The following is a 57671-nucleotide window of genomic DNA, read 5'->3' as shown; positions in this document are numbered from 1 at the left end:
GACTGATCCCAAGGATCTTGCGAACGCTCGCTAAGGCGGCCTCATTCACGTCGATATAGGCAACGATGTACCATTCGCCGTTTTCTTCCCTTGCCATGCCCATCGGCTTGGCGCGCCATTTGAGCGCGCCATGGTGCGGCATGAAGTACGTCTCCTGGACACCGCCCACGGCAGTCAGGCCTTCATCGAGAGCGTATTCCATCACAGCGCAGCATAGCTGCGTCAGCGTGCCCCTTAGTCCAGCTGAACGCTTGTCAGGGACGACAAACGTCCGCGTCCACTCGGCCCAATCCGAGCGCCTCGGAACACCCGATTTTTCGCACATGTGCGGAAAGACTTCGGAGACCATGTGCGGTTCGCTGGTCGGGATCAGTCGCGCCGACGTCACCACGCGGTCATCTTCGATACCTAGCAGGTATGTCGCCACGTCCGTGTCGAATTGATCCAGTTCCCGACCGTCAGGGCTTGCCGGCCGCCATCGCTTCTGATGCACGAAAAAGTCGTGGCGTCGGCGAAGGAATTCGTCGAATTCGTTTTCATAGAGATGTTTGTTTAGCGCATTGACGACATGGGCAGCTATCATTGCGCGATCCCCCGACGTTCTCGGAGGAATAGTTGCAGTCGCGCTAAAGTACGTCACCTGTCCGATCGGACAGTTGACATACCTAAGGATGAATAAGGCGCCTGCGCACGGCTTCAACGACTGCTTGGGTGGTCGTAGCGACGCCAAAGGCCTCGCGAGCCCGAGTTGAGTGCCATTTGACCGTGCGCTCGGTCAGACCAAGAATCTGCGACGTTTCGGACGAGCTCTTGCCCGCCGCTGCCCATAGGAGCACCTCTTTCTCGCGATCGGTCAGCAGCCCCTGATCACCGCCATCGTCATTTGACAAAGCCTGGATCGACATGCCGGCATAAACAGCCATGGTCACCAGTTGCACCTGCTGTCGCGGCGACAGGATACAGGACTTCGCGGAAGACGCGAAAGACAGCACGGATTGCCAATGGTGGACGCTGAGCATCGGCACCGCAAAACCGCTCCAGATGCCGAACTCCGTCGCTTCGCCCGCAACACGTCGGGAGCCTTTCGTATCTGACCACTTTGCAGGGACATCGGCCCAAAGAAACGGCTTCAGAGTCTTCGCTGAATAGATGCAAACGCCGTCGACGGCAGCATGCTCCGCCTCGACATAGCGTTCGAACCAGCCCGCGGGCCAGCCGTTTAGCTCCACCATCGGCGCCAGCTTCTGTCCACCGAGCGGCACACCGCTCAGGATCAGGTGCTCGAAACCGAGATTTCTCACGGTTTCAAGAAGGTCAGTCAGAAGTGGCCCGGTTGCCGTATGCTGCCTGCAGCGTTCGACAAAGTCGAACACGTCTGAGTCGATCATGCTATTGCCCCCCGCCTCTACGTTGCGAGACAAGAATACCTTATATTTATAATTCACATTTTTGGCTTCGAATATCCCGATAAGTGCGCCTGATGTCGCCAAAGGACGAGGCAATCACTGATGCCTGACTTGCGATCCAAAATGGATTGCGTACGGGGCAGGGGGCGGAAATTGCGTATTTACAGAGTACATCCATACACCATGATCATCCGAAGAAATCTGAGCCCCCACAGCACAGTGAGCATCAAAATGACAAAGAGTGGCGCCGAATATGTTTCGCTGCCGAACTTGGCGTGCACGATGCTTGCTTTGCGGAACTCGCAGTTTCTGCTTTATTCTGCATTTCGGGGCTTTCCGACGTTCCTATTCACGAAGCGCAATTGCTCGCTATGGGACTGAAACGTTCTTGCTCACTGACCTCCACCGTCGTCGCATCTCAGCCAAGCGATATTGAAGAGATCGTGACAATTCACTTTGACTTTGCCGTGTCAGATAATGGGGCCATCGGCGCCGCAGCCGTAGGGTTGCCCGTCTGCGCATTCGCGCGAGCATCGGCGATGATCTTAACTACCTCGGTGGGAATTGGCTCCGCATAGGCGAATTTCCCGCGCTCGCCTTCCCATATGCCCGCATAGGATAATCCAATGACCTTGCCGGTCAGAAGGTCCAGCAACGGCCCTCCGCCTGTGCCCGAGCTTGTGCTAATATCGGTCGTAAATTTGGGCGTACGCTTCGACACGTCCCCTTCAGGGCCGGTCCCGTAGGCCAATATCCTCCCCGGCATCGCGCGCTTTTGACCTTCCTTGTCGCCCAACAGGCGGCTTACGAATTCGGGGGGCAGACGCGAGTCCCGAAAGGGGTATCCGATCACATAGGCATAGCGTCCAACAATCGCGTTGGGCTCAATTGGGATATCATTGAGAGCCAATGGCGGAACGACAATCGGATTGTGACCTTTTAGTTGAACCAGGACGATTTTCTGACCCTTCGATGAACCATCGTAGAGCGTTTCGCCGATCTCCAGGGGATTTTGACAATCGGGAGCGCTGCTGCCCAGGCAGAATTTGGGTGGTGCCGTGATTTCTGGCATCTGGGCTACAGCAGAGCTTCGAGCAGCATTGAGCACATAGTCCGCTGTGATCATTAGGTTGTCACCGACAATGAAGCCTACACCCGCCATTTTTTCATCGCTGCTCGATACCCAACCCGTTGCGTCTGCCGCAACTTTGATATCGTCACCGTGTCGCGCAAGCAGGCCGGACCAGTTTATTGGGGCGTCTTTGGGTTTGCCGTCTTCGAGTAAAATGGCCGGCCGTGCCAGCGCGAGCGCCGCCAACCGCTTAGACTCATCGGACAACTTGCTCAGTTCAGGGGCCAACATCGCGTAACGAACACGATCTTCCTGCGCTTCGACAAGCTCATTCATGGACCGGCCTGTTTCAGGCAGAAGATCGAGAAGGTCGGCTCGAAGCCGATAGATATCGGGAAAGATTGCACCGTGATCGTAGTAATTGCGTAGCGCCGCAGCAAGTCTGCGAACCTGATCCGTTTGATTGGGGTCTAGGCCAGCTGCAGTGGAAGCTTTTCCTTCAAGCGCGTAGAGTTGGTCAAGCGCCGCCGCGAAATCGCACATCTGGGCTCGCGAGATTGAAGCGAATTTCGCATTGCCGCTGGCCGCCTGTATCCACGAGATCGAACACGCAATATAGGCCGCAACCTCTTGCTCGCTTGCTTTATTTGGGGTCAAAAACCTGGCTGGCGTGGCGGCGCCATTGGCAAGCTCCGGCGATTTCGGCCAATCAACCGCTGCTATGACCGATCCTTCGCGAGACGTTACCTGTCCGCTGACCTCGTTTGGAGACAGGAAGGCGCGGCGGATAGCCGTGAGGACCTGGCGCAGATTGATCTCCTGCACCGTGATGTCGATGCCTGCCAGCACCTCTGGCGGCAGCGTTACTGGCATCTCGCCGTAGATTGCGTAGGTGGTATCGCTTGGCCCGGAGCCCGATCGGCGGCTCTGGTAGTCGATGAACTGTTGCGAGAGGATCTTTTGAGCTGCAACGATGCGCTTTGGAAAACTGTCGCCTTCCTCGGCGTCTTTCCCCGCATCGGAAACTACATCGAACTTGCCAATATAAACCCGACTGTCGAACCATACGGTCAACAACTCGCGCGCCGCGAGGAGAGCGATGCTGGCGAGTAACATAGTGTAGACCAGTTTCGAAAGCAGCGCCACCATACCTAGAACTTTGCACGCGCTGCCCAACCGGCACAAGCGTTCTAACGACCCAAGCTATAGAAATTTTTGGCGGGGGTGCGCCTCCCTATCGTTCTGCTGGTAACGACTAGTGGTCGCAAAGCGTGACAATCGCAGCGCTTCCCACGAAACGCATGCCGAGCCGAGCCGAGCCTCCAACGGCGCCGGCCACTTCGCGGTCCGCCTCCGCAATAGCCTCTGTCCGCGCCGTGAATATTGCTACGCGTCAGTTCGAATAAAAACGTTCGAAATCGTTTGATCTCGTGAAATTTGTCAGGGAGATATTGATGCTTACATCCAAGGACCTCACATGGTGCCACCATCCGACAGGTATCAGCAACGCATCGCCTGGCTCAAGGTCAACATTGATTACATCAACTTCCGCGAAACGCGGAAAGCGTTCCAGATCTGGTTGCTCGACATCCACGTGACTGAAGAAGCTTTCGAAATTGTAGACCCGGTGTAGGGCTTCACTGGAGATCATTTTCACGCGTTTGCGGCCATACACCTGGGTCATAAAGACGTTCAGGCGATCGCGATGTAGCGGCGACACTGCGCCCTTCGGACCGAACCATAAAAACTGTTTTCCGTCTCGGTCATCCGGACGGAACAAACCGTCGAATGGCCAAAAATCGTCCAGCAGAGAGCGCATCGAAGGATTTTCGAGTAGTCGGTCGTTTGCCGTGAGATAAAATGAGTTGGTTTCCCCACCCTCAACCATCATGTCGGCGAACCGGGCAAGCGTGACCTTCTCGGTGTGACCCTTCAGAAAGACCTCGTACACCGGGTCAGTGCGGCGGTTGGCCTGAACGTCGACTACGACGTCTCCGTATTTTTCCTTGAAATATCCAGGGCTCCAACGACGGAAAGCAGGCCATTGCTGTACGAGATCAGTTATTACGACCGGTCTATTCTGCGAATAGTATTCATTGAAAAAATCATCGTTCGAAAGATTTTTTCTTCTCTCGATCTCCCTGCGCACGGGCGTTTGACGCCGCAGCGAACTGCGAATGTCCATCATCCCTTCAAGGTTGTTGATCCGCCAAGCAAAGGTCTTGGCGATTGAAAAGATGGGATTCGCAAGAATTTCATCAATCCAGGGATCGATTTGGCTTCCATCGAATCCTTTCGATGACATCGTGGATGCCAATTCGGATCGAGAAATTCCGTTCGCCAGATTGCGAGCAAGCCACTCGATCCATTGTCTCTTCTCATCCAGACCAAGATCTCTCATGTAACTCCGAGTGTCGTGTAACTGATCTCCAGGGAAAGCTCGTCAGGATTTGGTGGGCAGTAGCGCGTCCTCAGGGCTTGCGTCTGCCTTTTTTGTCGCTGTCGGCAGCAATGCGTCTTCGGGATTGGCGTCCGCCTTGCCGGTTGCAGTTGGAAGCAGCGCATCCTCAGGGCTTGCGTCCGCCTTCTTTGTCGCTGTCGGTAGCAATGCGTCTTCGGGATTGGCGTCCGCCTTGCCGGTTGCAGTTGGAAGCAGCGCATCCTCAGGGCTTGCGTCTGCCTTCTTTGTCGCTGTCGGTAGCAATGCGTCTTCGGGATTGGCGTCCGCCTTGCCGGTTGCAGTTGGAAGCAGCGCATCCTCAGGGCTTGCGTCCGCCTTCTTTGTTGCGGTCGGCAGCAATGCGTCTTCGGGATTGGCGTCCGCCTTGCCGGTTGCAGTTGGAAGCAGCGCATCCTCAGGTGTTGCGTCTGCCTTCTTTGTCGCGGTCGGTAGCAATGCGTCTTCGGGACTGCTGTCCGCCTTTCTCGTGCTATCAGTTGGACGCGTACCGTCTGGACCTGTATCGGGCTTATGGGGATCGGCCATTAAAATCTCCTAAGACACGATTTACTTTTCTACGAAGGGTTATTTGATGCTAATATACGTCCAAGTCAATTCTAAGATCATTTATGTTTTTTGAAACGCAGACCAAAAAGCCGCGAAGTCTTGGTTGGATGCGCACTTTGCCCCTGCATGAGCAGCCAAGAAGTCGAGTTCGAGCCGGCGTCCAGCCTGCCTCGCCCACATAACGGGTGCGCGGCACAGTTATGGAAGAGCTTGATTTTGGGTGTCTCACCAGGCCGGTTCCGGAAGAGAGCGATGCAGACCTAACCCGAGCGTCGTCGAAGGTGGACCCCGCCGGCGATTGGGCTTCCATTCGACTTAAGGCTCTCATCCAGTGCAACCAAGGCGTCGACCGGGTGGCGGTCGACAAGCGGTAACGCAGTCTTAAAACAGGAACGTGCTGAGAGCTTCGGCCCGTTGGATGGAATCCAGGGCATGCTGCCAGTGCTCTTCGCTTACGCGATGCTTGCTATCTGCCTTCTATGTAGGAAGTTTCGGCACAGGTTGCCATCGCGTACACCATCGTCAGTTTGAAGACGAAAACTTCGCAGTCGGAAAACCCATGCGCGACACGTGAGAATATGAAGGGGTCGTACTGCTTGGTCCACTTGGCCCCGATGACCTCCATCGGGTCCCCAAAGGCAGCCTCTGCCATCGCGATGTACTTTGCGACTAGGTCCTCAGCTGACGAATCAGGTGCGTTGTACGGCATCGCCGCCAAGGGCGGGCGGCGGGACGCTGGGAGGGGAGGGGAGGGAGCAGTCCATCAAAAGTTAGGCATCTGGTCGGAAAGCAAGCTACGCCACGCGACACTGCGGGAGGTGCGCAAAAAGTAGGGGGGGTGATCGCCAGGATCACGCGCCCGCAAAGTAAAATTTCCTGGCGGTCAATCGACGCAGCCGTCTTTTATCCACTGTTCGATCTCTGCGATCTGGTCATCAGGTATGTACGGGCCGCCATCGGGCATGCGTCTGCCGCCGAAGCCAGTCTTAAGGTCGATGATCAGATTGACTTTGTCAGTATCCGGAGTTCCAATCAGCTCTGGCTGGATCAACCTTTTGCCCTTCCCAAGAGCCGCGAGCAACTCGTCTCTCGTTTCCCACTTAAAAGTCGGTCCATGGCCGCTCAGGTCTGCCTTGCCCTTCGCGGCGATCCATGCGGCCATTCCATTCTCCAAAATGGTCTTGACCCGATCGAACGGCATTTTTTCCTCCTAGCAGGCTGTTGAAAAACTGTTTTGTTCACGGAACGTATCAGAATCAGACCGAGCACAAACCAGATTCAAAACGGGTATCTCCGATCCTTTTTCCACAGCCTGCTAGTGCTCGGTGACATATTTCGACAGCGCGTGGCTCACGTTCAGAAGCTTCGGATCGAGAACCTTCACCCCCTTGGGTGTCGTGACTTTCTTCGTGTCATGGCAACTGAAGCAATTCGGAGCCAACACTTGCGTAAACGATTCCATCGCCAGGCTCGACAGGGCATCCTCGCCGGCGACTGGGCCGTGGTCGGATGACTCTCCAGGCGCGTTGACGAACGACTTGCCGACCTCGAAAGTCTCCGCAGGCTTGTCCAGCCACGTGGCGCCGACGAGGCGGTAGAATCTGCGCTTGTCAGTCTCTGGCAAGGCGCCTTTCTGAAAACGCTCGAAGAGAAAGGTGTTGATATCGATCACGTCGTCATCCAGATCAATTGTCGTCGCCTTCGCCGCCGGATACGCGCGGTAGACCGACCGCGGCGTAGAACTGCCCTTCTCAAGGCGTTGCGTGGACTCGTTAAACGCGGCCGCCTGTTCGCTAAAACCGGGCGCTTCGTTAGCAACTGTACCGATGTCGCCACCGTGGTAGAGAAGATAGTCGAACGGGGAAATCGAGCTAGGAGGCCCCGATCCGTTTCCGTCCGGGTTGACGGCCGATGACGGGCCGAGATCAGTTGTGCCGGACAGGTCGGTGTGCTCGAAGGTCGACCAGATGAATTCCGGATGGCCTTTCAGCACGAACACCACATGGAGTGCCAAGAGACCCAGTTTCACCTTTCGGGCCGGCGCCGACTTGTCGATCTGGATCTTGTCGTCGATGACCCGCAGGGTGGGGACCTCGGCGTCCGTCTGAATGAAGGAATCGAAATCGGACGGATTCGTTAGCACCCGCCAAGCAGACTTCAACTCCACGACACCATCGGTGAAAACGAGATTCTCGTCGGCACCCTCGATCGACTGCTTGTCAGTAATGTTATTGTCCTTCAGGAATTTAGCGAAGGCGTCGTTGACGTGGATGCCGTAGTAGACCGGGTACCCCCGCTGGTCGAAAAGGATTGCGGCGTTGCCCGCTTGTTCGATCCCACCATCGAGAGCAACGCCATTGCCTGTCAGTCTGGCAAGTGAAGCGACGACATTTTCCTGGGACGCATCGTTCGGCAGTTCGATGCTGCGCGGAGCAAGCGATAGCATCTTTGACGCCTCGACGTGGCTGTCGAACAGGGTCTCAATCGAGCGCCAGCTCAAGAAAGCGGCTTTGCCGTTCTGGTCCGGCTTCGTGTCGAACAAAAAATTGTGCCAGGCGTCCATGTAGAAAGGACAATCGGGCTCGGGGTGTGGCGGCGGGGTGTGGTCGAACTTTGGCTCGGGAGTATCGGGAAGCCATTTTTCCACGTTGGCAACCTGGCCGGCAGGTGGACACTCTGCAAAAGCCCATCCGGTGTTAAGCGTTAAAAATAGACATGCTGCAGACGCCCAAAGGGAATTTGTTTTCACAGCCACCCCCACTCAAAGATCGTGAGAAAATCAAATTACCTTTAACGATTATTCTCACTTCACAATTTGTGCAAGATGGGTTTTGTCAAATCTCCAATATCTATTTGGCGCGATTACTCTATCGACCCCTCGATCCAAGCTAACCCCTGCGACTAGAATAAGACCGGCATGAGGGGCATGATTCGTCCGCGCTGTGCCACGTACCACGGGATCGAGCATGAGCTTGATCTCCGGTCCGACATGGTCACGGGTCGTCCAGATGAGGCGGCGCGGTCGTGTCAGAATTGCAGCGCCCGTTGGGTTCGGAGCAGATATTCAAGGCCCGCAAGTCGTTTTCGGGCAGGCGTCGAGTGTGGAACTGACCTCGGCGGGGGTGTGGCCCAAAACCGTCCCGTAAGCTTGGAGCCGCCGCCGCTGCGTGAGCCACTTGGCGAGCTGCGTGAATGTTTGACTGTATCACTCGCCGACGCGGGGCGTGAGATCGGCATCGCATTCTGGGACAGGGAGGGGCGCATTTCTTCCTCAACTAGCACCTCGCAGGATAACTGCCCTAATTTTGTTTTCTATCAACCCGACGCGCGCCGAGTTTGCCCGCGACAGAGATGCTCAAGTCACGTCTTTCAAAGCGATTTTGATTCGAGCGTGAAGCGGAGTGATCCAGCGTTGCCGACGGGTATCGAACGGGATGATTGTGGACCTGTCGGCGTGCTCCAAAAACTGCATATCAATCAATTACTTATGTCAAGTTCCGGTGAGAGGGGAGCCGCTAATTGGGGTATGCGACTATCCTCTACCAATGGAAATCCCGGTGCGCCCTAGCCAGTCCCACGAGGGCCCAGACTTACACGCTGACGCATGACTTTCGTCGTTCGTTACCATTTGCACGAACAAGGGTTGACTTCCGATGAGCCTGTCAACCGTAGCCGTCACGCTTCGAAAACCAGCCCCTTGCTCAATCGGTCTCAGCCTAAAAATGGTCCGTGGCGGAAGACCCCGCGGTTATCGCCGACGTACCAGGGAAAAACTATCCTGCTATCCGCTATTCGGACCGCATCGCGCTGGCGAAGCAATGGTGGAGCTGGCACGGTTCCCCGCAGCAGGACTTACTCGCGCAGGGAGTGGGCCGGTCAACTACAGGCGTTTTTTTATCGACGGCACGCGCATTAAGCCGCGTATGGGTTGCGAACGGCTGGCCGCGATGATCCCAAGCTGCGCTTCTTCGCGATCCCCAAGCAATTCGGTGTGATCATTCTCGGGAACCAGTTTTATACCGTGAAGAACGATGCAAAACTATCGTTTAGCAGTTGAGCACGCGAACGGTGTGCGCAATAATCTGAGCCGATATTGCTGGAATCCGTTAAATGAAGCGAAACAATCTGATTTCCCGATTCCGGGCCACATGGATTCGACCAGATGAACGCCAAGAGCCTACGAGGACGAGTTGCATCTCGGCCGATTAAATCGAGCGCACCATGATTACGATGTTGTCCGCCCGAGGGGCGCTCGTGCCCTGCACCGTGACCGAGTTCAAGCAGGAGACCACGGGTTTTAAGAAGGTTACGGAGCCCGAGGATTGCGACGGCACATATAACCTTCAGAGACCAAAACAAACCCAGTGCCTGAAGATTGTACCGCACGATGGGCATTGGGGAATGCTTGTGGACATCGCTTCCCCAAACGATCAGATCAATTGCGTATCAGTGGGAAATCTGGATTTGCCGTGGTGGCAAGTCGCCGTCGGAGCAAAAAATCCGGCGCTTCATTCCGCACTCGGAATCAAAATTGGAATAATCGACGTTCTGTTCAAACCTGGACCAGACCTGGCGCATCTGATATTGGCCGAGCCCGAAAGGCTCGCGGCATTTTCGTCTGTTCCCACGGAAGGGCACGGCCGCCAAGTATGCGCGATCGTTGCCGGCCGTGGACCCGGCAATTACGTTGGTCTCGCCTACGATGCCGAGACGGTTTTCGTCGACGCGTCGACGCCGGGCGACCAAGGTGCTGTATCGGAGACCGACGTGGATCGAGCGAGAGTTGTCGACGGCATCCGCAATCTGTGGGAGAATTACGAGGTCGACATCATCAATCTGTCTTGTGGCTTCGACGATCAATATGTTCTCGATCTCAAAGACGCCATCGAAGAAGCTGCGGACAATGGGGCGATTTGCATTTGTGCCGCCGGCAATTCGGTCACGCGCCCGATCGAGGTTCCTGCCCGCTACGAGGCGGCGGTTGCCGTCTGCGGCGTCGGGTTCACCGGCGTTGCAGACGAACCCACTTTCCTGGGCCGGCTCGCGCGGACGGCGCAGCAAAAAAACTGGCTATTTGGACAGGCGATTCCTACTTGGCCTAGGGGTGTTCCTTTCTTGCATCCAGGTACCGCTTGGGGAGCGGAACTAAACGCATTTGCGCCCAGTTTGGGCATTATTCTCCAGTCCGAAGATGGGCGATGCATGGAACATAATGGGACCTCGTTCGCTTCTCCCATTGTCGGAAGCGTTCTTGCGTGCGCGCTCTCCCGTGACCAAATATATCGAAACCTGGTCGGCCGAGCACGGTATGATTATTCAAGGCGCCGCCTTGAGGAGATTTCGGCCGATATAAATCTGGCTCCGGCGGGTTCCCTAGCGGGAATGCCGTTGCTGCAGCGTTAAGGATTGTGTGGTATGAGTCGGTTGATGCAGCCTAGGAAGGTAAAAAGGCGTCCAATGGCAGCGAAAATGCGGGAATATGTGGTTTCGCTCCGACGCGGTGCTGACCTAAATATGGTTCCCAGCGGCTCTCTGATGGACGCCGTGAAGCAAACGCACGTCCACATTATGCAAGTCATGCCTACCGGCAAGACGATCGTTGTCGCCGTGAACAGCCCGGGCGAGCTAAAGCTCTTGCGCGAGCGACTTGATCGTGTCTGCCACGTCGTAGAACGGAGCGTTGGCCACGTGCTTTGATCGGCATGCCGCGCCGATATACAAGCCTACGCCCCCCGCTTCCGGGAAGGCACGGCCACCGAAAGCGGGATCGCCAACGCTTTGGCTAGTTCCAGCCATCGAGCATGGGAATCGGAGGTCTGTTTTCGCTTTGCCCTGTGTCGGATTGCCCCAGGACGCGTCCGGTTTTTCCGTCGTTTCTAAAGGCGGTAGCTACCGGTTCGCGGCGGGATGAGCGGAGCCGTCCTGCACAAAATCCTCGACGCTGGTCTCTCTTGGCGGCCAAGCAAGATACGGGCCCCACGCGTTGGCGAAAGCGATTCGCTGCCAGAGGTCGGGCGCAACCTCAACATCCGAATTGCGTCGCAAAACGTCCCAACTGACCCAGAATATGGGCGGCTCGTTTATGACTGTTTGGCCGGGAAGATCCAGTTGCAGGCACAAATAGTGCGGTTATGATTTGTTGCCCGGCGATTTCGAAATAACCTTATCGCCTTCGACGAGACTGATGGGGCTCAAGTCCTAACCTGCGTATTGATTGTCGAGGGAAGATGCATGTTCAAAGAAGCTGTCGTGGTTGATGCAGGGATGACAGTGACCGGGGCGCTTCGCCGCCTTGCTCAGTACGGCTATTGGTCGGAACCACAGGGCCTGGGTCCTCGCTCCTGGATTGAGGAACATCTCGCCGCGACGTACAAGGTTGCATCACAAGAAGCGCCGCCGCGCGGGAACCGAGACCCGGATGACCGGAGCTCGGCGGGTCATCCGCCTCCGGACTACGAATCCACTATGCCGACAATCGCGGATGCGACGCGCTTGCTTGCGCGGCCCTCGACGGACGTGCGTGTCGTCATTCGGCGGCAAGATGGCGTCACCGTTTATTGGTATGCACGAAATCTCGTGGAGGTGCTTGAGATTCTCGCTGAAGCGGGGGCCGACGACACTGTAGCCCTGGCCCTCCACCTTCATAAATTCTCCTCCAGCCCCATCGCCCAGTTAGCGGACCTCGACACCAAGAGCGTTGAAAAATTCACAGGCGTCATTCTGCGGGGCCAAGAGCCGATTGGGGTCTGCGAATCAAATGGGCGTGCTCTTCGCTCGGATGGTTGGAGCCAGGTTGACCAAGAAAGTTTCGATGATGCATGGCTTGAGCGATCCGCCGATGCCCACTCCGTAGAACACGGTGACGCCACGGGACACGAGGAACCGGTCATCGAGGCCAAAGAGGAAGGGGGGCGGGAACTACGGCCCTATCCTTTCATGCATGCGCCGTCACACGTCACGGTCGGTTGTGTGTTCAAGGTCGAAATAGGCTTATCCGACAGTCCGAGTTCAGAAGTTGTATCTAGCGGACCGTTGGCATTGCGCGCACGCGCTGGCGAGGAGTCGATAGAAATCGGGCTGGAGATCATCGCTGACGGCTTTCAAGCTCCGGACGGATGGCGACAGACCCTCACCGTAGACGTCAACTCGCCGACGAATGCTCGCGTGGCTGTCCCGTTGATCGCTCTACCGCAAAGCGAGTCAGTTCGTTTGACCAGATTGTGTATTCATTTCATCGTTGACGGCGTCGTCAGCGGTGCAGCAGCGAAAAACATCGTCGTGACTCAGCCGGGCGTAGAAGCACCTGGTCCGGATATCCGAGGCCAATCCTGGCTGAACAGCGAGGAAACGTTTACGGCGCTCTCTCTTGCCCCAGTCGCGGCGAGGCCTGACATGGAACTCGACATCGTCAAGCCCGATGGAAATCCCGTGACCGGAAGCTACCGATGTGTGATCCGGAATTCGCATGGCATTGAGGTGCCGGATCGACCGCTGCCGGTTGAGCTTGGCGATGATGCAAGGACGTTCGCCAAAAAGCTGATCGATGACGTGCGGCTCTACAGCGACAGCCGACTCATCGATCGCTTTCTCGAGAACACCGGCGCGATGATCTCTGAGAAGCTGCCGCGCGAATTCTGGGAGGTGGTCCAGGCTATCGCCGAAAAAGTGAAGGATCGGCCTATCACGCTTCAGGTCAACAGTGCGGAACCCTACGTGCCGTGGGAACTTGCCATCGTCGATCCGCCCATTGATCCGGCGCGACCGAAATTTCTGGGTGCTCAACTTGTGATGGGGCGCTGGATCATTGGCGCCGAAGGGGTGAAATCGCCGCCGCGTGAGGCTCTGCCGATCCGAGCCATGGCGGTGATGGCGGGTATGTACAATGCGAGCACCGGACTGCGCGCGCTGCCGCAGGCGGAAGCGGAAGCAAAGGCGTTGACCGAGAGCTACGCCGCGCTGCCGGTAATCCCGCTCGAGTGTACCACGACCCAACTGATAGAGCTTCTGGACGCGATCCTGAGCTTCAAACTAGAGGTCATTGGCGGTGTGGAAATAGTACACTTTGCCGGGCACGGCGAGGTGGATCCGAGCCGCGCAGGGGACGCTGCGATCTATCTGAGCGACGGCAAACCAATCTCCCCCATCTTCTTTCTGCGGTCGAAGTTGGGGCAAGTCTATTCGCCCTTCATCTTCCTGAACGCCTGCATGGTCGGCACCGGCGGCCAGTTCCTCGGGGACTATGGCGGTTTTCCAGGCAACTGCCTCGCGGGCGGGTTCTCTGGGCTGGTCGCGCCGCTCTGGGCCGTGAACGACAAGATCGCCAAGTCGGTCGCGATCGAGTTTTATCGTCAGGTGTTCGCCGGACCGACTGGGCGGTCGGTCGCCGAGATACTTCGCGATATTCGCGCCGTGTATAACAGCGCGGAGCCGGTCGCGTCCTATCTTGCGTACGTGTATTATGGCAACCCCAGCCTGAAACTGACACGACTTGGCGGCATCGCTGTTGCGGCTGAACAGTGAGCGCGGCTCGCCGGCGGTCGATGGAGGAGAATGAATGCCCGAGCTGAATGGAGGTTCACAGCGTATCGACCTCGGCGGCGGCTACGCGCTGGTCGCGCCAGGCTTGCGGGGCAGGGCCGAGCGCCGCATTTCCGGGGCGGCCGATCTCCGCGCCATTGAACATTCCACGCCGCTGTTCGAAGACGTGCTGGCAAGGAGCGATATGACCACCATCTCCACCATCGACATCGTCGCGGCTCCTCTGCAGGTTCAACCGACCACGGCGGATCTAAGGGATGCCAGTGGCGAGGCGGCCTTGCTGCTCGAGGTGCCGGACCTCGGCCCGGAGACCGGGCAGGTCGTTCTGGCAATCGACGAAGCGGGTGCGCTCTCATGGCACTTTCCGCTCGACGCCGGGCAAATTCGGCCACCCAGTGTCCGGGGTTCCGGGGACAGGAAGCGGTTCCTTATTTCTCGGCGAACCCCACCGACCACACCTCCGGAGGAGGGGCGGGATCGCGCGCTCCTTGGCGCATTCGGCCGCAAGCTCCTGAAGGTCATCGTATACCCGATTTCGGATCTTCTGATCACGAAGCCCGCAAATTATATCGCCGAATATTGGGAGAAGCAAAATCGAGCATACGGGCTTCGGGATTTCTCGCCCGAGAATTACCGTCAGGCAACCACCACGCGCCGTGATCGCGAGCGATTGGCCCTGACCGCCGAGCAACTCGAAGGCCTCGCTCGGGGACCCGCGCTGCTCTTCGTCCATGGCACCTTCAGCAATGCGAATGGGGCGTTCCACGACCTGCCACCGGAGTTTGTGACGGACATCCATCGCCGCTACGGTGGTCGCGTCTTTGCATTCAATCACTTCACGATGGCGCACGGTCCGCAGCAGAACGTGCAATGGTTCCTCGACGAAATCGGGCGAATGCAGGGGACTGCAACGCTTGAACTCGACGTCGTCTGTCACAGCCGCGGAGGTCTCGTGGCGCGCACTCTTGCGGAGGGGAATGCGGCTTTTGGCATCGACAACGGACGGGCCAACGTGCGGCGAATCGCATTCGTGGCCGTTCCCAACCGCGGGACGCTGCTTGCCAATCCGGACCATGTTGCAGATATGATCGATCGCTACACCACCGCGCTCAATCTGTTTCCTCCCGGCAGTCCCGCCGATTGGCTTGAGGGCATCCTTATCGCGGTTAAGATTGTCGGGCACGGCGCGCTCAACGCGCTGGCAGGATTGCAGTCTATGCATCCCGATGGGTCATTTCTCGCAGCGCTCAACAAGGGTGGACGGCGAAACGCGGAGTACCTGGCAATTGCGGCCAACTATACGCCGGCGGATGCCGGGCTCCGGTCGCTCGTGAGCCGCTCGGTCGACGCGCTTGTGGACAAGGTGTTCGAAGCCGATGAGAACGACCTCGTGGTCCCCGAGCGCGGAGTCTACGAGGCAAACGGCTGCGACAGTTTTCCAATTTCGATGGACCGCTGCCTGCGCCTCCCCGCCAGCGCGGGCGTGATGCACACGACCATGTTCGGGAACGCCGAAGTTCAGCGCCGGCTCGGCGAGTGGCTGCAGTGAGGCAGACCAGGCGCGATAGCTGATGCGCGCGCTCATGGAGGCGGCTGCTGAGGCGTTGCGGCAATTTGAAACAAGTGGGACCGACGCCGATCTCGATTCAGCCATTGATGCGCTCAACGCGCTGCTAGCGTGCAATCCTCCGCTTGGAGCGCCGCTCGGCGTCTGGCAAAGGTTGGGAACCGCCCTGTCCGAACGCTATGCACGGTCAGGCCGGGATGCGGATCTGGAGCTTGCAATCTCGATCGCCTCGGAGGCGCTGCGGACAGACGGCCTTGACGCAGCCGCCCGCGCGATTTTCCTCAACGACTTGGCCAATCGTCTTTCCGATCGGTTCAAGCGCGGTCGCGTCCTCGAAGATCTCAAGGCCGCTGTCGACTCCGCGCGGGAGGCGACGAACCTCCAAACCGAGCAGGATCCGGATCGCCTTGCGCTTCTTAACAACCTCGCCAATAGGCTCGCGGAGCGCTTTGATGTCACCGGGGATCGCACCGATCTCGACGAGGCCATCAGCGGCATGCACATCGTGCTAAAGCAAACTCCGGCGGACGATATAGACAGACCTCTGTTCCTCAACAACATGAGCAACCGCCTTTTGGGACGGTTTCGATTGGCCGGCGCGCGTGCGGATCTCGACTCCGCCATCACCCTGGCTCTGGAAGCCGTCCAGCTTTTGTCGGTCAAGCACGCGGCGAGATCTGCTCTTCTCGGCAATCTCGGCAAATGCCTTGGCGAACGTTCCCAACTGACAGGGGAACGAGGCGACTTGGACGATGCGATCACCCGCACCGCGGAGGCGGTTGATTCCCTTTCGGACGGCAATGTCGAGAAACCAGAACTCCTCGCCGAGCTTGGTCTGCTTTTAGCCAGGCGATACCCTACGACCGGCCCAGCCGATCTCGATGAGGCCATTGCCTGCTTCCAGCAGGCGGTTGCGCAAATATCGGAGAGCCATCCTAACCGGCATAGCTTCCTCAACAATGCGGGCAGTCATCTCGCGGAACGATTTCGCCTGACCGGAGCGCGATCAGATCTTGACGCCGCAATCGCCAGGTCAGAGCTTGCCGTTCAGGTTGTCCCGGATGGGCATGCCGACGCGGCCGCTTGTCTATCCAACCTCGGCACCGAGCTGCATGACCGCTTTATCCTGGCCAAATCTCCCGGAGATCTGGATGCCGCCATCAGCCACTTGTTGACGGCGGTCGACCGCATTCCCCCTGAGGACGTAGCCCGTTCGAAAGTGCTGGACACACTCGCTACCGTGCTGGCGGAGCGTTCCGAACTCAGGGGCACGCCGTCTGATCTCGATGACGCCATTGCGCATGCGGAGGAAGCGGTCCGCCTCGCTCCTGAGGGCGATCCGAGCCTCGGACGGTATCTCAACAATCTCAGCCTCTTCCTCTCCAAGCGATACATTTTGACTGCCGGGCGTGCGGATCTCGATGCCGCCATCGCCAATACCGAGAAGGCGATCAGGCTGACTCCGCTGGAGCACGTGCATCGGGGGATACTGCTACACAACATGGGTCGATGGCTCGCGGCGCGCTTTGGCGCCACAAAGCTCGCGGCCGATTTAGAAGCCGCTATCGTCTATGGAAAGAAGGCGGTTCAGGCCACTCCCGACAACCTCTCAAACAGAGCGCCCTTTCTCATGAGTCTTGGCGACAGGCTCTTTTCTCGCTTCGACATCGCTCGCGCGCCTGATGACCTGGATGCAGCCATCGAAGCCTATTCCGAGGCCGTCGGTCTGCTGCAAACACGAGCCCTGGAGAGCGAAGACGCAGAAGAGATTGCCACCGAAGCGGCGCGCGGGACCCGAAGACTTGTCCGCATGCTGGACATCGGCGGACGGCACAGGGATCTTGTCGCTGCTCTGGAGCGCGGCAAGGTCGTGCGTCTGCGTACGGAACTCGCCCGCGTCCATCGTTCTCCGCGCGATCTCGATGCCGGCGGGCAGGCCCGCTATCACGCGCTCCAATCGCGCATTCGCCAGATCGACGTCAAATTGCGCGCCCTTCGTGGCCTCGAACCGGGCAAGCGGCCCCCCGCTTTCAGCCCTGACGTTGCGGCGTTGAGCCAGGAACGCGGTTCAGTCCGCCGGCAGCAACAGGCTCTGGAGGTGAACGACCCGGCCTTTCAGGACAATCCGACCGACTATGATCGCGCTCGCGCGATCGCGAAGCAGGCCGAGGCGGCAATCGTTTACCTTCAGCCGATGGAGAGGGGGACGAATGCGCTGCTGGGCCTGTTGGTTCATCCGGGCTCGCCCGTGGCCGCTCCCGACCATGCTGACGTCTTGCACATCCAGGGATGGCATCGCGATGCCGTGCTTGATCTGCTGATTGGTCAGGCGCGCGATCTGGTGCGCATCGGCAGGCCCTTTGTGCCTGGGACAGGCAATCTCGGTTGGCTGACAGCCTACACCATGCGAAAAAGCCGACTTGTGGATGGGACGCCAGGCAGAATGCACTGGCTCCGCACGATGGATGAGATTTTGGCGAAGCTCACCGAGGTGATGAGACCAGTCGCGGAACAAGTCGCGAGGACCGGGCTCCACCGCGTGATCCTGATCCCGGGCGATCGTCTCGGACTGTTGCCGCTCCATTCTGTTCCGATCGATGGGAGTGGCACTCCCTTCTGCGACATGTTCGAGACGCGATATGCCCCATCGGCCACGATCCTTGCGCAGGCGCGAGCGGACCGGTTGCACGATGGTAAACCGCCACGCCTCGTCGGTGTCGCCAACCCGGACGGCACACTCGCCTTTTCCAATATGCAGATGCATGCGATGGCGCGTCTTTTCGGTGACAGGCAAACGATCAGATGCGGAACGGATGCGCGTCGATCGTGGTTCCTGGAACATGCACCGGCGGGGGACATCGTGGCTTTGTCCACACATGCGAAGTTTGCCATGGGCGAACCGAAGGATTCTTTTTTATGTTCGCTGCCGAAGAGCCGGCAGCTATAGATGGTTCCGCCACAGCACACATGAATGGAAGGCTCACGCTTGACGAATTATGGCGTGGAGATCTCAGGCTGAAGCCTGGGGCGATTGTCGTCGCGGACGCTTGCGAAACCGCCCAGATCTCGCCGGGCGATACTGCCGACGAGCATGTGGGTTTCTGTGCGGCATTGTTGGCCGCGGGCGCCGGAGCGGTGGTTGCCTCCTTGTGGTCGGTGCCCGATCTTTCCGCTGCGCTCTTGATGGAGGACGTCTACGCACGTGTGAAAGCCGGCGAATCTCCGGCGCGGGCACTCCAGCAGGCGACGAGGGCGCTTAGGACCATGACGCGGGCGGCGGCTATCACGCGGCTTGAGCGGGAACGCGAACGTCTGCAAAGGGAAGTCGCCACTCAGTTGCAAAGCGGCATGCCACATCAGGGCTCTATCGGGGACCTTGATGCGAGGATCTTGCAGCGATCCGCCGATGCGGTGGCAGCCTCCCTAGAGAACCTGGCAAAGGCTCCCGATATCCCTTTCGCGCACCCGGCCCATTGGGGGGCGTTTACAGTGACCGTCGCTCATGCAGACTGATGGGAGCAGTTGGCGAGGCGTGAGAGGTCGACGACCCTATCGCTTGAGAGCGGGTGCGATCCGATTGGAACGTGCGGGTTGGGACGAGTTGTCGGCAGTTAACTAAGGGAAAATTCAAAGACCAGCGGCACGACCGCTCAAACGCAGTCACTTCACTACCGGCCCATTTTTCAGTCAAACTGATCACAGGCAGGGGCGAAAAATCGGCATTCCACAGTGAAGCAGGGAAGGGGGATTTCTTCCCCAAATAGTTCGCCCTGAAAAACTCTTGGATCCCTTGCGTTGCAGGGATTCCCATCGGGTTTGAAGTATTGGAGAATGCCGGAAACCACCTTCGATCTGTCGTTTCCTGGTGTTTTTGCAATGCTTCCAGCCCGTCCGTCGTCCGGTAAGAATGATTTGTTCCGCGAGCGCCTCGATGCCATCATCAATCCGCGCCATCCGCTGGTCCGGTTGTCGGCATTGATGCCGTGGTCGCGCTTTGACGAAGCGTTTGGCGGGTTTTATCGCCCGATCGGCAGGCCGGCCAAGCCGACGCGGCTGATGGTCGGTCTGCATTACCTCAAGCACGTCCACGACCTGTCCGACGAAGAAATGGTGGAGCGTTGGGTTGAGAACCCGTACTGGCAGTTTTTCTGCGGCTTCGAGTTCTTCCAGCACGAGCCGCCGATCGATGCCAGCACGATGACGCGCTGGCGCAAGCGGATCGGGTCCGAGGGGCTGGAGGAAATGCTGAAGGCAAGCGTCGACGTCGCACTCGAGACGGGGACTGCGAAGCCCGGTTCGCTGGAGCGGATCACCGTCGACACGACGGTGCAGCCGAAGGCGATCGCCCACCCCACCGACAGCCGGCTCTACCTCAAGGCAATCCAGATCCTGGTGCGTCAGGCCAAGCGGTACGGCATCATGCTCAGGCAGAGCCACATGCGGCTGGCCAAGGCAGCGGCGGTACGGGCGGGTCGCTATGCGCATGCCCGGCAGTTCCGCCGGATGCGTCGCGAACTCAAGCGCCTTCGCACCTATCTCGGCCGGGTGTTCCGCGACGTCGGTCGCAAGATCGCCGGCAATGCCGAACTCGAGGCCAGATTTGCCCCGTTGCTCGGGCTCGTCGAGCGGCTCTTGGCGCAGAAGCCGAAGGACAGGAACAAGATCTATTCCCTGCACGCACCCGAGGTGGTCTGCATCTCGAAGGGCAAAGCCCGCAACCCTTACGAATTCGGCTGCAAGGTCGGGATCGCGGCAACCAACCGCGAGGGCCTCGTGCTGGCGGCCAAGGCGTTCGAGGGCAATCCGTATGATGGCCACACGCTCGCAGCAACGGTCGATCAGGCCGCGCAGATTGGCGGCGTCGAGCCGGACCGCATCTACGTCGACAAGGGCTATCGCGGCCACGATTATGCCGGCGCGGGATCGGTGATGGTCGCCGGCCGCAAGCGTGGCCTGACGGCCACCATGTGTCGGGAACTGAAACGACGATCGGCCATCGAGGCCACCATCGGTCACATGAAGACCGACGGCCGACTGGACCGCAACTTCCTCCTCGGCCATGATGGCGATGCGACCAATGCGCTGCTCGTCGCCGCAGGCCACAATCTGCGCCTGGTCCTCACGGTTCTCGCGCTTTGGCTTGCCTGGTGCCTGCAAGCACTCCAGCCGAAAACGGCGAAATCGGATGCTTCCACCCGTCTTCACGCGTTCGGAATATCAACGCCTTAGCCGTTATTCAGGGCCGACCAAATAGCGACCTCACCGGACAGCTGCGTTTTGTTTGCGATCAATCCGTCACGCGCCGATCCGCGATTGCTCAAGTGCGCCTTTCAAAGTGTTTCATTCGATCGTGAGGCTGCGTGATCCAGTATTCTCGACGGGTATCAAGCGGGTTGGTTGTGGACCAGGCCTGTGGCGTTCATAAAGTACTGTTTTTCCATCAGAAAAGTGCAAGACGGGGATGAGTGGTGCCGGGTATTGGGATCTGTTGATCGTGCCTGACCGTGACAATCACGCCTGGTCACCCCGGTGCTCAATGAGTCGTTTGGATGCACGGCACTGCACTTTATTCTTTTCGTCCCATGCATCAAGCTCATCAACGGGGTAGAGCACCGCCTTGCCGATTTTGACGAACGAGGGACCAAGACGCATGGCGCGCCAATTTCTGAGCGTTCCGACGGAAATTCCACCACGATAGCGCTCAGCTACTTCTTCCGGAGTAAGGAATTTGCTCTCTGCCATTTCTGCCTCCATCCGCCGCAACGACTAAGGCCGTGTCGCCGAATCTAAGTTGATGATCGCGCGTGAGGCGATGAGGCCCGAGCACCGTCACCTCGGATCACCAGTTTGATCGCCCAGGCCCGGGGGCTCACGCTTCTGCACTGACATTAATGCTGAGCAATTTGCATCCGCGAAAGAGCTTTCAGGTGAGCGTCGGGAAAACGGATACAGGCGACGCCACATTGGCGGGGTTGCCTCCTTTGCCAACTGGCCATGCTCTTTGCCAGGTGCGGCATAGGTGTCGCCACTTCGGTGGAAGAGACGATTTTTCGAAATTATTGCGGAGCGATTGCGGGCGAGGGGAAGACCCGGTTCACTTCAAATCCAGTTCTAATGACAGAGTGTCGGTTCGATTCCGACCACCCGCACCATCCTCCTTATATGCAGTCTCGCTACCTCTGCCGGTTGCTAGCTAAGCTAGACTAAGACTAGTGCATGAGTTCGAAGGAAAGGGAGCCTCATTGCGCGTCCTCGAGCCGGAAGTGACAATGGAGGGCGATATGGGCCGGATGGTAATCACGATCCTCGGCATGGTCGCCGACATGGAGTTGAAGTTTCATCAAGGATCGCCAACGCGCTGGGATCGAAGCGGCGAAGGCGGAAGGGAGCTACAAGCTACAAAAGGCAGGAAGAAAAACGTCGATGATGACGAAATCCGACGCCGCATTACCGCCGGCGCCAGCACGGCCAGCGTCGCCCGCGATCTGAAGGTTTCAAGAATGACCGTTTATCGGGCGCTTGAAAATGCAGATGGGCAATCAGAGGGTTGAGACAAATCACGCTGAACGGTGGGTTCTGTATCTGTTCTGCGAGTTGGCCAAAATCGCTATGACGCGCTTGCGATTTTGCGGTCTGATTTGCTTCGGGATGTCACGTCCCGTTAGGTCATCTTAATTGGCACCTTGCCTCTCTCCGGCCGCTACGCCGGAAAGCTCGTTATCAACTAGGCTGTGGTCGTTGACCGCCGCGCAGAAAGAAAACAGATCAGGTCGTCTCGGTCGCTTATGTAGTTCGCCCTGAAAAACTCTTGGATCCCTTGCGTTGCAGGGATTCCCATCGGGTTTGAAGTATTGGAGAATGCCGGAAACCACCTTCGATCTGTCGTTTCCTGGTGTTTTTGCAATGCTTCCAGCCCGTCCGTCGTCCGGTAAGAATGATTTGTTCCGCGAGCGCCTCGATGCCATCATCAATCCGCGCCATCCGCTGGTCCGGTTGTCGGCATTGATGCCGTGGTCGCGCTTTGACGAAGCGTTTGGCGGGTTTTATCGCCCGATCGGCAGGCCGGCCAAGCCGACGCGGCTGATGGTCGGTCTGCATTACCTCAAGCACGTCCACGACCTGTCCGACGAAGAAATGGTGGAGCGTTGGGTTGAGAACCCGTACTGGCAGTTTTTCTGCGGCTTCGAGTTCTTCCAGCACGAGCCGCCGATCGATGCCAGCACGATGACGCGCTGGCGCAAGCGGATCGGGTCCGAGGGGCTGGAGGAAATGCTGAAGGCAAGCGTCGACGTCGCACTCGAGACGGGGACTGCGAAGCCCGGTTCGCTGGAGCGGATCACCGTCGACACGACGGTGCAGCCGAAGGCGATCGCCCACCCCACCGACAGCCGGCTCTACCTCAAGGCAATCCAGATCCTGGTGCGTCAGGCCAAGCGGTACGGCATCATGCTCAGGCAGAGCCACATGCGGCTGGCCAAGGCAGCGGCGGTACGGGCGGGTCGCTATGCGCATGCCCGGCAGTTCCGCCGGATGCGTCGCGAACTCAAGCGCCTTCGCACCTATCTCGGCCGGGTGTTCCGCGACGTCGGTCGCAAGATCGCCGGCAATGCCGAACTCGAGGCCAGATTTGCCCCGTTGCTCGGGCTCGTCGAGCGGCTCTTGGCGCAGAAGCCGAAGGACAGGAACAAGATCTACTCCCTGCACGCGCCCGAGGTGGTCTGCATCTCGAAGGGCAAAGCCCGCAACCCTTACGAATTCGGCTGCAAGGTCGGGATCGCGGCAACCAATCGCGAGGGCCTCGTGCTGGCGGCCAAGGCGTTCGAGGGTAATCCGTATGATGGCCACACGCTCGCAGCAACGGTCGATCAGGCGGTGGAGATCGGCGGCGTCGACCCGGACCGCATCTACGTCGACAAGGGCTATCGCGGCCACGACTATGCCGGCGCGGGATCGGTGATGATCGCCGGCCGCAAGCGTGGCCTGACGGCCACCATGTGTCGGGAACTGAAACGACGATCGGCCATCGAGGCCACCATCGGTCACATGAAGACCGACGGCCGACTGGACCGCAACTTCCTCCTCGGCCATGATGGCGATGCGACCAATGCGCTGCTCGTCGCCGCAGGCCACAATCTGCGCCTGGTCCTCACGGTTCTCGCGCTTTGGCTTGCCTGGTGCCTGCAAGCACTCCAGCCGAAAACGGCGAAATCGGATGCTTCCACCCGTCTTCACGCGTTCGGAATATCAACGCCTTAGCCGTTATTCAGGGCCGACTATGTAGGTTTTCTGTTCCGTTGCTTCTGTAATGGGCTTCCGATTGTCAATCTCCAAAATGCATCCTGTCGCCGGTTTCTTGCTTCTGTCCGTGATCGGTTCGAGACCGTCACTTTATGCCATCTGAGGGAGCTGGTGGAGCAATCTACTCAGCGTGATACGGACGTTTCCCCGGCCACCGCAACGGAACCTGCCTCACCATCTCCGCGTCCCGACGACGGGACTTCATGGAGCGAGGCCGTTCTTCCCCGCTCGAACTTTTCCCTTTTGAGTTATGCAGCTGCGGTCGCGGGTTGTTGACCCCAAATGAACTCCGTGCCGTCCATCCAAATCCGGTGGAGTACGGTCGCCAGCTTGCGCGCCAATGCAACCTTCGCCCGCCGCATCCCCCTACGTTTCGCGATCTGCACAGCCCATGATTTGAGCGAACTGAAGCGCGTAACCCTCGAGAGGATTACATTGGCCGCGTCGTGAAGCGCCGTGCGCACCGAAGCGTCTCCGACACGACTGATGCACCCGACAACATCGGTTTCGCCGGATTGGTAGCGTTTCGGCATTAGGCCGAAGAAGGCACCAACGGCCTTGGATTTCGCGAACCGGCTCGGATCGTCCACACCCGCTCTGAATGTCAGAGAGACGACTGCTCCTACGCCAGGGGTGGTCATCAGTCGGCGGCAGGTCTCGTCGCCTTTGACGATGGCCAGCACTTCACGGTGCAACTTGGCGAACTCGCGCCAGATTGCTTCTCGCGCGGATAACATCGGTTCGATAATTCTCGTCAGCATTTCCTGACCGGCAACCAGTTCGCGAATGCGAGCCGCAAACTTGCCGCGATCAGTCTTCACCACCATCGCCGACAGTGCGGCTTTGACGTGGCGGGTCTCAAGCAAGACGGTATCGTACCCGCCTTCGCAAATCCCGTCGTGGAGCCATTGTGACAAAGGGCCAGCCTCGAGACCGACGCGCGTAATCGGCAACTGAAAGTCCCTTATGAAGGCCACGATGGCCTCAGGGGCGCTTTCCACTTTTGCTTCGCGTAGAATTGCACCAGATGCATCAACAACGCAGACACTGCTCAGTTCAAGCGATACGTCGATCCCGATATAGTTTTCCATGTTCGTCTCCCCGATGGTGAGGCCCGAACCGCTCGGACCTACGTGAAACCATCATTCTGGAGATCGGATCGGCCGCTGTCTGCTCCGATGCGCCCATTACGGCATCTACTCAAAGCCCGTGTTCTGAAGGAAGCGATGGAAACTGCCACAAGCACGTGGCCAGCCAGCCTTCCCGCCACGTCCAATGTCTCTCGTGTCATCGACACATTCTGACGTCGCAGGATGCGTTCCACCTCGACAGCGGCTTCATTGCGCCAATGTCGGCTTGGACGACTTCCCCGCAGCCGGCAAATTTCTCGCTTCCACCGTCATGGCGACAGCTCATCCACTGGACAGACACAATGTTCGGTGAGCCGTTACTGCCGGTCATAGCTCCGAGGTCGCAGCCGCTAATTACTGCCGAAGGACGACGGTGATGGGCCTATGGTCAGATCCATCGGCTTCCATCATCACCTCGGCGCTCACAAGTCTGTCGGCGAGCTCGGTACTCAAGAAACAATAGTCAATCCGACGCCCATCGCCTATCACGGTCCCTCCCTGATCGGCATTGGTGCGCGGATATGAAATCGAACGCATTTCGATCTTTAATGTAGTTGGTTATGCCTGCGTGACTTGACGCCGGATAGACTCCGGGCGTGCCCATGCCAGCATGCGGTTGAGAACGATGCAACCGATGGCAACCTCGGTCTGTTGAGCCGGAAGAGAGCGTGCTCGCAGGCGCCGTCCGATCAGCCCCTTGTATCGTCCGATGGCTGTTTCGCTCAGCGCCCGCTTGCCGTAGCCGGTGGCTGCCTGCCATTTCAGCCGACCGTCGCTTGCGATTGCGGCAATGTGCTTGTCCCTTTGACCAGGCGGTCCGGTATCACCGCTTTCCACCGCCGTGGAACGCGGTGGAATGACGATGTTCGCGGTTGCGCTGTGCTGCAGGATAGACCGATAGGTTGGCTTGCCGTCATAGGCTCCGTCGGCTGTGAACTGGTCGATCTCGCCGTCGATCTGATCGAGCAGCGGTGCCACCTGGGAAGGATCATCCGTGTCCTGATCTGTCAGCCTTTGGGCAATGATCGCGCCACTTTTGGCATCCACTGCCAGATGCAGCTTGCGCCAGTTGCGACGTGATCTGGCGCCATGTTTCTGCTCCAGCCATTGCCCGGCGCCGTAGACTTTCAATCCCGTGCTAGCGACAAGCACATGCAGCGGGCCGTCCGGCAGCGGCGGGTTTCGTCGGGCTGATGGCTCCCACTTCTGTGCCCGACGGCTCAGCGTCGTATGATCTGGAACGGGGACTTTCAGCCCCATGAGATCCAGCAGCGAGTGGAGCAATCCCTCGGTCTGGCGCAGCCGCATTGCCAAGACGCAACCCAGCGTCAGCGCTGTCTCAATGGCGAGATCGGAATACCGGGCTTGGCCGCCGCGGGTCTTGCGTCGCGGAGCGCGCCATCCCGCAAGTGCCTCCGGCGTTACCCATAAGGTCAGGCTACCACGCCGGCGCAGACCTGCTTCGTAGTCACGCCAATTCGTCACCCTGAATTTCATCTTTCCGACGTGATGACGACGATCTGCGTTGTGTTTGTACGGCATGGCACTCAAATCAAGCTGATTTCGATCCTGCCTGCCTATCGCCAAACCGTTGACAAAGGATCCATGCACCAACGCTCGATAGAGGTACATCCATCGCCCGCGCACCTTGATGTAGGTTCTTTAATTGATCGTTAGCGCTCGGTGAGTTTGTCGCATGTATCGGCCGCCTGCAAGGTTCTTTTCGAAGTCATCCCATTTGGCGCTTCATCTCGGCATCCAAGGCGCCGGCTTCCCAAAGGTCTCATTCGCGATGCATTGGCTCGCATGTAAATCAATCGGGTTCATCCGGTAGCCTGCCGCTGCAACCGATACGGCAACTCTCGCCAGCACGTTCCTCGCGCGGCTTTCTAATCAGGCCTCCCTGGGTTCAAACTCCGTGCCGTCTTTCCAGATGGCGTGCATAATCACAGCTAGTTTCCGGGCCAGAGCTACTACGGCCTTCTTGTGGCTTGTGCGCTTCTTTAGGGCAATCGCCCAGTCCTTCAGATGCTGCCCAGACCCGGATTTCACCCGGCACAGCAAGCTGTTGGCAGCTTCATAGAGAACCGTGCGCAGCATCTGATCACCGCGCCGGGATATTCTGCCACTATAGTCAATGTCGCCTGATTGGTATTTACGCGATGTCAGCCCGATGTACGCCCCCACCGATCTGGATTGGGCAAACCGGTCCGGCGTGTCGATCGTGGCGACATAAGTGACGGCACTCACAGCGCCGATGCCGGGAATGGTCATCAGGCGTCGGCAGGCCTCGTCCACTCGGGCTTGGCGCATCATGTCTTTCGTCAGCGCCGATGCCTGACGCAGTGCTTCGGTCCGCAGGTGTAGAAGCGGCAAGATAATTCTCATCAAATCGATCTGACCTTCCAGCGCCTTTCGGACCCTCTGATCATAGGTCTTCAGGTATTTGGGGAGACGGATCCCAAAACTGGCCAGCAGGCCGCGGATCGTATTCTCCACATTCAGCCGGGATTTAACCGCCTTGATGCACGGCGATCGGCTTTCGGCGGCCTGCATCGGCGATCTGGCCGCCCTCGGGGTGCATTTTGACAAGCCTCGTCGGGCGCCGGCAATGATCCGTCGTGAAGGCAGGCGGGGTTTGCAGGTTGCGGTCGGCGGGTTCGTTTCGGGGCGCCTGCGCCCCATCGTTATGTCGCGAGTTGGGGGATGCGATCGAGGACGATGCGCAGAATACGCTGGTCGGGGCAGGATGTCGGCAGGTGCAGGCGGATTTGCGTTTTCATCTCGACCACCCGCGCAGCGATCTTGATGAGGCGCAAACGCAGCGTGTCGAATTGGGCGACGGCAAAGCTCGAGCGTTTCGGCATCGCAGCGCGCAGGCCCCACATCAGCCAGTAGGCGCCGGCATGCAGGAACAGCCGGAACTGGTTGGCCGTCGCTCTTGTGCAGGATGTGCGGTCGGCGGCAAGATGCGTCTTCCAGGACTTGATGTGGTTCTCGGCCGCGCCGCGCCGGCAGTAGAGGTCCTCGTAGAGCGCCTTGGCCTTGCCACTGGCCAGATTGGTGACGATGAAGCGGGTGTCAGCTCCTTTGGCGCCGACCTCGACGCGCGCGATGATGCGCTCCACGCGGCTCCAACTGGCGGCGCCGTCAAAGAACTCCTTGAAGCGGCGGACCTTGTTCGTCTTCGACGCTTCAAAGCGCGCCATCGTGCGGGCTTCCAGGTCCGCGACATGCTCGCGCAGCGTCGTGGTGGGCGCCACGCCGAGGATGAAGTCTACACCGTTGGCGCGGCACCAGTCGATGACCTGCGGACCGCAGTAGTGGCTGTCGGCCCGGATCAGGATCCGTGTGTTCGGCCAATTGCTCCGGATCGCCCGCACCAGGCGGCGCAGGTGGGGGCGGATTTCTGCCCCGCTCGGCCGCCTGGCCGGTCGCAGGATCGCGCTGACGAACCGGCCCGCACCGTCGAACACTACGATCGGCTGGAAGCCGTATTCGTCGTAATGCGCGTTGAACAGGCGCAATTGCTGGCCGCCATGTACGGCATCAAAAGTATCGTCGATGTCGAGCACGATCCGCTTCGGCACCTGCCGGAAGGAAGCGCAATAGAGGTCGACCATCGCCCGCCCCATCGCGACCAGCTCCCGCACGCCGGGCAGGTTCTCCAGCCGGCACAGCGTCGACTGGGAGGCCAGATCCCGACCCGACGGCAGCGCATCCTGGGCCATCTTGAAGACCGGATCGGAGCGCAGCCGGTTGGCGTCATTGCCATCCTCATAGCCGGCGGCGATCATCTTCATGCGAAAGCCGATCATGTCCGCCAGGCTGTGGACGACCTGGTCCGGGCAGCGCGGATCATCGATGCAACGCGCCAGACGGTCGGCCACCCGCAGTCGTTTTTCCACCTCGGCCAGCACCAGAACGCCACAGTTGGAGGACAACATGCCGCCGTCGAAACGGGCGACGACGGACTTGCCGCCCACTGATGACAAACCGCTCAGCGGCAGGGTAAGATCATTCATGGCGGGTGTGGTCTCCGGGAAATGATTCGGATCGGCTTTAGCAACCAAATCCTACGTCATTTCAACGGCTTGCGCCACATCCGCCAACCACCCTGAATTTTTCGGGTTAATTGCAACCTCGCGCGCTCGCAGCAACGCTCTGCGTTCCTGAGAAACACGGCTTTTGACTTCAATGCGTTTGTAGAACCCTGTACGAGCAAGCTCTGCAAGCATGGCAGCATCATTCTTATCGGTTTTATTGTGCATCTGGCTCAGTACGGCGTGGGCCTGACGTGCGTCGATGCAAACGATCGGCAAGCCACGCTGGCTGAGTTCGTTATACAACCAGTTCGCCATCCGACCGGTTTCCAGAACGACGCATCGGATATGCTCCAATTCACACATCAAGGCACGATATATGGTGTCGGGGTCGGTCGGCTTCTTGTACGCCGACTTGACCGTCCCGCTTTGCGTTCGAACGCAGATTGCCGTCTCGTCCTTTGACACGTCCAAACCAACAAAAAGCTGTTCCATTTTGCTCTCCTCTTTTCAGCGCAGCCATAGTAGCCGCTAGAGAGCGCTGACGATCAATTACTCCGAGTCTCGTCCGCATGCCATCTGCCGGTCACAGCGCGCTTGCGCCGGTTGAAGCGTTCCATCAGCAGCGGCGCGAAATGAACGACCCAGCGATGGATTGTTGAATGATCGACACTAATGCCACGCTCCGCCATCATTTCTCAAAGATCGCGTAGGCACAGTCCGTAGGCCAGATACCAGCGAATGCAAAGCAAGATCACAGATTGGTCGAAATGGCGGCCTTTGAACATCTCAACTCTCCGGGGGAACACCGGAGCCCAATGCCATGCGCCTCGTTACCAAAAACTTTGCAACACATCCCGCTTAAGAGCAAAGGTGCCATAGCCGACGTATTTGAGTTCCACAGAGCCGGCAGAACTGCTGTGCCGTGCTATAACCCCCTCGAGTTCCTGTACGAATTTTTCTCGGCCTATCTTTGCTTCGGCTTTAAGTGATGGCGTGAGTGCCATGACCGAGGAGAAGACTTCTTCCATTCGACGCTGCACTGTCCAAGTAAAAATGCGCTGGTGCACATTGGTAAAGACCCCTGACGACGAAATCGCGTCCCCTGCGTTAAAGAGTTCGTATTGGCCGGCTTGATTTGAATGCGCCCTGCGATCGTATCCATCGACAAGCCGCTCAAGAAGCGAATAGATCCCATCCCCAATACTGTTTTGGGTGTCTCCCCAGCGATATTCGACTATAGCCAAGCAGCCGTTAGGGACTAGCACTCTATGGCTTTCGGCAAGGAAGGTACGCTTGTCAAAGCGGTGAGCTGCGCATGCCGCAGCCACGAGCGCGATCGACCTCGACGGATAGCAAACCTTTTCTGCAAAGCCGGATATGTATCTCACATTCTTGAGCTTTTCTGGATGATCCTCTGCCGCTTGCCTCATCTCTGTGCTTGGTTCTATCCCAACCACGACGCGACTTGGGTTGAGTGAGCGAGCAAGGGGCCGAGTAAAGAGACCCGTTCCGGCGCCAATATCAACTGCCGGATATCGCGCCGGAATCAGCGACAGAAAGGAATTGATATAGTCTACCATTTCTTTGGGATACTCCGGCCTGTCGCTGTAGCGGTTAGCCAATCTTGCAAACTCTGCCATAAACCCTGCAGACTCATTGCTCTTGGTACTCGGCATGGCTGTAGCTTTCGTCAATTCTTGCGCTGTAGGAAAGGGAGTCGAGGCGCTCAAACGCTGATTACTTGTAAATCGGAAGATGCCGGTGAAGCATCGCGAGCGCCCTCTTCAGCACGGCAATCGTCTCCGGGTTACCGATACCGATTCGGATCGCCTCGGGAGGCTCAAAAGTTTGAGATGCATACGAGCTACTGGTAGCGACCTGCACGCCATCCTTCTTAATGGCGTCCGCCAATTCTCGACTGGATGTACTTTCGATTAATGGCAACCATACATGCAGGCAGCCAGGATCCGTGACATAACGGCAATTACGGAGGATCTGGTCGAGAAGTCTGTGTCGGCTGCGTAACTCGTTCTTTACCGCCGATAAGATCGCCTGATCATCGCCTCGGCGAATGAAACTGGACATCAAGGCCGCGCTCATCGGCGTTGCCATCCAATAGGTTGCACGAACTCCTGGCCAGAACACGCGGGCAGCTTCGTCCGCCGTAGGGGCGACGAGATATGCTAATTTCAGCCCGGCGGCGAAACTTTTCGCTGTTCCCAAGAGATACCAGGATGTTTCCGGCGCCATTGCTGAGATCGGCGTCAAGGGCGACGGGCTTAGAAGGCTATAGACATCATCTTCAATGATTTTGACGCCATAGCGCCTGGCGATCTCCGCTATATTCGCGCGGCGCCCCAAAGACATCGTAATGGTTGTGGGATTCTGATAGGTGGTCAAAAGATAGATCGCGGCGGGTTGTGTTTCTTTGCAAACATCCTCGAACGCATTCGGCTCAACACCGTCGGGATCGATGGGCACGTCAATCACCGGAATTCCGTAGCGCTCGGCAAACGTTCGTACCGGCGGATAGGTCATTTGTTCTACGACAAGCGCTCGACCTTTAGGGATAATCCCGGGGAGGATCATATGCATGGCCGCTTGTGTACTGTGGGTCAAAACAACCCGGCGTGGATCCGGTTGTGTTCCTAGCCGGCGGCCAGTGAATTCCGCTCCTCTCGACCGATCCTCGTCGGTGCCTGTCCAACGATGTGTTTTTACAAGGCTGGAAGGCGACATTGTCACAAACAGTTCTTCAAGCACATCCTCGAAGATTGGTCGAAAGTCTGGGGAACAGGAGGTGGATGGTTGAGATTAAGTTGGATCAATCCATTCTCGTCGACACACCTGTCGACCAGCGGTCGAGATTGGCCGTCTATCCTATTCATTTCCTAGACCTCCCATTGTCTTTGCTCAGCTTTCATCATTCGCCGTATTAGGTGAGGCTCCCTCGTGCCAAAACGGCAGAAATCGCGATCGCTAGGACTGTTGCGATCGGAATTGCCCGGCCCCGTATCGCCGGCACCTTAACCGCGCTCGTCACGTGCAGCACGGCGAGGGCGATGAAGGCGATGGCGAAGACTGTCGGAAACGCCACAACCGGAAGACGGGCCGTGCCATCAGCAGGATCGCGACCAGTGGAGTGTCATAGGAGACGGGAATGCCCGTGAATTTGGCATCCGAGGTCAGCCCGACATTCTCGAAATAGCTGAGGCGGATGGCGCCAGCCATGATGAGGGTGAGAATGGCCACGAATGACATGACGCTCCCTTCCCCAACAAGTACGATAACGACGGACGGAAACAGAACGCCGTGGAGGAAGTCGCCGAAGCCATCGAGACATTTTCCGAACAGGTCACGAAGCGTAGATATACCTTCGCTTGCATTGCCGCCTGGATTCCGCAGGTGACGCCCTTTTTCCGATAGTATAGGCACCCGACGCAGATCTGACATGCTGCTTTCCTCCCTTCGTCCCCTCGATCGCGATATCAAACCACGACATGAAATCGGTCGGCAGCTCCTGCCGCCTTTCTAAAAGGGAGCTTCAAAAGTCGTGCCAACTGCGGAGGAAAAGCCTCAGAAAAAGGGTTCTCGATACTAATCAATGACTTGAATGATGGTGGGAGCGGGAGCCAAGCCGAACAACCCGTGTCGCTCATTCGACAAACCCGGCAGTAGTGTCGGTTGCCCGCCGTCTTCCCAGGGATGGCGGCTTCCTCCGCGGGAAGCGGAATTCACGCGTCATTTGACTGCTATCCGCGCTGTCCAATGTCCGCCATGTCATGGCTTCTCCTAAATTCGCTGTGATCAGTCCGGTTCCAGAGGGCGTTGATGGTGTAGACGCCCGCGACGACCGCAGTGTGTGGCAAAGTGGAGTTGTTTAAACCACCATTGGAGATGGGCATCATGAGCGAAGTTCGTACGATCGGTTTGGATTTAGCCAAGAACGTGTTTCAGGTCCACGGGGCTGACGAAACAGGTGCTGTTGTGTTTCGCAAGCAATTGCGGCGCGGGCAGGTTTTGAAATTCTTTGGTGGCCTGCCACGGTGCCTGGTTGCGATGGAAGCCTGCGGAAGCTCGCATTTCTGGGCGCGTGAGATAGGGCATTTGGGACACGAAGTCCGTATGATCCCACCGGCCTACGTGAAGCCCTTTTTGAAGCGGCAGAAGAACGACATGGCTGATGCTGAGGCGATCTGCGAGGCAGCGCAACGACCAACGATGCGCTTTGTTGCCGTGAAGAGCGAAGAAAGACAAGCCGCAGCAGTGGTGTTGCGCACCCGCGATCTGCTGATCCGGCAGCGCAAGCAGACCATCAATGCGCTGCGCGGCCACCTTGCGGAATTTGGTGAAGTCGTGCCGCAGGGTTTAAGCTTCGCTTCGAAACTGATTGCGATGATTGAGGATCCGCAAACGGCTCTTCCAGAAACTGCGCGGACTGCTCTGCGGTTTCTGACAGCAAGCTTGTCCCAACTGAATGATCAGATTCGCGTGCTGGATGCACAGATTGTGCGCCGGGCTCGTGAAGATGAGACCGCACGCCGGTTGATGACAGTTCCCGGAATTGGCCCATTGATTGCCACCGCACTGGTGGCTCTGGCGCCATCGCCTGAAACCTTCAAACGTGGGCGGGACTTCGCCGCATGGCTTGGGCTTGTGCCGCGACAACATTCGACAGGCGGCAAACAGCGTCTCGGCTCCACGACGAAGATGGGGGATCGATCTCTGCGGCGGCTCCTGATCATAGGGGCCAATAGCGAGCTTGTGTGGCGCGCCCGCAAGGGTGCAACACCAGGCACGTGGCTGGCCAAGATGCTGGCGCATAAACCACCGATGCTGGTGAGGGTGGCGCTTGCCAACAAGATGGCGCGAATGATCTGGGCTATCATGGCCAAGGGAGGAATATACAGAGCTCCGGTTGCTGCGGTCTAAAGCCAACGTAACCGAGGGGACGTCGCAGCGAGAGAGGTCATCGGAAGTATGGCGCAACGGTCGTGAGACGGGATCAGGAAAACCAGTGTGCACCAAAGTGTCTCAAGAGCACGCGGCGTTGATTTGGACCTGACCTGCGAACACCATAAGGGCCCGCGGCATGTGTGAAAGCCGCATCACAGGCCGGACACATGTCAGCACCCGACAACGCGCAATGCCAACTAAAGATTCCTCTTGCCAAACGGGCGTCTACACATGGTGCATGGGTCCGGACTTGAGCGGATGTCGATCTTTGAAGCGGCAGACTGTGCCGTGGCCGCCTTGCGGCGGGCGGATTTCGGGCGTGCGCAGGCAAGCATGCGGTTGAGGACGGCGCAGCCGATGGCGACTTCGGTCTGCTGAACGGGAAGCGACCGTGCCCGCAAACGCCGCCCGATGGTGGACTTGTATCGCCCTATGGCGGTCTCGACCAGCGAGCGTTTGCCATAACCGTTGGAGACCTGCCATTTCATCCGGCCGTCTCTGCCGATTGCGGCGATATGCTGGTCCCTTTGGCCGGCAGGTCTATCATCGAATGGTTCGACCGCGTTGACGCGAGGCGGAATGACGATTGCGGCGGCAGCGCTGTGATCGATGACTGCGTCGTAAGTCGGTTTTCCGTCATAGGCGCCGTCAGCAGTAAACTGTCCGATCGGACCGCCAATCTGGTCGAGTAGTGGCTCAACTTGAGAGACATCGCCAGTGTCCTGATCAGTCAGGGTATGGGCAATGATCTCGCCGCTGTCGGCATCCACTGCCAGATGCAGCTTGCGCCAGTTGCGACGTGATCTGGCGCCATGTTTCTGCTCCAGCCATTGCCCGGCGCCGTAGACTTTCAATCCCGTGCTATCGACAAGCACATGCAGCGGGCCGTCCGGCAGCGGCGGGTTTCGTCGGGCTGATGGCTCCCACTTCTGTGCCCGACGGCTCAGCGTCGTATGATCTGGAACTGGGACTTTCAGCCCCATGAGATCCAGCAGCGAGTGGAGCAATCCCTCGGTCTGGCGCAGCCGCATTGCCAAGACGCAACCCAGCGTCCGCGCTGTCTCAATGGCGAGATCGGAATACCGGGCTTGGCCGCCGCGGGTCTTGCGTCGCGGAGCGCGCCATCCCGCCAGTGCCTCCGGCGTTACCCATAAGGTCAGGCTACCACGCCGGCGCAGACCTGCTTCGTAATCACGCCAATTCGTCACCCTGAATTTCATCTTTCCGACGTGATGACGACGATCTGCGTTGTGTTTGTACGGCATGGCACTCAAATCAAGCTGATTTCGATCCTGCCTGCCTATCGCCAAACCGTTGACAAAGGATCCATGCACCAACGCTGCGCCTACCCGAACTTAGGATGGTGAGAATGATCGAGCCAGATCACACCGCGCAAATCGGCTGGACGAGCTGCCAGCGCAGACAGGATCAAGCTGTTGTCAAAGCCAAGAAAACTCGGCTGCGTCAGAACATAACGTTGTACGCCGAGCGCAGCACCCAGTTTCTCGACATCTTCCAGAGCAGCCGGCTCTTCCGGGTGTGGGTGACGTGGTTCGGCCATATCGCGGCTCGATCCGAAGATGTGGACGTGGCAATCCGTGATCCCAGACCTATCGAGGACGACGCTTTGTGGCGTGGATTCGAGACTGGTCATTGCTGAACGTCATGTTCTTCGTTGCAGCGAGCCGATGCTACCTTGCGAAAGAAGGCTGCGGTGTCGGAGAGCGCACGACGAGCCGCTGGAACGCCTTTCGCGAACATCGCGTAGCCGTGCGCAAGGCCTTCGTAGTAGCGGACGGAGACCATCGAAACTTACGATAAGAAAACTGAACTCAGTCACAACGCTGTGCTCCGATGGCATCGGCTATGACCCGTAGCGCAAATCGCAATTCTTCGCGTGTGTCCGGACTGCCAAAAACTAGCCGAATGTACCCATCCGATGCGCCTGGCCTTTCTTCAAAAACAGTACCCGGCCTAAGGATTACGCCTTGCTTGGCCGTTTCCTGAATGAGGTGTGATTGATCGATCCCACTCGGCAATTCGAGCCAAGAGAACAGGGATTCCTGCTTCGTTTTCATTCGAAGATGACCGAGAAAGTTTACTGCGATTTCCTGGCGGGCGACGGCTTCTTGCCGTACGCTTTCGCACAATGTCGTCATTGTTCCTTCGAATATCCAACGCTGCGCGATTTCTGCAGCAATCGGGGTAGGAAACCAGTAAGACACCCCCTGTACAGATTTGATAAAGCCATCCGCTGCCGCCGCTGAAGGCGCAACTACATATGCAAGCCTTACTCCTGGACCGATCGTTTTAGCAAAACTGGTAATATACCAAGCCACATCAGCAACCAATGCAGCGATCGGCCGAGGTGAATTGTGAAGTAGCCCACCATACACGTCGTCCTCGATGAGTACGACTTCGCTTGATCTCGCAAGATCGGCAATCGCAAATCTGCGTTCCTCAGACATTATCGCGGTGGTTGGATTATGTAGCGTTGGCATGAGAAAAGCGGCTTTCGGCTTCTTCTGCTCAATCGCCTCAGCCAGCGCCGTTATTGTCGCTCCTTGATCATCCATCTTGATAGGAATTAGAATATTTCCCCTGTATCCTGCTATCATACGAAGGCCATGATAGCTCAGATCTTCGACAGCGATCGCTTCGCCGGGACTTACCAGATGGGACAGTAGCATTGACATCGCATTTTGCGCACTGCCCATGACAATGATCCGATTTGGATCTATCTGTTCCCCGAATCTTCGTTCAAGCCATTTTGATGCAGCCTCTTTATCAAGCCGATTTCCGCCAAATCGGTGCTGTTGAATTAACCTTGCACACGAGGCGTCCATCATGATTTTCTCAAGCGTTTGCTTAAGTGCTGTTGCGACATCACCAACACTGGGAGGTGTTGAGCGAATAAGGCTTATTTCTTGATACGTTCTTATAGACACATTTGCCCCCATCACGTCGTATTTAGCTGAATTAAGAGGACGATTTGGAGTTAATTCCTGCATTTAGTCCGAACTCGTCCACGCTGCTGCCGATTTGAGCGCTTCGCTGGCGCTCTACGATCCTAAGATAGATCGGACCTACGCCCGAAATCGAATTGGACTGAAAAGTTCAATATTATGGGGCGTTGTTCCGTCTTCAGCCAAGTTCGCAAGTATCTCACCGATCACGGGAACAAATTTAAAGCCGTGGCTTGAGAAGCCAGCAGCAATAATCACTTGGCTATGTGATGGATGGACGCCAATGGCAAAATTTTCGTCCGGAGTGTGGGCATACGGGCAGGCAACTACACGGCTTGCTGTGCGGCCACGTAGCGCAGGCACGAGATCTGCCATGAATTCGACGAGCTTCTCGACCTCGCCAGGCAGCGCATTGCGTTCAAAACGCTCGAAATCGGTAGGAGTACCAGCAGAGAATGCCATCTTTACCGTCTTTTCGCCGGGCATCGCAGAAAATGCGTAGGCTACTGTCCCCTGTGTGTCCTCGAGAACCCACCGCGGATGGTGCCCGATTCCAAACTGCGCGCCTCCTCCTCTTGGCTCAACCCACACTTGCAAAAGCCTGCCGACATGAACGGGAAGAGTGAGACCCTGCAGCAACTTTCCTGTCCATGCACCAGCAGCTATAATAAGCCTATCAGCGCGAAATGTGCCCGCTGATGTACTCACTTCAACACCATCTGCGGTGCTTTTCCATTGATGGACAAGGGTTTCAAAATGCAGTTTAGCACCGTGCCGGATAGCCATTTCAATGTTTGTCGTCACCGCCTTCTCGGGGCGGACGATCGCTTGGCTAGGTTCATAGAAGGCAACACTGTTCGTCGGCGGACTCATCGTCGGCCATCGACGTGAAACCTCACTGGGTTCCAGTATTTCGTAGTTTACATGATGCAAGTCAGCGGCGGCAATGGAGCGCGCTAGCGTTTGGCTTTCTGGCGGGGTAACAACAAGTCCACCACATTCAGTGAAGAGTTCAGCGCCACTATCTCGTTCCATTCGTCGCCAGAGATCATAGGCCTCAAACACGAGAGGTATATATGCCGGATCTCTCACATAAGCTTTCCGAATTGCTCGGGTATCGCCATGACTTGAGCCTTGATTGTGAGCTCTCCAGTGCTGCTCAAAGCCGATGACTTCACAACCTCTACGGGATAGTGCTGCGGCAGCCGCACTCCCCATTCCGCCGAGCCCTAGCACTATGACGCTCAGTTTCGACATGTCAGCACTCATTTCCTTAATCTTGAAATACGGACAGGAGATCCGTCCTGGTGAATACGCAGACCAAGTTTGCCTCGACAGCCGCCTACCGAGCTATGCGTGGCCAAAGCGGTTGTGCAGTCCTCTTGTCGGAAGATCGGGCAACTGCTCGCGTCCGCGCTCAGAAGATTTACGCTTGGTGATGCCTTAGCTGGAGCGTCGTTTAGCCAGCAGCGGCAACTGTTTAGGGCAGCAAACTCTGCACCTCGGAGGCCATTTTCTCCATGGCCAAATTGGGCGGCAGCTGTTGCAGAAGAACGCCGCGAAGGTGATCTTCAATGACTTTAGTGATCTTCAGAGAGTTTTCGCCCGGGAAGGAGAACCAGCTACCGACGATTGGCAATTGCTTAACAGGAACCAGCCGATTCGGCCGAGACTGGTAAAATTTCCCGAGAAGATTAGGATCGTTCAAGGCGATTTGATTGACCGGTATGTAGGCCGTTGCTTTTGCGACTAGCACCTGTGCGTCCGGACCCGTGGCAAACTTGATGTACTCCCACGCGATTCTTTGCTTAATGGGGTCCTTGGTGTGGATCATTGCGGCATTCCCCCCCGCGGGCAGCCTGCCATTCGAGGCAGGCACGGGAAAAGGACCCACGCGAACGGAGAATCGGCCGGCGGCCTGTTCCTCAAAGAATGTAGTGTCTGCGCTTGCAGTGATCAGAATGCCCAGCGCACCAGACGCGAAGGCTTGCTTTGCCTGATCTCGCGTCATATCCGTGAAACCGGCCCTTCCGATCTTCTCAAGAATCTCCAGCGAAGACAGTCCCTCCGGTCCGTTGAAAGTGACTTTCTTCCCATCGGAAGAGATCATATGGCCACCCTGCGATTCAACGAGAGCGATGAACGTCCAATTTCCCGTAGGCAGGTAGTCGAAGTAGATACCGCCGCTTGGAGCCTCAATTCGTTTCGCCAACTGAATAATTTCTGGCCAGGTAGATGGTAAGTTTTCGGGGTCTCCACCGGCGGCTCGGACGAGTTCTGCATTATAATAAACGGTGGGAATGGAAAGCGCGAACGGAACCCCAACCGTTGTGCCATTGTGGGCAGCAAGTGACATTACCGATTTCGAGTATCCGAGAGATTCCCAATTTGTTTCCCGCTCGATAAAAGTATCGAGTGGCACGGCAATTTGGCGTTCAGAAAGGACGTTGACGAAACCAAGACCTTGAAACCCTATATCCGGAGCGTCACCAGTGATTGCAGCCCGTAGCATAAGCTGCAACATTTCAGTATAATTTTTCACGGTCGTGAGATTGATTTTTACGCTAGGATGGCTTTGCTCGAACCGTCGTGAAATTTCTTCCATTGGTCCTTTAAATAGATTCGAATTTGAGTAGAGAACGTCGAGCGTTGTCTCTGTCTGGGCGAAGACTGGTTTGCTTGCCGCAACCATAGCGGCTGATGCAGCAGTTAGGAGAATTTCTCTACGATTGAGGCGCATGTTATTTCCTTTCATGAATTCGCTTATGGTTGACAGTGTTTCGGGTACATTCTGTACGGCGTTGTCATTTGACCGCCCCTTTGCTTAGGCCATCGAGGAACCATCGTTGTGCACTGAGAAAGGCGACGACGAGGGGCATAACAACCAAGGTAGATGCCGCCATAAGTGGGCCATAGTCGTTACCCGCTTCCTCGTTCTTGAACGCCATGATCCCGAGGGGCGGCGGCATCAAACTCTGATCACGCACGGCGATTAGGGGCCAGAAGAGGCTGTTCCAGTGGGACACCACCGAGAAGATGCCGAACGTGATGATGGCCGGCAGAGCCATCGGCACCATGATCCTCCAGATGATGGCTAGTTCGGAGAGCCCATCGAGTCTGGCCGCGTGAACCACGTCATCGGGAATCGTCTTAAAGAACTGCCGAAACAGGAATATCCCGAAGGGGGAAACGACATATGGAAAGATCAGCGCGGCATAAGTGTTAAGGATGCCGACCTGATAACCCATGATGAACAGCGGAAGCGCCAGCACCTCGTGTGGCAACAGAAGCCCGATAAGGACAAGCGCAAAGAGCAGGTTTCGGCCCGGGAATTCGAGCTTGGCCAGAGCATAGGCCGCTGGTGCGCAAACGATGATTTGGAGCGCCAAGATGGAAGTGCAGACGATGACTCCGTTCAGCATATAGCGCAGCAACGGTGCCTCGGTCAGAGCCTTCGTGTAATTCTCGATCCCGTAGAACTGCTGCGGCCAGAAGCTGAAGGAAGCGCGAAAGATCTCGCCCGGCGGCTTGATCGACAGCGAGACCATCCACACAAAGGGAATGAGGATCAGCGCACTGGTGATCAGCAGGGCGGCATGGCGCATGATGGCCGACGGTGGTGTGAGACGATCGGTGCTCATTGGTAGTGAACCCTTTTGTCCATGACGCGGGCCTGGATGAGGGTCAGCGCGACGACGATGAAGAGGAAGACGACGGCAACCGAGGCGCCATAACCGGTGCGCAGGTACTGGAAGCTCTCGCGATAGAGGGTGTAGAGCAGCATCTCGGAGGCATGACCGGGTCCGCCCTGCGTCAGAACCTGCACAGTATCGAAGGTCTCGAAGGACCGGAGTGCCACGACGATGAAGACGAACATGGTGACCGGGCCGAGCATCGGCAGGGTGACGGTGCGTAGTCGGTCGAGCCAAAGGTCAGCGCCGTCAATGTCGGCGGCGTCATAGAGATCCTGTGGTATCGATTTGAGCCCGGCGAGGAACAGGACCATGGCATAGCCGAGATTCTGCCAGATGCCGATGACCGCGAGCACCGGCAGCACCGTGTTCTCGTCGCGCAACCAATTGGCCGTCGGCAGTCCGAGGCCGGCGAGTGTCTGGTTGACAAGACCGATGGTGGGATGCAGCAGCGCCTCCCAGGCGATCGCCATGGCCGTCAGCGTCGCCATGAAGGGCAGGAAGTGGATGGCCCGGTAGAAGGCTCGGCAAGACTTGCCGCTTTCGATCAGAAGCGCAATCACAAGGCCGAGGATGATTGTGCCGGGCACGACGATGGCGACATAGAGGATGGTGTTGACCAGCGAAGCGCGGAAACCCTCGTCGGCGAAAACCTCCTTGAAATTACCGAGCCCGACGAAAGAGAGATTGCTGGCGCCGAACTGCCAGTCGGTGAGCGCAATGCCGAAGACGGCAAAGACCGGCAGGAAGAACAGGGTGATCAGTAGCACCAACGCCGGTCCGGCCAATGACCAGGCCGCGAGTGTTTCGGCAAGCCTGTGATTGCGCAGCGCCTTGCGGGTGACGTGCCGGTCTGCCGAAGAGCCGGCAGGTTTGATTGCGGTGGAAGCGGCGCTGCTCATTGCACGTGCTCCTTGATCCGCAGCACGGTCGCGCCCGCATCATCATTCGGGCGCAGGCGGCGTCCGTCGGCGGAAAAGAGCAGCAGGCGCTCCGGCTTGATACCGAGATGCAGGGTCTGGCCCGAGACGATCTGCGGTGCGCGTTCGGCGAGGAGCCGGGCAATGACCGGATGATCGGCTCCCGGAACGTTAAGATGGACGAAGAGGTCTGACCCCATGTGCTCGACCAGCCGCACCGCGCCGGTCAGGACATTCGGGCCACCGGCATCGACGAGATGGAACGCTTCGGGGCGGATACCCAGGGTCAGGGCTGTACCCGGTCCGATATTGCCGGCGATAGAAAAGCTCGTGCCGGCCGTATCGGCCAGTCCGTCTTCGCGTAGCCTTGCGTCCAGCATGTTGATCTTGGGTGAGCCGATAAACTCGGCGATGCGCCGGTCGTCGGGATCGGCATAGATCTCCTGCGGCGGGGCGACCTGCAGCAACTCGCCGTCGAGCATGACCGCCACCCGGTCCGACATGGTCATGGCTTCGGACTGGTCGTGAGTGACATAGACGAAGGTGACGCCGAGGCGCTGATGCAATTCCTTGATCTCGGCGCGCATCTGAACTCTGAGCTTGGCGTCGAGATTGGAGAGCGGCTCGTCCATCAGGAAAACGGCGGGCTGGCGCACCATGGCACGGCCCACGGCCACGCGCTGACGCTGGCCGCCCGACAACTGGCCAGGCTTGCGGGCAAGCAGATGGCCGATGCCAAGCGCTTTCGCGGTCCGCATCACATCCAGCTCAATCTCTGAAGATATCGCCTTGGTGCCCGGCAGCAACCCGCCGACCATCGACAACCTCTGCCAGGCCGACAGCCGCCGCATACGCAAGGGCAGGGCCATGTTCTGAGCGACTGTCATATGCGGATAGAGCGCATAGGACTGGAACACCATCGCCACGTCGCGCCGCTTCGGACGTACGCCGTCGACGACACGATCGCCAATCGAAATCGAACCACCGGTCTGCACCTCGAGGCCTGCGAGGATGCGCAGCAGCGTCGACTTCCCGCAGCCAGACGGGCCGAGCAGCGTCAGGAACTCACCATCGGCTATCTTCAGCGAGACATCGCGCAGCACGGGGGTGGGGCCGAATGTCTTTTCTATTTTTTCGATTGATATAGCCGACATCGATTACCTCTTTCAGTCGGCAACGTTCAAAAGCATCGCCTTGATGAGTTCAAAATTGAGGCTGACCATCGAATGGCTTTGTTACATGGTTGTGACAATCATCGAATATTGCGATGTCAGATCAGCGATTCTGGATGAGTGTCCATCCGGTTCATGGGAGACGAATTTGGCCGAGGAAAAGGATCTTTCACTCAATGCCGTGCGGGCCTTCGTGCAGGTCGCGCGAGACAACAGCGTCACGCGGGCATCGAAGACACTCGGCATTACCCAGAGCTCGGTCAGCCGCCATCTTGCAGTGCTGGAGGAGTATTTCGGGGCAAAGCTGATCGAGCGGCGCGGCCGCCAGAGCCAGTTGACGGACTTCGGGCGACTGTTCGCCGATGCCGTCGCCGAACCGCTCGATACGATCCTCTTTACCGCAAAGCGGATGCGTCGCAGCGACAGGAAGGACGTCAATCGTCTCGTCGTGCGGACGTCGCTTTCCACCTTCGCCTATACGGTCCTCATCCCCAATCTACGCGAATTCTCGAAAGAAATGGGCGGCGTCACGGTCGACGTCATCAGCACCTTGTCTGCACCCGCTTCGACCGACAGCTTCGACGTACTGTTGACTCGAGATTTGATGTTGACCGAGCCGGCTGACCGCTGGGACGTCTATGACGAGCAACTCGTCTGTGTCGGGGCGCCGGATTGTGTCGCTGGCCGCGGCCTCAAGGCCTTGCGGAGCACCCCGATTATTGCGGTGACGTCCCGGCCCGACATTCTGCCCACCTGGCTGCGCGGAATGAACCTGAAGACATCCGATATCACCTCAGGCGCCCGTTACGACCAGCACTATCTCGCACTGCCGGCGGTAACGACCGGGCAGAGCCTGCTGGTGACGCCGCATATCGTGGTTGCGGAGCTGATCAGGCAGGGCCTTCTGGAAGTGCTTGCCGGGTCACGCGCGCCAAGCGGCATGCAGTACCGTGCCTATGCAATCGATCGCAGCGACAACCCGGATGTCGCCCGCGCCTTTTGCCGTTGGCTGACCCGACTTTGCCGGAAGATGACGGAGGAAGACGTCCCAGCCAAATAGGTCGCGCGCTTCTGATGTCATCGGTAAATGCGATCATTATCCTCGTTTTACGCGATGCCGTAATTGGCGAGTTGCAGTTACTTTGGCTAGTTCTGGGATAAACTCGGAATTTCGAGGAGAGTGGTATGTCACTCATCGCCAAAAGACTGCAAGCCGTCCGTCCTTCTCAAACCAAGGCTATGACTGCCGCTGCCGCCGCTTTGCGGGAGAAGGGCATTGATGTCATTACGCTCAGCCAGGGCGAACCGGATTTCGATACGCCCGACGTGGTGCAAAGAGCTGGAATAGCTGCCATCCGTGAAGGCAAGACACGCTACACGCCTGTCGCCGGCGTCAAGCCGCTGCGTGAGGCGATCCGTCAAAAGCTGCTGCGCGACAACAGCCTCGACTACGACATCGACGCGATCACGGTCGGCTGCGGCGCCAAACAGGTGGTCTTCAATGCGCTCTTCGCCAGTCTCGATCCGGGCGATGAGGTCATCATCCCGACACCCTGCTGGGTGTCCTATCCGGACATGGTGCGGCTTGCCGGCGGCGAGTTGGTTCTCGTCGCCTGCCACGAACGTTTCGGCTTCAAGCTGAAGCCGCAAGATCTGGAGGCGGCGATGACGCCGCGCACCAAGTGGCTGATGCTGAATTCACCCAACAATCCGACCGGTGCGGTCTATTCCAAGGCCGAGCTTGCGGCGCTCGCCGTCGTTCTGCGCCGCCATCCTCAAGTTCATGTGCTCGCAGACGATATCTACGAAAAACTCGTTTATGGCGTGCGTTTCGCGACGATGGCGGAAGCCGCGCCAGACCTCATCGGCCGGACGCTGACCGTCAACGGCGTTTCCAAGTCTAGCGCCATGACCGGATGGCGCCTCGGCTACGGCGCCGGGCCGAAGGATCTGATCAAGGCGATGAATACGATCCAGGGGCAGACGTCGTCCCACACCAGCTCGATCTCGCAATATGCAGCGATCGAAGCGATCGGTGGCAACCAGGACTACATCGACGATTTCGTCTCCAGCTTCCGCAAGCGCCGCGATCTCGTCGTGGAGAAGATTAACGAGGCCCAAGGCCTCAAATGCCGGACCCCGGATGGCGCCTTCTATGTCTTCGTCAATTGCGCCGGTGTGATCGGCAAGACAAGTCCTCAGGGCAAGGTGATCGAGACCGACATGGCTTTCGCCATGTATCTTCTGGAGCATTTCGGCGTCGCCGTTGTGCCGGGCAGCGGCTTCATGGCCTCGCCCTATATCCGCATTTCCTACGCCGCGTCGATCGAGGATCTCCAGCATGCCTGCGACCGCATTCTTGCAGCCTGCGAAGCCCTGTCAGAAAGTGAGAGTATCTATGAGCAAAGCAAAGCAACTGCGTGACCGCATGGCCGAACGCGGCCTTGTTCATATTATGGCGGCCCACAGCCCGCTGTCCGCCATCTTGGCCGAAGAGGCCGGCTTCGACGGCCTCTGGGCTTCCGGCTTCGAGCTTTCGGCGCTTTACGGTCTTGCCGATATGAGCCTGATCACGATGACCCAGCATCTCGATATGCTGCGGGCGATCGCCGGTCAGTCCTCGTTGCCGATCGTCGCCGATATCGATACGGGCTACGGCAACGCCGTGAACGTCATCCATGTCATCCAGGAATACGAAAAGGCGGGCACGGCCGCCGTCGTGATGGAGGACAAGACTTTCCCCAAAGTCACCAGCCTTGCCGCCGATGGGCGCCAAGAACTTCTGCGTATTGAGGAATTCCAGGGCAAGATCGAAGCTGCGGTCTCCATCCGCAGCGACCCGGATTTCCTCGTCATTGCCCGTACGGAAGCCCTGATTGCCGGGTTGAGCGAAGCGGAAGCGCTGAAGCGCGGCATGGCCTATGCCGAGGCCGGGGCAGACATGATCCTGATCCACTCGAAGAAGAAGGATCCGGCCGAAATCGAGAGTTTTTCGCGCGCCTGGAAAGGACCCGTTCCGCTGGTCGTCGTTCCCAACGCTTATCCGGAACTCGATGCCACGCGTATCCGCGCGCTCGGCAACATCAAGATGACGATCTACGGCAATTATGGCATCCGCGCCGCAACGACTGCGATGCAGGAAGCGTTCCGGCGGATCATCGCCGATGGCGGCGTGCAGAATGTGCACAAAGACATCGTGCCCGTCGAAGAGATCTTCCGGCTTCAGAAGATGGACCAGGTCAAGACCGACGAAAAGCGGTTCCTGAGATAGGTGGGCACTATGCGGCTAACGCCCGCCGCCAATTCCGATGACCCCGAGTTCGGTATCTCCGTTGCCGAAGACGGAGATGCCGTCACATTAAACTTCGACCTTGATCAGATCGCAGCGTTTCGCGCCAAGTTCGGAGACGCAGTCTTTGTCCAGGTCGCGACGCGATATGTGGAAGAGAGAGCCGAGGCGCTCTCTGCACATGACGAGCTTTGGCTGTGGAAGGAAGCGGTCCAAGCTCACGTGATGGCGCCGGCGGTAGGCGGTAAGGGCGTTGACGACAGAGAGGCTTGAGCTTGTTTGGCCTCACCAAAGGTGAGCGCCGTTTCCTCGCTTTCGGTCTCGGCCAGGCTCACACTTGGTTGGCGTCGAGGATTCTCTGCCGAACATCTCAACCCGTGGCCGGGAAGAGCGTTGCCGTGGCCGTTGCAGGGCCAGCGAATATAGAGGGCTAGCGTCGGCCTGGTTCTCATCTGGTTCCTGAGAATGCGGTCAGCCCAGTCGTTGAACCGAATGAGATCGCGATGCCCGATTGCGGCTTGGCGTCGAAAGAGGACGAATTGGAGAGCCATAGCGCGGAATCGGATAGGGAGGCAATGTGATCAAGCCAGAAGGGATGGATGCAAAAAACTGGGCTTGCGGTTCAGCGACAGGCCTTAAGCTAATATCTACTGGACAAGGTGTTTTCCTTGACGGAACTGCGCGCGTTGCAGCATTCAGCTTCCCGCCATATCGGGAATTTGCGGTATGAAATTCGAGCTTCGCCATCTGCGATACGTTCTCGCAGCGGCGGAGCAGCGAAGCTTTCGGCGGGCTGCTCGCAGCCTTTCCGTCGAGCCATCGACGATCAGTCGCCGCATCCGCGATCTGGAAGACGACATTGGCGCTGCCCTGTTCATTCGCGCTCATGGTGGCGTCTGTCTCACTGTTGCAGGTGAGCGCTTCATCCGAAGGGCACGCAAAGCGCTGAACCAACTCACCCATGCTACCCTTGATGCCAGCGCCATAGGGCGAGGGCAAGCGGGCATCATCAGGATCGGCCTGATGTCCTCGATTGCTTCCGGTTTCATCGCCAAGCTTCTGGATGCCTATTGTGTCAGTCATGCCGAGGTGCGGATCGAATATGTCGAAGGTGAAGCTTCTCAACATGTTCCGGCGATCCAGCAGCACCGGCTGGATGTCGCCTTCCTGACGGGCACGCCTGCGCCCGAAGACTGCGACGTTTTGCATCTGTGGAACGAGCGGATTTTCGTAGCGATGTCGGGCAGGCATGAACTGGCCGCAAAAGAGGGGATCGCGTGGAGCGATCTTCGAGACCGGGAGTTCATCGTCAGCGAAGCGCAGTCGGGGCAGGAGATTCACGACTACTTGGTGAAGCATCTTGCCGAACTCGGCCATAGTCCAAGCGTACAGCAGCATGCGGTCTATCGAGACACACTGATGCAGATTGTCGCCGGCGGAAGCAGTCTGACGCTCACCAGCGAAGCGACGATCGCTGCTCAGTTTCCCGGTGTCGTCTATCGCCCTCTTACCGGCGAAGTGCTGCCTTTCTGCGCGGTATGGTCGCCCCGCAATGACAATCCGGCCTTCCGGCGGCTTCTCAGCTTGGCCAAAGTCATTTCGAAACGCGGTGAGGCCAGCGTTGTCATGACGGGCGTGACTGGTCCTTCGGAAAGCGGGATGAACGGTTCTGATCCAGCGCTCGCCGCACCTTTGCAAAGCCCCGATCCGTCGCAATAAACCGTTCCAGCATCGGCACGATCAGCCGCTTTGGATCGGCAGGGGGCTGACCGCTCTCCCTGGCCAGGGCCTCGGCATAGGCGGCGAGATCACGATGCAGGCTACCAGGCAAGTCTATTGTGACCTTGACTTGCTTGTCTTCGGTAATCGGGCCGAGTTTCAGCTTGGTCATTTCAGCCCCTGTATGGTTCGAGGACGAGATCGCGGGTGACGATCACGCGGACTGGGAATCCAGGTCGAATGGTAAGCGTCGGCGCAATGTTGAGCTGTCGGCTAACGATCTGCTGACCGGTCTGATTGACGCTGTCCGATGCCCCTTGGCGCAACGCGCGCACGATGTCGCTGTCCTGGCCCGACGATCCTGCCTCTGCGCCGACGCTAAGGATGGTGGAGAGCGCGGCGGCCTTGAACAGTTCGCCCCAGTGATAGTCGACGCCATCCTCCAGACCGGCATATCCCTCGGAGTCGGTGCCTGGTTGGCGTTCGAGCACGATCGAGCGTCCGTTCGGCATGATGAGCCGGTTCCAGACCAGCAGCACGCGGCGCTGGCCGAAGCCGACGCCGTTATCGTATTGGCCGATCAATCTGGTGCCTTGGGGCACAAGCAGGATGCGGCCGGTCGGGCTGTCATAGATGTTCTCAGTGACCTGAGCAGTGATCTGGCCGGGCAGATCGGAGCGGATGCCGGTGATCAGCGCCGCCGAGATCACCGCTCCGGCCTGCAGGATGTTCGGCGACGCCGGCGCAGCGACCCGATCCGGGGAGACGGTCCGTCGATCGGCGGCAGCGTTGAGGAAGGCGAGCTGGCGGTCCTGCGCGGTCGGTGTGGCGGGCTGCGGTGCAAGGCCGAGGCTTGTCAGGTCGGGCAGAGGCAGTTGGGGATTGGCGGCTGGCGTCGCCCCAGGTGATACCGCCGCGGGCGCGCTTGTCCTGGTTTCTGTCGAGGCGAACAGGCGCGCCGTGCGCGCGGCCTCCAATTCCTGCAGCCGGCGCTGTTCCTCGGCGCTGAGGCCGGGGTTGGGTGTCGCCATGCCAGGAACGGGGACCTGCTGCCCCCGGTTCTGAGCGTCGAGGATGGGACGGCCAAGGTCGCCGGGCAGCGGAGGGCCCAGCACCGGCCCCGTATAGTCCCGCGGCAGGCCGGCAAGGCCGTCGGCGGTGGCGCGATTGTCAGTCGAATACAGCTCCTCATTCGGCCGACCGCCGTCGCGGGTCTGGAGGGCGTAGATCAGCGCGCCGCCGATCCCGACGCTGGCGACGAAACCGAGACCGGTCAACACCTTCCTCGACAAGCGCGTGACACGCGGCGCCTCAGCGCGCAGCCGCATTGGCGGCGCCGGTTCGCCGGTCAGGGGCTGCTCGACGTTTTCCGGCTCGGGCCGTTCCTCTTGTCCGGTTTCGATGTCGCTCACGATGCCGGCCTCCCGTCGGTACGGGTGATCCGCACGCGCTTCTGGCGGTCGCCCGCGCCAAAGTGCAGCTCGGCAGCGGCGAACAGGCGGTCGACGATCATGTGGTTGCCGCGAACCCGGTAGTTCACCAACTCGGACGTGTTGCCTTCAGGGCCGATGACGAAGAGTGGCGGCATCTCGCCCTGACCAATGCCGCGCGGAAACTCGATGAACACCTGACGGCCATCATCGAAGGCGCGGAGCGGCCGCCACGGCGCGCGGTCGCCGTCGATCTCGTAGCGGAAATTGACGCGGGAAATGTCGATGCCAGTGGCGACTGGCTGGACTGCCTGGGCCTCGGTATTTTGACGGCGCAGCGCGATGAGCTGATCCTGCGGATACTGCCAGGAAACGGACGCCATATATGTCCGCTCGGTCGAGCGCAGCTCCATGTAGTAGGTGCGCAGGTTGGTGTTGATGACCAGGTTGGTCATCAGCTCGACGCGGGTCGGTTTCACCAAAATATGGATCTGTCGCGTCGCGCCGGTTCCGCTTTCCGTGTCACCGATGATCCAGCGCACGGTGTCGCCGGCGGCGACGGGACCGGAGCCGACGAGCTGCTCGCCGGGCTGGAGCGCGATGTCGGTGATCTGCCCGACGGCGGTGTAGACCTGATACAGTGCGCCTTGTGTGAACGGATAGACCTGCATCGAGTTGATGAAGCCGTTGCGTACCGGCTGAATGCGAGCAGCGGCGTTGGCCTGGTTGACCCGCGCTGTCGGATCGGACGCCTCAGGTGCTCTCCGCTTCGTCTCGACCGGCTTCATCTGGCCGGGTAGCGGCAGTGGCCGGGGAAGTTCGACCACGGTGACCGGCGCCGGCGGATCGACCGTCTGCACGGCCGGCGCGGCGTCGTCATAGCTGATCTCGGGCGGCTTATGCGACGTGGCGCAGCCGGCGAGTGCGGTCGTCGCGAGGAGGATGAGCGGCAACCCGGCTTTGCGCAAAACCGACGACGCGGATGTATGTGAAGCCGGGTTTCCGGCTTTACGGAAAGACGACTTCATTGTCCCAGCTCCCGTGACCAATTGATGGCGTTGACGTAGATTCCGAGCGGATTGGCCCGGAGTTTTTCGGCGTCGCGCGGCGGCTGCACGACGATGGTGAGGATGGCGGTCCAGCGTGATGTCTCGGCAAGCGCGCCGTCCTGATAGTGGCGCTCGACCCAGGCGACGCGGAAACTCGTTGGCGACGCGCGGATGACCGACGAGACATCGACCGAGATCTGCTGCTTGCCGACCTTGGTGAAGGGGTCGTTGGCGCGGGCATAGTCGTTGAGCGCCATCGCGCCAGCCGAGGTCGTGAACTCATAGGCGCGCAGCCAGTTCTGCCGGACAATGATGGCGTCGGCCGGGATCGAGCGAACCTGCTCGATGAAGCGGGCGAGATGCCAGGCCATCTGCGGATCGGTCGGTTGATAGTCGGCGGTGGCGGGCGCGACGGCCTGCGCCTGCCCGAGGCGATCGATCTGCACCACCCAGGGCACGATCGTTCCGCGCGCCGACTGCCAGACCAGCGCGGAAGCGAAGCCGGCCGAGAGGATCAGCGAGCCGAACGCCATCCAACGCCAGTTCTTTGCCTGCACACGGGCCGAGCCGATGCGTTCGTCCCAGACCTGGCCAGCGCGCTGGTAGGGCGTCTCGGGCTCGGGTGATTTGCCATAGTGGGTTGCCGGTCGTTTGAAGAGGCTCATCAGCGTTCGCTTTCGGATAGGTTGATGGAAGAGCCGCCGCCATGGCTGTCGCCGGAGCGGACGGCATGCGCGGCGGCCTGGACGCCGTGGGTGATGTTCTGAGAGCGCTTCATGCGCTTGGCCCAGTTGGGCGGCCGGGAAGACGCGCTCTGGCTGGTAGAGGAGTCGTTAGCGGCCTCGGTGTCGCCGCCGATCGTGCCGGCGGTCGAAGAGCCGCCGGTTGCCTCGAAGGCGGACTTGGCGCCGGCGGAAAAGCTCGACTTCACACTGTCCGCCGTACGCGACGCGGCGCGTTTCAGCGGAGAGGCTGCAGCGGACGCGCCGGCGCGGGCTACGCCACCGAGGCCGGAAGCGACACCCGCCGCACCGGACTGGCCAGCCGCGCCGAGGCTGTAGGCGCTGGACGCTCCACCTGCGAGAGCGGCTCCACCGCGCGCGGCGGCGGCCGCGCCACCGATCGCGGCAGTACCTCCGGAAGCAACAGCTCCCACGGTGGCCGCGCCGGCGGCGACCATGCCCCCGGCGGCAACCCCGGTGCCGATCGCCGCGCCCGCGCCGAGCTGCGGTCCGCCGGAGACGAGGCCGTTGGCGATGCCGGGACCGAAGATGCCGAGGCCCAGCAGCGAGAGCGCTGCGAGCACGATCGCCATGGCCTGGTCGATCGTCGGTGTCGCGCCACCGAAGCCAGCGGTGAATTCCGAGAACAAGGTGGAGCCGATACCGATGATGACGGCGAGCACGAGCACCTTGATGCCGGACGATATGACGTTGCCGAGGACCCGCTCGGCCATGAAGGCGGATTTGCCGAAGAGGCCAAAGGGAATGAGAACAAAGCCGGCGAGCGTCGTCAGCTTGAACTCTATAAGCGTCACGAAGAGCTGGATGGCGAGGATGAAGAAGGCGAGTAGCACCAGTGCCCAAGCAAAGAACATGCAGGCGATCTGGATGAAATTCTCGAAGAAGCTCCAGTAGCCCATCAGGCCGGAGATGGAATCGAGCAGCGGCCGGCCGGCATCGAGCCCGGTTTGCGCCACCTTGCCGGGACGCAGCAGATCCGCTGTGGTAAAGCCCGTGCCGCTCGCCTTCAGGCCGAGCCCGGCAAAACTCTCGAAAACGATGCGGGCGAGATTGTTCCAGTTGCCGATGATGTAGGCGAACACCCCGACGAACAGGGTCTTCTTCACCAGCCGCGCAATGATGTCGTCGTCGGCACCCCAGCTCCAGAACAGGGCGGCGAGCGTCACGTCGATGACGATCAGGGTCGTGGCGATGAACGCGACTTCACCGCTCAACAGGCCGAACCCGCTATCGATGTAGCGGGTGAAGACCTCCAGGAAGTGGTCGATGACGCCGGAGCCGCCCATGGTTTTACCTGACTTCTTCGGGTTGGAGCGGAACCGTTGGCGCCGGGATGGTCGCCATCGGGTGCGGCGACTGCGGTGAGTCGGGCAACCGCTCGGCGGGGCGAGATCCGGGAGCCAGGAAGCGGCGGCGGTTCTCGGCCCAGGCGTGCAGGCAGGACGGGTCGCGCGGACCGGCCTCGCCGATCCCTGCGCAGCGGGTGAGTTCGGCCCGCAAGGGGTCGGCGGCCTCGTCACTGGAACGATCGACACGTCGATAGATCGGCGCGTCCTCGTGTCTGGCCATCTCGACCGCCGTGGCGGTGACGGCCACGGCGCTGAAGACGATGGCACCGATGCGGGCGAACATCTTTCCATCCATGATCGCACCCTCAGTTGCCGCTCTGGAACATCCGGGCGTTGCCGGGCTGATAGCCGGAGCCGGGGGTAAGGAAGCGACGGCGCTGCTCGCGTCCCTGTTCGGCCGCCGTGGCTTGCTCGGCGGACTGGAGCGCCTGCGCCCGGCCATTGGCGGCGACGACGGCCGTGAGGTCGGCGAGTTGCTGCGCCTGTAGCGCGAGGAGCTGGTTGCCGGCCTGCGTCGCCTGAAGGGCTCCGGTCGCGCCCTGGCTTTGACCGACCAGCGCCGACATCTGCGTCCGGTTGGTGTCGATGTTGCCGACGACGCCAGCTTGGACGCGCATGGAGTCCTGCAGGCCGCCGACCGTGTTCTGCCAGCGCGAACGCGCGTCAGCGACAAGCTGTTGGTCGGATGCCGATAGCGAGATGTTGCCGTATTTGGTCTGGAATGCCTTGTCGATATCCTGGACGCTGTAGGCTAGGTTCTGCGCTTGGGCGAGGAGCTGTTGCGTCCGCTGCACGGATTGCTGAAGCTGCTGGAGCGCTGAGAACGGCAGACTTGCGAGATTGCGGGCTTGGTTGATCAGCATCGTCGCTTGATTTTGCAGCGAGGTGATCTGGTTGTTGATCTGCTGAAGCGCGCGGGCCGCCTGAAGGACATTTTGCGCGTAATTGGTGGGGTCGAAGACGATGATGGCGTGCGCCGGCGAGGTCAGCAGCGGCGCCAGCGCCAACGGCGCCGCCAGCATGGAGAAGACGAGCCGAGCGGCGCGCGTGCGGGAGCGATAACGGGTCATAACGATACCTCCGGGCTGGTGGGGATGGCGGTCTGGGGAATGACGTTGGTGAGATCGGCGATCAGATCCGACGCCCAGCCGAGCGAGCATTCGGCGAGCCACTCGTGCAGGAAGCCGTCACGGCCGGACCGGGCGAACACCTCGGCGATCAGAGCCTGGTGCTGCTTCGAGGATGCGGCGCAGAGCGCCAGTGCGACATCGGACAGGCCCAGCTCGAACAGTCGGTTGCCGCGCCGTGACTGGCAGTAGTAGTCGCGCTTCGGCATGGCCCGCGCGAGGATTTCGATCTGGCGGTCGTTGAGGCCGAAGCGACGATAGATGGCGGTGATCTGTGGCTCGATCGCACGCTCGTTCGGCAGCAGCAGGCGGGTCAGGCAGCTCTCGATGATTGCTGGCGCGATCGCGGAATTGTCGATGTCCGACAGCGACTGCGTGGCGAAGATGACGCTGGCGTTCTTCTTGCGCAGCGTTTTCAGCCACTCGCGGAGCTGGCCGGCAAAGCCTTCGTCGTCGAGGGCGAGCCAGCCTTCATCGACGATCAGCAATGTCGGTCGGCCGTCGAGCCGATCCTCGATGCGATGGAACAGATAGGCGAGCACTGCGGGCGCGGCCCCGGTGCCGATCAGGCCCTCGGTCTCGAAGGCCTGCACCGAGGCGTCACCGAGATACTCGGCCTCCGCGTCGAGCAGCCGACCATAGGGACCTCCGACGCAATAGGGTCGCAGCGCCTGTTTCAGATCGTTCGACTGCAGCAGGACGGCGAGGCCGGTGATGGTGCGCTCGTTGATCGGAGCGGAGGCCAATGAGGTCAGCGCCGACCACAGATGTTCTTTTACGTCAGGCGTGATCGGCACGCCCTCGCGCATCAGGATCGCGACGATCCAATCTGCGGCCCAGGCACGTTCCTGAACCTCGTGGATTCCGGCCAGCGGCTGGAGCGAGACCGTGGTGTCCGATCCCTCGGTCAGGCCACCGCCGAGATCATGCCAGTCGCCACGCATCGCCAGCGCCGCCGCGCGGATCGATCCGCCGAAGTCGAAAGCGAACACCTGAGAGTTGCCATAACGGCGGAACTGCAACGCCATGAGCGCCAGCAGCACCGACTTGCCGGCGCCGGTCGGGCCGACGACGAGCGTGTGCCCGACGTCGCCGACGTGAAGGGAAAACCGGAACGGGGTGCTTCCCTCGGTCTTGCCGTAGAGCAAGGGGGGCGACCCGAAGTGCTCATCCCGTTCCGGCCCCGCCCACACCGCCGACAGCGGGATCATGTGGGCGAGATTGAGCGTGGAAATCGGCGGTTGCCGGACATTGGCGTAGACGTGGCCGGGCAGCGAGCCGAGCCAGGCATCGACGGCATTGATCGTCTCGGGCATTGCCGTGAAGTCGCGACCCTGGACGATCTTCTCGACCAGCCGCAGCTTCTCGGCAGCGATACGCGGATCCTCGTCCCAGACCGTGACGGTCGCCGTCACATAGGCCTGGCCGGCATAATCGGCGCCGAGCTCCTGAAGCGCTAGATCGGCGTCGGCTGCCTTGTTGGCGGCATCTGTGTCGACGAGCGCCGAGGCTTCGTTGGTCATCACCTCCTTCAGGATGGCGGCGATCGATTTGCGCTTGGCGAACCATTGCCGCCGGATCTTCGTCAGCAGCTTGGTCGCATCGGTCTTGTCGAGCAGGATCGCCCGGGTCGACCAGCGATAGGAAAAGGCCAGCCGATTGAGATCGTCGAGCAATCCAGGCGTGGTTGCCGTCGGAAAGCCGACGATGGTGAGGATGCGCAGATGCGCCGTTCCCAATCTAGGCTCCAGCCCGCCGGTGAGCGTCTGGTCGGCGATCAGCGCATCGAGATACATCGGCGTCTCGGGAACGCGCACGCGGTGGCGTTTGGTCGAGACGCAGGAATGGAGGTAGGTCAGCGTCTCGCCGTCGTCGAGCCAGAGGCATTCGGGCATGAAACCTTCGACGAGCTGCAGCACGCGATCGGTGCGGTCGATGAAGCCGCGCAGGATCTCATGGGCATCGACGCCCGATTGTTCGCGGCCTTCGTAGAGCCAGGCTTCGGTGCGCGCGGCATCCTCGGCAGGCGGGAGATAGAGGAAGGTCAGGAAGTAGCTCGAACTCGAAATGCGTGCCCGCCTCCTCGAAGTCGGCCTTGCGCTCGGCATCCAACAGACCCGACGCTGAATCCGGGAACATGCTGGAGGGATAGGTCCCGGCCGCATGGCGCTGCGCTTCGACGAAAATCGACCAGCCGGAGCCGAGACGCCGGAAGGCGTTGTTGAGCCGGCCGGCGACGGCGACCAGTTCGGCCGGCACGGCGCTATCCATATCTGGGCCGCGGAAACGGGCCGTGCGCTGGAACGATCCGTCCTTGTTGAGAACGACGCCTTCGCCGACCAGGGCGACCCAAGGCAGGAAGTCGGCGAGCCTTGTGTTGCGATTGCGATATTCAGCAAGGTTTAACATCGATGCGTCTCCTCAGACCGCCAGGTGGCCGGGGATGCGCAGATGGCGGCGCACCACATCGACGAATTGTGGATCGCGCTTGGCTGCCCAGACGGCGGCGAAGTGGCCGATGGCCCAAAGGCTGAGGCCGACCAGCCAGAGACGCAGCCCGAGACCGAGCGCCGCCGCCAGCGTGCCGTTGAGGATGGCGATCGCGCGCGGGGCGCCGCCGAGCAGGATGTGCTCGGTCAGCGCCCGGTGGACCGGAACGGAGAAGCCCGGCACCTCGCCGGCATGTTCAGTCGGAACGGCCATCAGACGAGCGCCCCACCGCCGAACGAGAAGAACGACAGGAAGAACGAGCTGGCGGCGAACGCGATCGACAGGCCGAAGACGATTTGGATCAGCCGGCGGAAGCCACCCGACGTATCACCGAAGGCCAGCGTCAGACCGGTGACGATGATGATGATCACCGCCATGATCTTGGCGACCGGGCCTTCGATCGACTGGAGGATCTGTTGGAGCGGCTGTTCCCACGGCATGGACGAGCCCGACGCATAGGCGGCGGGCGTCAGGGCGATCGACAGGAACGTGACGGCCGCCGCAGTTGCGATGTGACGGCGTATGCGGTGCGAATAACGGATCATGCTGGATCTCCCGATGGTTCGGATGCTGCGAGGGTTAGGCGATAGTCGCCGGTCGGGCCGAGCCCATCGACACGGGCGAGTTCGGTCAGGCGTCGCTGGGTGCCGCGGCCGGAAAGGACGGCGACGAGATCGATGGTCTCGGCGATTAGCGCGCGCGGGACGGTGACGACGGCTTCCTGGATGAGTTGCTCGAGGCGGCGCACCGCGCCGATCGCGGTGCCGGCGTGGATGGTGCCGATACCGCCCGGATGGCCGGTGCCCCAGGCTTTCAAAAGGTCGAGGGCTTCAGCGCCGCGGACCTCGCCGATCGGAATCCGGTCTGGTCGGAGCCGCAGGCTGGAGCGCACCAGATCTGAGAGCGAGACGACGCCGTCTTTGGTGCGCAGCGCGACGAGGTTGGGTGCTGCGCATTGCAGCTCGCGCGTATCCTCGATCAGGACGACGCGATCGTCCGTCTTGGCGACTTCCGCCAGGAGCGCGTTGGTGAGCGTCGTCTTGCCTGTCGAGGTGCCGCCGGCGACGAGGATGTTTTTCCGGGACGCCACTGCGTCGCGTAGCGCCTCGGATTGCGCCTTCGTCATGATGCCGGCGGCGACGTAATCATCGAGAGTAAAGACGGCGACTGCGGGCTTGCGGATTGCAAATGCAGGCGATGAGACGACAGGAGGCAGCAGGCCTTCGAACCGCTCCCCCGTCTCGGGCAGTTCGGCCGAAACGCGTGGGCTACCAGCATGGACCTCGGCGCCGACATGGTGCGCGACCAGGCGCACGATCCGTTCGCCGTCGGCGGGGGAGAGCCGCTCACCGGTATCGGAAAGCCCCTCGGAAAGTCGGTCGATCCAGAGCCGTCCGTCGGGGTTGAGCATCACCTCAACGATCGCGGGATCTTCCAGAAACCGGGCGATGGCGGGGCCAAGGGCGGTGCGCAACATACGCGCGCCCCGCACGATCGCTTCGGATTTCTGGTGAGTTGTCGCCACGTCGTCCCCGTTCTTTCGCGGGCGCGCACGACACGCGGCCCTGGATCGGGGTGATTAAAAGAGCCAGAAATCAGGCCGGTTCAACAAGATTAGATCGTCGTAGTAGCCTAGCGTGCAAATACAGGAGAACGGCGGAATTACCGAATGCGCGGGCCTGTCAGATGGACAGTCAGCTTCCGC

Annotated in this window: 49 protein-coding genes and 3 pseudogenes (1 of these 52 running past the window's edge); 15 read left to right on the top strand and 37 right to left on the bottom strand. The window is 59.3% G+C overall.

Going from position 1 to position 57671, the window contains the following annotated elements; translation table 11 throughout:
* From ACZYHG_RS00260 to ACZYHG_RS00225, 8 genes are all read right to left on the bottom strand, one after another.
* Positions 1–583: the 5' portion of an acyl-homoserine-lactone synthase gene (locus tag ACZYHG_RS00260; RefSeq protein WP_464612017.1), read on the bottom strand. The gene continues 77 nt to the left of window position 1, outside the view; the window shows 583 of its 660 coding nt (coding positions 1–583); its start codon is at positions 581–583; its stop codon lies beyond the left edge, outside the window.
* An 82-nt stretch (positions 584–665) separates the two neighbouring features.
* Positions 666–1388 carry a helix-turn-helix transcriptional regulator gene (locus ACZYHG_RS00255; RefSeq protein ID WP_464612016.1) on the bottom strand — a complete coding sequence of 241 codons (723 nt, stop codon included), beginning with the start codon at positions 1386–1388 and terminating at the stop codon, positions 666–668.
* Between the two features lie 469 nt (positions 1389–1857).
* On the bottom strand, positions 1858–3627 hold the full coding sequence (locus ACZYHG_RS00250) for a S1 family peptidase (RefSeq protein WP_464612015.1): 1770 nt from the start codon (positions 3625–3627) through the stop codon (positions 1858–1860).
* Positions 3628–3871: 244 nt separating this feature from the next.
* Complete coding sequence (locus tag ACZYHG_RS00245) at positions 3872–4879, bottom strand: cupin-like domain-containing protein (RefSeq protein ID WP_464612014.1); 1008 nt, start codon at positions 4877–4879, stop codon at positions 3872–3874.
* Between the two features lie 42 nt (positions 4880–4921).
* On the bottom strand, positions 4922–5464 hold the full coding sequence (locus ACZYHG_RS00240) for a hypothetical protein (protein WP_464612013.1): 543 nt from the start codon (positions 5462–5464) through the stop codon (positions 4922–4924).
* Positions 5465–5951: 487 nt separating this feature from the next.
* Complete coding sequence (locus ACZYHG_RS00235) at positions 5952–6194, bottom strand: hypothetical protein (RefSeq protein WP_464612012.1); 243 nt, start codon at positions 6192–6194, stop codon at positions 5952–5954.
* A 174-nt stretch (positions 6195–6368) separates the two neighbouring features.
* Positions 6369–6686 carry a hypothetical protein gene (locus ACZYHG_RS00230; protein ID WP_464612011.1) on the bottom strand — a complete coding sequence of 106 codons (318 nt, stop codon included), beginning with the start codon at positions 6684–6686 and terminating at the stop codon, positions 6369–6371.
* Positions 6687–6800: 114 nt separating this feature from the next.
* Complete coding sequence (locus ACZYHG_RS00225; protein ID WP_464612010.1) at positions 6801–8132, bottom strand: hypothetical protein; 1332 nt, start codon at positions 8130–8132, stop codon at positions 6801–6803.
* A 1619-nt stretch (positions 8133–9751) separates the two neighbouring features.
* On the opposite strand from ACZYHG_RS00225, the gene ACZYHG_RS00220 reads away from it, so the two are divergent.
* The 6 genes from ACZYHG_RS00220 (at position 9752) to ACZYHG_RS00195 (ending at position 20819) form a co-directional block, all read left to right on the top strand.
* Positions 9752–10888 (top strand): S8 family serine peptidase, encoded by a 1137-nt coding sequence (locus ACZYHG_RS00220; protein WP_464612009.1) that lies wholly within the window; start codon positions 9752–9754, stop codon positions 10886–10888.
* Positions 10889–11716: 828 nt separating this feature from the next.
* Positions 11717–14005, top strand: coding sequence for a TCAD7 domain-containing protein (locus ACZYHG_RS00215; RefSeq protein WP_464612008.1), 2289 nt, complete (start codon positions 11717–11719; stop codon positions 14003–14005).
* Positions 14006–14039: 34 nt separating this feature from the next.
* Positions 14040–15572: an esterase/lipase family protein gene (locus ACZYHG_RS00210; RefSeq protein ID WP_464612007.1), complete on the top strand. Its 1533-nt coding sequence runs from the start codon at positions 14040–14042 to the stop codon at positions 15570–15572.
* A 22-nt stretch (positions 15573–15594) separates the two neighbouring features.
* Positions 15595–18537, top strand: coding sequence for a CHAT domain-containing protein (locus tag ACZYHG_RS00205; protein ID WP_464612006.1), 2943 nt, complete (start codon positions 15595–15597; stop codon positions 18535–18537).
* Positions 18507–19103 carry a CHAT domain-containing protein gene (locus ACZYHG_RS00200; protein ID WP_464612005.1) on the top strand — a complete coding sequence of 199 codons (597 nt, stop codon included), beginning with the start codon at positions 18507–18509 and terminating at the stop codon, positions 19101–19103. Before ACZYHG_RS00205 ends, ACZYHG_RS00200 begins: the two co-directional genes overlap by 31 nt.
* Positions 19104–19466: 363 nt before the next feature.
* Positions 19467–20819 carry an IS5 family transposase gene (locus ACZYHG_RS00195; protein ID WP_464614840.1) on the top strand — a complete coding sequence of 451 codons (1353 nt, stop codon included), beginning with the start codon at positions 19467–19469 and terminating at the stop codon, positions 20817–20819.
* A gap of 282 nt (positions 20820–21101) precedes the next feature.
* On the opposite strand, the gene ACZYHG_RS00190 is transcribed toward ACZYHG_RS00195, so the two are convergent.
* Positions 21102–21332, bottom strand: coding sequence for a helix-turn-helix transcriptional regulator (locus ACZYHG_RS00190; protein WP_464612004.1), 231 nt, complete (start codon positions 21330–21332; stop codon positions 21102–21104).
* Between the two features lie 500 nt (positions 21333–21832).
* Here ACZYHG_RS00190 and ACZYHG_RS00185 point away from each other — a divergent pair, with 500 nt between their 5' ends.
* Both ACZYHG_RS00185 and ACZYHG_RS00180 read left to right on the top strand, forming a co-directional pair.
* Positions 21833–22141: a helix-turn-helix domain-containing protein gene (locus ACZYHG_RS00185; RefSeq protein ID WP_464612003.1), complete on the top strand. Its 309-nt coding sequence runs from the start codon at positions 21833–21835 to the stop codon at positions 22139–22141.
* A 352-nt stretch (positions 22142–22493) separates the two neighbouring features.
* On the top strand, positions 22494–23846 hold the full coding sequence (locus ACZYHG_RS00180) for an IS5 family transposase (protein WP_464614706.1): 1353 nt from the start codon (positions 22494–22496) through the stop codon (positions 23844–23846).
* A gap of 290 nt (positions 23847–24136) precedes the next feature.
* On the opposite strand, the gene ACZYHG_RS00175 is transcribed toward ACZYHG_RS00180, so the two are convergent.
* The 10 genes and pseudogenes from ACZYHG_RS00175 to ACZYHG_RS00130 all read right to left on the bottom strand — a co-directional run bounded on the left by ACZYHG_RS00175 (position 24137) and on the right by ACZYHG_RS00130 (position 32325).
* On the bottom strand, positions 24137–24979 hold the full coding sequence (locus ACZYHG_RS00175; RefSeq protein WP_464612002.1) for an IS110 family transposase: 843 nt from the start codon (positions 24977–24979) through the stop codon (positions 24137–24139).
* A gap of 38 nt (positions 24980–25017) precedes the next feature.
* Entirely contained in the window at positions 25018–25212 is a 195-nt protein-coding gene (locus ACZYHG_RS00170) for a hypothetical protein (protein WP_464612001.1), read from the bottom strand.
* Positions 25213–25576: 364 nt separating this feature from the next.
* Positions 25577–26560, bottom strand: a complete 984-nt coding sequence (locus ACZYHG_RS00165; RefSeq protein ID WP_464612000.1) for an IS5 family transposase — start codon at positions 26558–26560, stop codon at positions 25577–25579.
* Between the two features lie 351 nt (positions 26561–26911).
* Entirely contained in the window at positions 26912–27574 is a 663-nt protein-coding gene (locus ACZYHG_RS00160; protein ID WP_464611999.1) for an IS110 family RNA-guided transposase, read from the bottom strand.
* Between the two features lie 131 nt (positions 27575–27705).
* Positions 27706–29043, bottom strand: coding sequence for an IS1380 family transposase (locus ACZYHG_RS00155; RefSeq protein WP_464611998.1), 1338 nt, complete (start codon positions 29041–29043; stop codon positions 27706–27708).
* Positions 29044–29094: 51 nt separating this feature from the next.
* Positions 29095–29556, bottom strand: a complete 462-nt coding sequence (locus ACZYHG_RS00150) for an IS110 family transposase (protein WP_464611997.1) — start codon at positions 29554–29556, stop codon at positions 29095–29097.
* Positions 29557–29621: 65 nt separating this feature from the next.
* A pseudogene (locus ACZYHG_RS00145) lies at positions 29622–29849 on the bottom strand (IS6 family transposase); the annotation flags it as partial.
* Between the two features lie 45 nt (positions 29850–29894).
* The gene (locus ACZYHG_RS00140) at positions 29895–30740 is read right to left on the bottom strand and encodes a class I SAM-dependent methyltransferase (RefSeq protein WP_464611996.1); all 846 of its coding nucleotides are present in this window, start codon (positions 30738–30740) and stop codon (positions 29895–29897) included.
* Positions 30741–30801: 61 nt separating this feature from the next.
* A complete protein-coding gene (locus ACZYHG_RS00135) occupies positions 30802–31827 on the bottom strand; it encodes an aminotransferase-like domain-containing protein (RefSeq protein ID WP_464611995.1) in 1026 nt (341 codons plus the stop codon).
* A gap of 276 nt (positions 31828–32103) precedes the next feature.
* Complete coding sequence (locus ACZYHG_RS00130) at positions 32104–32325, bottom strand: hypothetical protein (protein ID WP_464611994.1); 222 nt, start codon at positions 32323–32325, stop codon at positions 32104–32106.
* 645 nt (positions 32326–32970) lie between these two features.
* Here ACZYHG_RS00130 and ACZYHG_RS00125 point away from each other — a divergent pair.
* Positions 32971–33996 carry an IS110 family RNA-guided transposase gene (locus tag ACZYHG_RS00125; RefSeq protein ID WP_464611993.1) on the top strand — a complete coding sequence of 342 codons (1026 nt, stop codon included), beginning with the start codon at positions 32971–32973 and terminating at the stop codon, positions 33994–33996.
* 314 nt (positions 33997–34310) lie between these two features.
* Here ACZYHG_RS00125 and ACZYHG_RS00120 read toward each other — a convergent pair.
* Positions 34311–35285 (bottom strand): annotated as a pseudogene (locus tag ACZYHG_RS00120) (IS5 family transposase); the annotation flags it as partial.
* A gap of 104 nt (positions 35286–35389) precedes the next feature.
* Here ACZYHG_RS00120 and ACZYHG_RS00115 point away from each other — a divergent pair.
* The gene (locus tag ACZYHG_RS00115; RefSeq protein ID WP_464611992.1) at positions 35390–35680 is read left to right on the top strand and encodes a hypothetical protein; all 291 of its coding nucleotides are present in this window, start codon (positions 35390–35392) and stop codon (positions 35678–35680) included.
* Positions 35681–35852: 172 nt separating this feature from the next.
* On the opposite strand, the gene ACZYHG_RS00110 is transcribed toward ACZYHG_RS00115, so the two are convergent.
* From ACZYHG_RS00110 to ACZYHG_RS00085, 6 genes are all read right to left on the bottom strand, one after another.
* Positions 35853–37031, bottom strand: a complete 1179-nt coding sequence (locus tag ACZYHG_RS00110; protein WP_464611991.1) for an aminotransferase-like domain-containing protein — start codon at positions 37029–37031, stop codon at positions 35853–35855.
* A gap of 75 nt (positions 37032–37106) precedes the next feature.
* Entirely contained in the window at positions 37107–38243 is a 1137-nt protein-coding gene (solA, locus tag ACZYHG_RS00105; RefSeq protein ID WP_464611990.1) for an N-methyl-L-tryptophan oxidase, read from the bottom strand.
* A gap of 223 nt (positions 38244–38466) precedes the next feature.
* Positions 38467–39726, bottom strand: a complete 1260-nt coding sequence (locus ACZYHG_RS00100) for an ABC transporter substrate-binding protein (protein WP_464611989.1) — start codon at positions 39724–39726, stop codon at positions 38467–38469.
* A 64-nt stretch (positions 39727–39790) separates the two neighbouring features.
* The gene (locus tag ACZYHG_RS00095; protein WP_464611988.1) at positions 39791–40627 is read right to left on the bottom strand and encodes a carbohydrate ABC transporter permease; all 837 of its coding nucleotides are present in this window, start codon (positions 40625–40627) and stop codon (positions 39791–39793) included.
* Complete coding sequence (locus ACZYHG_RS00090) at positions 40624–41508, bottom strand: carbohydrate ABC transporter permease (RefSeq protein ID WP_464614839.1); 885 nt, start codon at positions 41506–41508, stop codon at positions 40624–40626. Before ACZYHG_RS00090 ends, ACZYHG_RS00095 begins: the two co-directional genes overlap by 4 nt.
* Positions 41509–41576: 68 nt before the next feature.
* Positions 41577–42752: an ABC transporter ATP-binding protein gene (locus ACZYHG_RS00085; protein ID WP_464611987.1), complete on the bottom strand. Its 1176-nt coding sequence runs from the start codon at positions 42750–42752 to the stop codon at positions 41577–41579.
* A gap of 166 nt (positions 42753–42918) precedes the next feature.
* On the opposite strand from ACZYHG_RS00085, the gene ACZYHG_RS00080 reads away from it, so the two are divergent.
* The 5 genes from ACZYHG_RS00080 to ACZYHG_RS00060 all read left to right on the top strand — a co-directional run bounded on the left by ACZYHG_RS00080 (position 42919) and on the right by ACZYHG_RS00060 (position 47778).
* Positions 42919–43830, top strand: coding sequence for a LysR family transcriptional regulator (locus tag ACZYHG_RS00080; protein WP_464611986.1), 912 nt, complete (start codon positions 42919–42921; stop codon positions 43828–43830).
* 125 nt (positions 43831–43955) lie between these two features.
* Positions 43956–45194 carry a pyridoxal phosphate-dependent aminotransferase gene (locus ACZYHG_RS00075; protein ID WP_464611985.1) on the top strand — a complete coding sequence of 413 codons (1239 nt, stop codon included), beginning with the start codon at positions 43956–43958 and terminating at the stop codon, positions 45192–45194.
* Positions 45169–46041: an isocitrate lyase/phosphoenolpyruvate mutase family protein gene (locus ACZYHG_RS00070; protein ID WP_464611984.1), complete on the top strand. Its 873-nt coding sequence runs from the start codon at positions 45169–45171 to the stop codon at positions 46039–46041. Before ACZYHG_RS00075 ends, ACZYHG_RS00070 begins: the two co-directional genes overlap by 26 nt.
* Before the next feature lie 9 nt (positions 46042–46050).
* Positions 46051–46332: a hypothetical protein gene (locus ACZYHG_RS00065; RefSeq protein WP_464611983.1), complete on the top strand. Its 282-nt coding sequence runs from the start codon at positions 46051–46053 to the stop codon at positions 46330–46332.
* Positions 46333–46785: 453 nt separating this feature from the next.
* Positions 46786–47778, top strand: a complete 993-nt coding sequence (locus tag ACZYHG_RS00060) for a LysR family transcriptional regulator (RefSeq protein WP_464611982.1) — start codon at positions 46786–46788, stop codon at positions 47776–47778.
* Here ACZYHG_RS00060 and ACZYHG_RS00055 read toward each other — a convergent pair.
* The 11 genes and pseudogenes from ACZYHG_RS00055 to trbB form a co-directional block, all read right to left on the bottom strand.
* A complete protein-coding gene (locus ACZYHG_RS00055) occupies positions 47684–47950 on the bottom strand; it encodes a DUF2274 domain-containing protein (RefSeq protein ID WP_464611981.1) in 267 nt (88 codons plus the stop codon). The genes ACZYHG_RS00060 and ACZYHG_RS00055 overlap by 95 nt on opposite strands.
* A 1-nt stretch (position 47951) precedes the next feature.
* Positions 47952–49190: a TraB/TrbI/VirB10 family type IV secretion system protein gene (locus tag ACZYHG_RS00050; protein WP_464611980.1), complete on the bottom strand. Its 1239-nt coding sequence runs from the start codon at positions 49188–49190 to the stop codon at positions 47952–47954.
* Positions 49187–50236: a P-type conjugative transfer protein TrbG gene (gene trbG, locus ACZYHG_RS00045; RefSeq protein ID WP_464611979.1), complete on the bottom strand. Its 1050-nt coding sequence runs from the start codon at positions 50234–50236 to the stop codon at positions 49187–49189. Before trbG ends, ACZYHG_RS00050 begins: the two co-directional genes overlap by 4 nt.
* Complete coding sequence (gene trbF, locus ACZYHG_RS00040) at positions 50233–50922, bottom strand: conjugal transfer protein TrbF (protein ID WP_464611978.1); 690 nt, start codon at positions 50920–50922, stop codon at positions 50233–50235. Before trbF ends, trbG begins: the two co-directional genes overlap by 4 nt.
* Positions 50922–52286, bottom strand: coding sequence for a P-type conjugative transfer protein TrbL (trbL, locus tag ACZYHG_RS00035; protein WP_464611977.1), 1365 nt, complete (start codon positions 52284–52286; stop codon positions 50922–50924). The genes trbF and trbL overlap by 1 nt, the downstream gene beginning before the upstream one ends.
* Positions 52287–52290: 4 nt before the next feature.
* Positions 52291–52644 carry a putative entry exclusion protein TrbK-alt gene (trbK-alt, locus tag ACZYHG_RS00030; protein WP_464611976.1) on the bottom strand — a complete coding sequence of 118 codons (354 nt, stop codon included), beginning with the start codon at positions 52642–52644 and terminating at the stop codon, positions 52291–52293.
* Between the two features lie 10 nt (positions 52645–52654).
* Entirely contained in the window at positions 52655–53419 is a 765-nt protein-coding gene (gene trbJ / locus ACZYHG_RS00025) for a P-type conjugative transfer protein TrbJ (protein WP_464611975.1), read from the bottom strand.
* Positions 53416–55885, bottom strand: a pseudogene (gene trbE, locus ACZYHG_RS00020) (conjugal transfer protein TrbE). Before trbE ends, trbJ begins: the two are co-directional and overlap by 4 nt.
* 12 nt (positions 55886–55897) lie before the next feature.
* A complete protein-coding gene (locus ACZYHG_RS00015; RefSeq protein ID WP_464611974.1) occupies positions 55898–56179 on the bottom strand; it encodes a VirB3 family type IV secretion system protein in 282 nt (93 codons plus the stop codon).
* Positions 56179–56511 carry a TrbC/VirB2 family type IV secretion system protein gene (locus ACZYHG_RS00010; RefSeq protein ID WP_188345436.1) on the bottom strand — a complete coding sequence of 111 codons (333 nt, stop codon included), beginning with the start codon at positions 56509–56511 and terminating at the stop codon, positions 56179–56181. Before ACZYHG_RS00010 ends, ACZYHG_RS00015 begins: the two co-directional genes overlap by 1 nt.
* Positions 56508–57491 carry a P-type conjugative transfer ATPase TrbB gene (trbB, locus tag ACZYHG_RS00005; protein ID WP_464611973.1) on the bottom strand — a complete coding sequence of 328 codons (984 nt, stop codon included), beginning with the start codon at positions 57489–57491 and terminating at the stop codon, positions 56508–56510. The genes ACZYHG_RS00010 and trbB overlap by 4 nt, the downstream gene beginning before the upstream one ends.
* Positions 57492–57671 lie beyond the last annotated feature (180 nt).

This window comes from Mesorhizobium subarcticum, from assembly GCF_055456085.1.
The sequence above is the reverse complement of the archived record's forward strand: the minus strand, read 5'-3'. Positions and strand labels throughout refer to the sequence as shown.

Bases quoted from the DNA above. Each gene is read 5' to 3' on its own strand.
- ACZYHG_RS00255 (WP_464612016.1), bottom strand. From the start codon at position 1,388: ATGATCGACTCAGACGTGTTCGACTTTGTCGAACGCTGCAGGCAGCAT.
- ACZYHG_RS00250 (WP_464612015.1), bottom strand. From the start codon at position 3,627: ATGGTGGCGCTGCTTTCGAAACTGGTCTACACTATGTTACTCGCCAGC.
- ACZYHG_RS00245 (WP_464612014.1), bottom strand. From the start codon at position 4,879: ATGAGAGATCTTGGTCTGGATGAGAAGAGACAATGGATCGAGTGGCTT.
- ACZYHG_RS00240 (WP_464612013.1), bottom strand. From the start codon at position 5,464: ATGGCCGATCCCCATAAGCCCGATACAGGTCCAGACGGTACGCGTCCA.
- ACZYHG_RS00235 (WP_464612012.1), bottom strand. From the start codon at position 6,194: ATGCCGTACAACGCACCTGATTCGTCAGCTGAGGACCTAGTCGCAAAG.
- ACZYHG_RS00230 (WP_464612011.1), bottom strand. From the start codon at position 6,686: ATGCCGTTCGATCGGGTCAAGACCATTTTGGAGAATGGAATGGCCGCA.
- ACZYHG_RS00215 (WP_464612008.1), top strand. From the start codon at position 11,717: ATGTTCAAAGAAGCTGTCGTGGTTGATGCAGGGATGACAGTGACCGGG.
- ACZYHG_RS00210 (WP_464612007.1), top strand. From the start codon at position 14,040: ATGCCCGAGCTGAATGGAGGTTCACAGCGTATCGACCTCGGCGGCGGC.
- ACZYHG_RS00205 (WP_464612006.1), top strand. From the start codon at position 15,595: ATGCGCGCGCTCATGGAGGCGGCTGCTGAGGCGTTGCGGCAATTTGAA.
- ACZYHG_RS00200 (WP_464612005.1), top strand. From the start codon at position 18,507: ATGTTCGCTGCCGAAGAGCCGGCAGCTATAGATGGTTCCGCCACAGCA.
- ACZYHG_RS00195 (WP_464614840.1), top strand. From the start codon at position 19,467: ATGCTTCCAGCCCGTCCGTCGTCCGGTAAGAATGATTTGTTCCGCGAG.
- ACZYHG_RS00190 (WP_464612004.1), bottom strand. From the start codon at position 21,332: ATGGCAGAGAGCAAATTCCTTACTCCGGAAGAAGTAGCTGAGCGCTAT.
- ACZYHG_RS00180 (WP_464614706.1), top strand. From the start codon at position 22,494: ATGCTTCCAGCCCGTCCGTCGTCCGGTAAGAATGATTTGTTCCGCGAG.
- ACZYHG_RS00175 (WP_464612002.1), bottom strand. From the start codon at position 24,979: ATGGAAAACTATATCGGGATCGACGTATCGCTTGAACTGAGCAGTGTC.
- ACZYHG_RS00165 (WP_464612000.1), bottom strand. From the start codon at position 26,560: ATGCCGTACAAACACAACGCAGATCGTCGTCATCACGTCGGAAAGATG.
- ACZYHG_RS00160 (WP_464611999.1), bottom strand. From the start codon at position 27,574: ATGCAGGCCGCCGAAAGCCGATCGCCGTGCATCAAGGCGGTTAAATCC.
- ACZYHG_RS00155 (WP_464611998.1), bottom strand. From the start codon at position 29,043: ATGAATGATCTTACCCTGCCGCTGAGCGGTTTGTCATCAGTGGGCGGC.
- ACZYHG_RS00150 (WP_464611997.1), bottom strand. From the start codon at position 29,556: ATGGAACAGCTTTTTGTTGGTTTGGACGTGTCAAAGGACGAGACGGCA.
- ACZYHG_RS00140 (WP_464611996.1), bottom strand. From the start codon at position 30,740: ATGCCGAGTACCAAGAGCAATGAGTCTGCAGGGTTTATGGCAGAGTTT.
- ACZYHG_RS00130 (WP_464611994.1), bottom strand. From the start codon at position 32,325: ATGTCATTCGTGGCCATTCTCACCCTCATCATGGCTGGCGCCATCCGC.
- ACZYHG_RS00125 (WP_464611993.1), top strand. From the start codon at position 32,971: ATGAGCGAAGTTCGTACGATCGGTTTGGATTTAGCCAAGAACGTGTTT.
- ACZYHG_RS00115 (WP_464611992.1), top strand. From the start codon at position 35,390: ATGATCGAGCCAGATCACACCGCGCAAATCGGCTGGACGAGCTGCCAG.
- ACZYHG_RS00110 (WP_464611991.1), bottom strand. From the start codon at position 37,031: ATGCAGGAATTAACTCCAAATCGTCCTCTTAATTCAGCTAAATACGAC.
- solA (WP_464611990.1), bottom strand. From the start codon at position 38,243: ATGTCGAAACTGAGCGTCATAGTGCTAGGGCTCGGCGGAATGGGGAGT.
- ACZYHG_RS00100 (WP_464611989.1), bottom strand. From the start codon at position 39,726: ATGCGCCTCAATCGTAGAGAAATTCTCCTAACTGCTGCATCAGCCGCT.
- ACZYHG_RS00095 (WP_464611988.1), bottom strand. From the start codon at position 40,627: ATGAGCACCGATCGTCTCACACCACCGTCGGCCATCATGCGCCATGCC.
- ACZYHG_RS00085 (WP_464611987.1), bottom strand. From the start codon at position 42,752: ATGTCGGCTATATCAATCGAAAAAATAGAAAAGACATTCGGCCCCACC.
- ACZYHG_RS00075 (WP_464611985.1), top strand. From the start codon at position 43,956: ATGTCACTCATCGCCAAAAGACTGCAAGCCGTCCGTCCTTCTCAAACC.
- ACZYHG_RS00070 (WP_464611984.1), top strand. From the start codon at position 45,169: ATGAGCAAAGCAAAGCAACTGCGTGACCGCATGGCCGAACGCGGCCTT.
- ACZYHG_RS00065 (WP_464611983.1), top strand. From the start codon at position 46,051: ATGCGGCTAACGCCCGCCGCCAATTCCGATGACCCCGAGTTCGGTATC.
- ACZYHG_RS00060 (WP_464611982.1), top strand. From the start codon at position 46,786: ATGAAATTCGAGCTTCGCCATCTGCGATACGTTCTCGCAGCGGCGGAG.
- ACZYHG_RS00055 (WP_464611981.1), bottom strand. From the start codon at position 47,950: ATGACCAAGCTGAAACTCGGCCCGATTACCGAAGACAAGCAAGTCAAG.
- trbG (WP_464611979.1), bottom strand. From the start codon at position 50,236: ATGAAGTCGTCTTTCCGTAAAGCCGGAAACCCGGCTTCACATACATCC.
- trbF (WP_464611978.1), bottom strand. From the start codon at position 50,922: ATGAGCCTCTTCAAACGACCGGCAACCCACTATGGCAAATCACCCGAG.
- trbL (WP_464611977.1), bottom strand. From the start codon at position 52,286: ATGGGCGGCTCCGGCGTCATCGACCACTTCCTGGAGGTCTTCACCCGC.
- trbK-alt (WP_464611976.1), bottom strand. From the start codon at position 52,644: ATGGATGGAAAGATGTTCGCCCGCATCGGTGCCATCGTCTTCAGCGCC.
- trbJ (WP_464611975.1), bottom strand. From the start codon at position 53,419: ATGACCCGTTATCGCTCCCGCACGCGCGCCGCTCGGCTCGTCTTCTCC.
- ACZYHG_RS00015 (WP_464611974.1), bottom strand. From the start codon at position 56,179: ATGGCCGTTCCGACTGAACATGCCGGCGAGGTGCCGGGCTTCTCCGTT.
- ACZYHG_RS00010 (WP_188345436.1), bottom strand. From the start codon at position 56,511: ATGATCCGTTATTCGCACCGCATACGCCGTCACATCGCAACTGCGGCG.